At 68.3% G+C, this 57,077-nt stretch carries 50 protein-coding genes (1 of these 50 running past the window's edge); 25 read left to right on the top strand and 25 right to left on the bottom strand.

Features of this window, described 5'->3' with window-relative positions:
- Window positions 1-248: 248 nt before the first annotated feature.
- On the top strand, window positions 249-2,942 hold the full coding sequence (locus CSC78_RS00005; protein ID WP_238391110.1) for a bifunctional diguanylate cyclase/phosphodiesterase: 2,694 nt from the start codon (window positions 249-251) through the stop codon (window positions 2,940-2,942).
- A 6-nt stretch (window positions 2,943-2,948) separates the two neighbouring features.
- Here CSC78_RS00005 and CSC78_RS00010 read toward each other — a convergent pair whose 3' ends face one another.
- From CSC78_RS00010 to CSC78_RS00020, 3 genes are all read right to left on the bottom strand, one after another.
- A complete protein-coding gene (locus CSC78_RS00010; RefSeq protein WP_162335856.1) occupies window positions 2,949-4,064 on the bottom strand; it encodes an alpha/beta hydrolase in 1,116 nt (371 codons plus the stop codon).
- A 124-nt stretch (window positions 4,065-4,188) separates the two neighbouring features.
- Entirely contained in the window at window positions 4,189-4,575 is a 387-nt protein-coding gene (locus CSC78_RS00015) for a DUF1801 domain-containing protein (RefSeq protein WP_162335857.1), read from the bottom strand.
- A gap of 15 nt (window positions 4,576-4,590) precedes the next feature.
- A complete protein-coding gene (locus CSC78_RS00020; protein ID WP_162335858.1) occupies window positions 4,591-6,480 on the bottom strand; it encodes a sigma-54-dependent Fis family transcriptional regulator in 1,890 nt (629 codons plus the stop codon).
- A gap of 240 nt (window positions 6,481-6,720) precedes the next feature.
- On the opposite strand from CSC78_RS00020, the gene adh reads away from it, so the two are divergent.
- The 3 genes from adh (at window position 6,721) to CSC78_RS00035 (ending at window position 9,816) form a co-directional block, all read left to right on the top strand.
- Entirely contained in the window at window positions 6,721-8,250 is a 1,530-nt protein-coding gene (adh, locus tag CSC78_RS00025; RefSeq protein ID WP_162335859.1) for an aldehyde dehydrogenase, read from the top strand.
- Window positions 8,251-8,374: 124 nt separating this feature from the next.
- The gene (gene adhP, locus CSC78_RS00030) at window positions 8,375-9,403 is read left to right on the top strand and encodes an alcohol dehydrogenase AdhP (protein ID WP_162335860.1); all 1,029 of its coding nucleotides are present in this window, start codon (window positions 8,375-8,377) and stop codon (window positions 9,401-9,403) included.
- Between the two features lie 20 nt (window positions 9,404-9,423).
- Entirely contained in the window at window positions 9,424-9,816 is a 393-nt protein-coding gene (locus CSC78_RS00035; protein WP_162335861.1) for a DUF779 domain-containing protein, read from the top strand.
- Window positions 9,817-9,818: 2 nt separating this feature from the next.
- Here CSC78_RS00035 and CSC78_RS00040 read toward each other — a convergent pair whose 3' ends face one another.
- On the bottom strand, window positions 9,819-10,271 hold the full coding sequence (locus CSC78_RS00040; protein WP_162335862.1) for a hypothetical protein: 453 nt from the start codon (window positions 10,269-10,271) through the stop codon (window positions 9,819-9,821).
- A 139-nt stretch (window positions 10,272-10,410) separates the two neighbouring features.
- Here CSC78_RS00040 and CSC78_RS00045 point away from each other — a divergent pair, with 139 nt between their 5' ends.
- The gene (locus tag CSC78_RS00045; RefSeq protein ID WP_162335863.1) at window positions 10,411-11,517 is read left to right on the top strand and encodes a sensor histidine kinase; all 1,107 of its coding nucleotides are present in this window, start codon (window positions 10,411-10,413) and stop codon (window positions 11,515-11,517) included.
- A complete protein-coding gene (locus CSC78_RS00050) occupies window positions 11,514-12,293 on the top strand; it encodes a LytR/AlgR family response regulator transcription factor (protein ID WP_162335864.1) in 780 nt (259 codons plus the stop codon). Before CSC78_RS00045 ends, CSC78_RS00050 begins: the two co-directional genes overlap by 4 nt.
- Before the next feature lie 8 nt (window positions 12,294-12,301).
- Here the strand turns inward: CSC78_RS00050 and CSC78_RS00055 are convergent, their stop codons facing one another.
- Entirely contained in the window at window positions 12,302-13,270 is a 969-nt protein-coding gene (locus CSC78_RS00055; protein WP_162335865.1) for a polysaccharide deacetylase family protein, read from the bottom strand.
- A 78-nt stretch (window positions 13,271-13,348) separates the two neighbouring features.
- On the bottom strand, window positions 13,349-14,182 hold the full coding sequence (locus CSC78_RS00060; RefSeq protein WP_162335866.1) for an arylamine N-acetyltransferase family protein: 834 nt from the start codon (window positions 14,180-14,182) through the stop codon (window positions 13,349-13,351).
- A gap of 167 nt (window positions 14,183-14,349) precedes the next feature.
- On the opposite strand from CSC78_RS00060, the gene CSC78_RS00065 reads away from it, so the two are divergent.
- Complete coding sequence (locus tag CSC78_RS00065; RefSeq protein ID WP_162335867.1) at window positions 14,350-15,387, top strand: DUF2272 domain-containing protein; 1,038 nt, start codon at window positions 14,350-14,352, stop codon at window positions 15,385-15,387.
- A gap of 5 nt (window positions 15,388-15,392) precedes the next feature.
- On the top strand, window positions 15,393-15,776 hold the full coding sequence (locus CSC78_RS00070; protein WP_162335868.1) for a hypothetical protein: 384 nt from the start codon (window positions 15,393-15,395) through the stop codon (window positions 15,774-15,776).
- Window positions 15,777-15,785: 9 nt separating this feature from the next.
- Here CSC78_RS00070 and CSC78_RS00075 read toward each other — a convergent pair whose 3' ends face one another.
- Window positions 15,786-16,760, bottom strand: coding sequence for an HPP family protein (locus tag CSC78_RS00075; RefSeq protein ID WP_162335869.1), 975 nt, complete (start codon window positions 16,758-16,760; stop codon window positions 15,786-15,788).
- A gap of 93 nt (window positions 16,761-16,853) precedes the next feature.
- Between CSC78_RS00075 and CSC78_RS00080 the strand changes: the two genes are divergently transcribed.
- Window positions 16,854-17,588, top strand: coding sequence for a Fe2+-dependent dioxygenase (locus CSC78_RS00080; RefSeq protein WP_162335870.1), 735 nt, complete (start codon window positions 16,854-16,856; stop codon window positions 17,586-17,588).
- A 62-nt stretch (window positions 17,589-17,650) separates the two neighbouring features.
- Here CSC78_RS00080 and CSC78_RS00085 read toward each other — a convergent pair whose 3' ends face one another.
- The 3 genes from CSC78_RS00085 to CSC78_RS00095 form a co-directional block, all read right to left on the bottom strand.
- The gene (locus CSC78_RS00085; RefSeq protein ID WP_162335871.1) at window positions 17,651-17,968 is read right to left on the bottom strand and encodes a DUF3817 domain-containing protein; all 318 of its coding nucleotides are present in this window, start codon (window positions 17,966-17,968) and stop codon (window positions 17,651-17,653) included.
- A 136-nt stretch (window positions 17,969-18,104) separates the two neighbouring features.
- Window positions 18,105-18,935 (bottom strand): endonuclease, encoded by an 831-nt coding sequence (locus CSC78_RS00090; protein WP_162335872.1) that lies wholly within the window; start codon window positions 18,933-18,935, stop codon window positions 18,105-18,107.
- On the bottom strand, window positions 18,935-19,459 hold the full coding sequence (locus CSC78_RS00095; RefSeq protein WP_338015119.1) for a very short patch repair endonuclease: 525 nt from the start codon (window positions 19,457-19,459) through the stop codon (window positions 18,935-18,937). Before CSC78_RS00095 ends, CSC78_RS00090 begins: the two co-directional genes overlap by 1 nt.
- On the opposite strand from CSC78_RS00095, the gene CSC78_RS00100 reads away from it, so the two are divergent.
- Window positions 19,432-20,805 carry a DNA cytosine methyltransferase gene (locus CSC78_RS00100; RefSeq protein ID WP_238391112.1) on the top strand — a complete coding sequence of 458 codons (1,374 nt, stop codon included), beginning with the start codon at window positions 19,432-19,434 and terminating at the stop codon, window positions 20,803-20,805. The genes CSC78_RS00095 and CSC78_RS00100 overlap by 28 nt on opposite strands.
- A 72-nt stretch (window positions 20,806-20,877) precedes the next feature.
- On the opposite strand, the gene CSC78_RS00105 is transcribed toward CSC78_RS00100, so the two are convergent.
- The 4 genes from CSC78_RS00105 to aceE all read right to left on the bottom strand — a co-directional run bounded on the left by CSC78_RS00105 (window position 20,878) and on the right by aceE (window position 25,210).
- Window positions 20,878-21,972 (bottom strand): DNA glycosylase AlkZ-like family protein, encoded by a 1,095-nt coding sequence (locus CSC78_RS00105; RefSeq protein WP_162335874.1) that lies wholly within the window; start codon window positions 21,970-21,972, stop codon window positions 20,878-20,880.
- A 39-nt stretch (window positions 21,973-22,011) separates the two neighbouring features.
- The gene (locus CSC78_RS00110) at window positions 22,012-22,224 is read right to left on the bottom strand and encodes a type II toxin-antitoxin system HicB family antitoxin (protein WP_162335875.1); all 213 of its coding nucleotides are present in this window, start codon (window positions 22,222-22,224) and stop codon (window positions 22,012-22,014) included.
- A 5-nt stretch (window positions 22,225-22,229) separates the two neighbouring features.
- Window positions 22,230-22,424: a type II toxin-antitoxin system HicA family toxin gene (locus CSC78_RS00115; RefSeq protein WP_162335876.1), complete on the bottom strand. Its 195-nt coding sequence runs from the start codon at window positions 22,422-22,424 to the stop codon at window positions 22,230-22,232.
- Between the two features lie 92 nt (window positions 22,425-22,516).
- Window positions 22,517-25,210, bottom strand: coding sequence for a pyruvate dehydrogenase (acetyl-transferring), homodimeric type (gene aceE / locus CSC78_RS00120; RefSeq protein ID WP_162335877.1), 2,694 nt, complete (start codon window positions 25,208-25,210; stop codon window positions 22,517-22,519).
- A 233-nt stretch (window positions 25,211-25,443) separates the two neighbouring features.
- Between aceE and CSC78_RS00125 the strand changes: the two genes are divergently transcribed.
- The 7 genes from CSC78_RS00125 (at window position 25,444) to CSC78_RS00155 (ending at window position 34,116) form a co-directional block, all read left to right on the top strand.
- Complete coding sequence (locus CSC78_RS00125; protein WP_162335878.1) at window positions 25,444-27,471, top strand: SpoIIE family protein phosphatase; 2,028 nt, start codon at window positions 25,444-25,446, stop codon at window positions 27,469-27,471.
- On the top strand, window positions 27,443-27,880 hold the full coding sequence (locus CSC78_RS00130) for an ATP-binding protein (protein WP_162335879.1): 438 nt from the start codon (window positions 27,443-27,445) through the stop codon (window positions 27,878-27,880). The genes CSC78_RS00125 and CSC78_RS00130 overlap by 29 nt, the downstream gene beginning before the upstream one ends.
- Entirely contained in the window at window positions 27,877-28,263 is a 387-nt protein-coding gene (locus CSC78_RS00135) for an STAS domain-containing protein (protein WP_162335880.1), read from the top strand. The genes CSC78_RS00130 and CSC78_RS00135 overlap by 4 nt, the downstream gene beginning before the upstream one ends.
- A 110-nt stretch (window positions 28,264-28,373) precedes the next feature.
- Window positions 28,374-28,766 (top strand): STAS domain-containing protein, encoded by a 393-nt coding sequence (locus CSC78_RS00140; RefSeq protein WP_162335881.1) that lies wholly within the window; start codon window positions 28,374-28,376, stop codon window positions 28,764-28,766.
- 338 nt (window positions 28,767-29,104) lie between these two features.
- Window positions 29,105-32,080 carry a TonB-dependent receptor gene (locus CSC78_RS00145; protein WP_162335882.1) on the top strand — a complete coding sequence of 992 codons (2,976 nt, stop codon included), beginning with the start codon at window positions 29,105-29,107 and terminating at the stop codon, window positions 32,078-32,080.
- 200 nt (window positions 32,081-32,280) lie between these two features.
- Entirely contained in the window at window positions 32,281-33,393 is a 1,113-nt protein-coding gene (locus tag CSC78_RS00150; RefSeq protein ID WP_162335883.1) for an MDR family NADP-dependent oxidoreductase, read from the top strand.
- Between the two features lie 123 nt (window positions 33,394-33,516).
- The gene (locus CSC78_RS00155; protein ID WP_162335884.1) at window positions 33,517-34,116 is read left to right on the top strand and encodes a hypothetical protein; all 600 of its coding nucleotides are present in this window, start codon (window positions 33,517-33,519) and stop codon (window positions 34,114-34,116) included.
- Window positions 34,117-34,131: 15 nt separating this feature from the next.
- Here CSC78_RS00155 and CSC78_RS00160 read toward each other — a convergent pair whose 3' ends face one another.
- From CSC78_RS00160 to CSC78_RS00175, 4 genes are all read right to left on the bottom strand, one after another.
- A complete protein-coding gene (locus CSC78_RS00160) occupies window positions 34,132-36,429 on the bottom strand; it encodes an NADP-dependent malic enzyme (RefSeq protein ID WP_162335885.1) in 2,298 nt (765 codons plus the stop codon).
- A gap of 115 nt (window positions 36,430-36,544) precedes the next feature.
- Window positions 36,545-37,837 carry an alpha/beta hydrolase gene (locus CSC78_RS00165; protein WP_162335886.1) on the bottom strand — a complete coding sequence of 431 codons (1,293 nt, stop codon included), beginning with the start codon at window positions 37,835-37,837 and terminating at the stop codon, window positions 36,545-36,547.
- Between the two features lie 25 nt (window positions 37,838-37,862).
- Entirely contained in the window at window positions 37,863-40,931 is a 3,069-nt protein-coding gene (locus tag CSC78_RS00170; protein WP_202924083.1) for a TonB-dependent receptor plug domain-containing protein, read from the bottom strand.
- 46 nt (window positions 40,932-40,977) lie between these two features.
- Complete coding sequence (locus CSC78_RS00175; protein WP_162335888.1) at window positions 40,978-42,333, bottom strand: dicarboxylate/amino acid:cation symporter; 1,356 nt, start codon at window positions 42,331-42,333, stop codon at window positions 40,978-40,980.
- 137 nt (window positions 42,334-42,470) lie between these two features.
- Here CSC78_RS00175 and CSC78_RS00180 point away from each other — a divergent pair, with 137 nt between their 5' ends.
- Together CSC78_RS00180 and CSC78_RS00185 are read left to right on the top strand one after the other, a co-directional pair.
- Window positions 42,471-45,113 (top strand): hybrid sensor histidine kinase/response regulator, encoded by a 2,643-nt coding sequence (locus tag CSC78_RS00180; protein ID WP_162336183.1) that lies wholly within the window; start codon window positions 42,471-42,473, stop codon window positions 45,111-45,113.
- Between the two features lie 22 nt (window positions 45,114-45,135).
- Complete coding sequence (locus tag CSC78_RS00185) at window positions 45,136-46,050, top strand: AEC family transporter (RefSeq protein ID WP_162335889.1); 915 nt, start codon at window positions 45,136-45,138, stop codon at window positions 46,048-46,050.
- Between the two features lies 1 nt (window position 46,051).
- On the opposite strand, the gene CSC78_RS00190 is transcribed toward CSC78_RS00185, so the two are convergent.
- Both CSC78_RS00190 and CSC78_RS00195 read right to left on the bottom strand, forming a co-directional pair.
- Window positions 46,052-46,696 (bottom strand): response regulator, encoded by a 645-nt coding sequence (locus CSC78_RS00190; protein WP_162335890.1) that lies wholly within the window; start codon window positions 46,694-46,696, stop codon window positions 46,052-46,054.
- A gap of 48 nt (window positions 46,697-46,744) precedes the next feature.
- Window positions 46,745-47,983, bottom strand: a complete 1,239-nt coding sequence (locus CSC78_RS00195) for a flavohemoglobin expression-modulating QEGLA motif protein (protein WP_162335891.1) — start codon at window positions 47,981-47,983, stop codon at window positions 46,745-46,747.
- 82 nt (window positions 47,984-48,065) lie between these two features.
- Between CSC78_RS00195 and gltS the strand changes: the two genes are divergently transcribed.
- Both gltS and CSC78_RS00205 read left to right on the top strand, forming a co-directional pair.
- Window positions 48,066-49,268: a sodium/glutamate symporter gene (gltS, locus tag CSC78_RS00200; protein ID WP_162335892.1), complete on the top strand. Its 1,203-nt coding sequence runs from the start codon at window positions 48,066-48,068 to the stop codon at window positions 49,266-49,268.
- 83 nt (window positions 49,269-49,351) lie between these two features.
- Window positions 49,352-50,023, top strand: coding sequence for a YajG family lipoprotein (locus CSC78_RS00205; protein ID WP_162335893.1), 672 nt, complete (start codon window positions 49,352-49,354; stop codon window positions 50,021-50,023).
- 29 nt (window positions 50,024-50,052) lie between these two features.
- On the opposite strand, the gene rsgA is transcribed toward CSC78_RS00205, so the two are convergent.
- Window positions 50,053-51,177, bottom strand: coding sequence for a ribosome small subunit-dependent GTPase A (rsgA, locus tag CSC78_RS00210; protein ID WP_162335894.1), 1,125 nt, complete (start codon window positions 51,175-51,177; stop codon window positions 50,053-50,055).
- Between the two features lie 102 nt (window positions 51,178-51,279).
- Between rsgA and CSC78_RS00215 the strand changes: the two genes are divergently transcribed.
- From CSC78_RS00215 to CSC78_RS00225, 3 genes are all read left to right on the top strand, one after another.
- Window positions 51,280-52,560: a pyridoxal phosphate-dependent aminotransferase gene (locus CSC78_RS00215; protein ID WP_162335895.1), complete on the top strand. Its 1,281-nt coding sequence runs from the start codon at window positions 51,280-51,282 to the stop codon at window positions 52,558-52,560.
- Window positions 52,561-52,582: 22 nt separating this feature from the next.
- Window positions 52,583-52,918, top strand: coding sequence for a hypothetical protein (locus CSC78_RS00220; RefSeq protein WP_162335896.1), 336 nt, complete (start codon window positions 52,583-52,585; stop codon window positions 52,916-52,918).
- Between the two features lie 213 nt (window positions 52,919-53,131).
- A complete protein-coding gene (locus CSC78_RS00225) occupies window positions 53,132-53,779 on the top strand; it encodes an SGNH/GDSL hydrolase family protein (RefSeq protein WP_162335897.1) in 648 nt (215 codons plus the stop codon).
- Window positions 53,780-54,068: 289 nt separating this feature from the next.
- On the opposite strand, the gene CSC78_RS00230 is transcribed toward CSC78_RS00225, so the two are convergent.
- Window positions 54,069-54,896, bottom strand: a complete 828-nt coding sequence (locus CSC78_RS00230; RefSeq protein ID WP_202924084.1) for a polysaccharide deacetylase family protein — start codon at window positions 54,894-54,896, stop codon at window positions 54,069-54,071.
- Window positions 54,897-54,935: 39 nt separating this feature from the next.
- Between CSC78_RS00230 and grxD the strand changes: the two genes are divergently transcribed.
- Window positions 54,936-55,865 carry a Grx4 family monothiol glutaredoxin gene (gene grxD / locus CSC78_RS00235; protein ID WP_162335899.1) on the top strand — a complete coding sequence of 310 codons (930 nt, stop codon included), beginning with the start codon at window positions 54,936-54,938 and terminating at the stop codon, window positions 55,863-55,865.
- A gap of 198 nt (window positions 55,866-56,063) precedes the next feature.
- Here the strand turns inward: grxD and CSC78_RS00240 are convergent, their stop codons facing one another.
- The 3 genes in view from CSC78_RS00240 to CSC78_RS00250 are tightly spaced (at most 48 nt apart) and all read right to left on the bottom strand, a layout consistent with a single transcriptional unit that may run on beyond the window.
- Entirely contained in the window at window positions 56,064-56,603 is a 540-nt protein-coding gene (locus CSC78_RS00240) for a DUF924 family protein (RefSeq protein ID WP_162335900.1), read from the bottom strand.
- A gap of 33 nt (window positions 56,604-56,636) precedes the next feature.
- Entirely contained in the window at window positions 56,637-57,005 is a 369-nt protein-coding gene (locus tag CSC78_RS00245; protein WP_162335901.1) for a VOC family protein, read from the bottom strand.
- Window positions 57,006-57,053: 48 nt separating this feature from the next.
- Window positions 57,054-57,077, bottom strand: the 3' end of a protein-coding gene (locus CSC78_RS00250; protein WP_162335902.1) for a hypothetical protein. 486 nt of this gene lie beyond the right edge of the window; the window shows 24 of its 510 coding nt (coding positions 487-510); its start codon lies off the right edge, out of view — the gene reads right to left on this strand; the stop codon is at window positions 57,054-57,056.

Below are 57,077 nucleotides of genomic sequence, written 5' to 3' on the forward strand. Positions count from 1 at the left end.
CCCGGACACCGCCCCCCATCCAGCCCCTGGCCTGAGCGTTCCGGCGCGCGCCGTTGCGCGCCCCGGTGCGTCAAGAACGTCACACAGGGGCCGATAGTGACACTGACGGTCCTTCGGGCCGGCTTCGGGGCCGGCGGAGAGGCCGCAGATCCGGTTCCCGGGGCGCGGCCCGTCTGGCACGAAGCCTGCTTCCCCTCCGGATCGGCGCCCGTCGGCTCGCCCTTCCCTCACGCAGGATCTAGGCCCAGGTGGATTCCACCCCCGCCCTTCCCGGCGATGCCCTGGCATTGCCGGCTCCGCCCCCCCGCCGCGCCGGCCTGTCGCCGCGCGCCTGGGCGGCGGCTGTCCTGCTGCTGGGCCTGGCATGCACCGCGGTCGTGGCCCAGCGCGAATGGCGCGACCTGCAGGAGCGTGCCGAAGAAGCCCATCGCGCACTGGCCGATGCCGGCACCTCCCAGTTGCGCGTGCCGCTGGAACAGGCAGCGTCGATGCTGCGCGCCATGCAGACCCTGTACCTGGCCAACGACCAGATGGACCAGGCGCGTTTCAGCCAGTACCACGCCAGCCTGCGCAGCCCGCTCGCACCCGGCGCCTACACCTCCGTGGCGTTCGCGCGCCGCATGCCGGCGGGCCAGCCGCTGGCCGACCACGTGTCGTACCGCTACGAATTCGTCGCCCCCTACCAGGCCAACACCTCGTTGATCGGCTTCGACATGGTGGGACAGAAAGCGAACCTGGCCGCGCTGCTGCGAGCCCGCGACACCGACACCGTGGTGATCTCCTCGCCGTTCGCGCTGCGGCAGACCACGCCGTCCGGCCAGAATCCGTTGGGCGTGACGCTTCGCTTGCCGGTGTATTCCGACGGCCCGACGCCGGCCACGCCGAACCAGCGCCGCGCGCGCGAGATCGGTGCACTGGCCATCGGCATCCGCCTGCAGCCGCTGGTCGAAACGGCGATGGCGGGCGCGGTGCTGGACGGCTTCCGGGTGCGCATCTACGACGCCACCGCCGACGCGCATCCGTTCTACGACTCCGCCACCGCGGCCGCGGCGGACCAGCCGGTGCAGGTCCGCCGACTGGATTTCGGCGGTCGCCAATGGCGCCTGGAGATGCAGCCGCGTCCGCAGCCGCTGGACGCCGGGCGCCTGCAGGCCATCGTGGCCGGCGGTGGCGTCATCAGCCTGTTGCTGGCGGCGCTGGCATGGTCGCTGACCACGACGCGGCGGCGCGCGATGGTGCTGGGCCAGCAGATGAGCCAACGCTACCGCGAGAGCGAACTGCGCTTCCGTGCGCTGAACGAACTGCTGCCTGCGCTGGTGCTGCTGGCCGACGCGCGCGACGGGCGCATCGTCTACGTCAACCAGGCCGCGCGCCTGCGCCTGGGCGACACCACCGGGCTGCCGCTGTCGGCCCTGTTTTCCGATCCGCAACTGCAGGCGCGCGCCCGCGACGCGTCCACCATCGGCAACGACTGGGGCAACCTGGAGGCAGTGCTGCTGAGCCCGGGTGGCGGCGCGTTCTGGGCGAATGCGTCCATCGCGCAGGTCGACATGGACGGCGCACCGCACCTGCTGATGGTGGCGACCGACATCTCCGAGCAGCGCGAACTGACCGAGCGGCTGAGTTACCAGGCCACCCATGATGCGTTGACCGAACTGTGCAACCGGCGCGAGTTCGAGCGACGCGTGGAAGAGGCGCTCGACGAACGCAAGGGCCGCACGATGTGCGATCCATGCGCGCTGCTCTACATCGACCTGGACCAGTTCAAGCTGATCAACGACGTCTCCGGCCACATGGCCGGCGACCAGTTGCTCGCGCAGCTCGCGCTGGCCATGCGCCAGCAGCTGCGCGGCGGCGACGTGCTCGCACGGCTGGGCGGCGACGAGTTCGGCCTGATGGCCTTCCACATGGACGCCGACGGCGCACGCGCGCTGGCCGAACGGCTGCGCGAGCGCATCGAGGCGCTGATGTTCGTCTGGCAGGACCGCACCTACACCGTCAGCGCCAGCATCGGCGTGGTGGTGGTCGACCAGCAGGAGCCGACACTGAAGGACCTGCTGGCGTGGGCCGATACCGCCTGCTACCTGGCCAAGGAAAACGGCCGCAACCGCGTGCACATGTACCGCGAGGACAACGAGACCACGCGCCGGCACGGCGAGATGGAATGGGCCAACCGCCTGCGCTGGGCGATGGAGCAGGACCGCCTGCTGCTGGATTACCAGGAGATCGTGCCGCTCGACGGCCGCGACACCGCCACCAGCATCGAACTGCTGCTGCGCCTGCGCGACGAGGAGGGCGGCATCGTGCTGCCGGGCGCCTTCCTGCCGGCCGCCGAACGCTACGGCCTGATGCCGGCGATCGACCGCTGGGTGATCCGCAATGCGCTCGCCCATTTCGCCGGGCTGCACCATTCGGGCATGCGCCTGGGCACCTGCGCGATCAACCTGTCCGGCGCCAGCATCGAGGACGAAGGCCTGGCCGATTTCATCCTCGCCCGCATCACCGAGTACGCGGTGCCGCCGCAGGCGCTGTGCTTCGAGATTACCGAGACGGTCGCCGTGCGCAACCTGCTGAAGGTGGTGAGCGTGATCGAACGCCTGCGCCGGGTGGGTTGCCGCATCGCGCTGGACGACTTCGGCGCCGGCATGTCCTCGTTCGGCTACCTGAAGAACCTGCCGGCGGACCTGATCAAGATCGACGGCAGCTTCATCCGCGACCTCGAAACCGACCCGATGAGCCGCACCATCGTCAGCGCCATCGCGCAGATCGGCCACCAGCGCGGCCTGAAGGTCGTCGCCGAGTGGGTCGCCAGCCCGAAGATCTGCGACGCGCTGCGCTCGCTCGGCGTGGACTACGGCCAGGGCTACGCCCTGCACCGCCCCGAACGCGTGCTGTTCCAGCGCGAGGAGCCACCGCCGCGCCGGCTGGCGGTGGTGCGCTGAGGCGGATTACTCCGCCGGCCGCTCGAGCGTGCGTGGCCGCACGTACTCCAGCAGGCTGACCAGCGTCTTACCCGGCTCTTCCCACGGGATCATGTGGGCGGAGTGCTCGAACCAGACGCCCTGCTTGTACGGGGCGCGCACCTGCGCCAGCCATGCGGCGGTGGGTTCGGACGGCGTGGTGTAGTCGTGCCGGCCCATGAACATCACCACCGGAATGGGGAAGTCCTTCACGCCGGTGAAGTCCACCTGCAGGAATTCGTCCAGCAGCCGGCCGAGCGTGAACACGCTGCCTGCGTCGATCGCGCAGCGCGCCGCATCGTCGTAGTCGGGCGACAAGCGCGGCCCCCGGAAGAAGTACATCGAGTCCGACCTGTAGGCACTCAATCCACCGTAGAACTGCGGCCACTTGCGTGCGATGACGATGCGCTCGCGCGTGATCGGCTGGTCGCCGGGATACGGCGCGATCGATTCCATCTCGCGCACCGCCTCGGCATTCCCCTTCCCGCGCGCGGTGCGCAGGCCGTAGTCGAAGCTCACCTGTTCGTTGGTGCGTACGTTGATCACCTGGCCGATGCCGACATAGGCGTGGAACAGGTCCGGCCGCTGCAGGGCGGCGTGCATCGCCACCACCGTGCCCCAGCTGTGCGCCATCAGCACCAGCTTGCGCTTGTGGTAGCGGGTGCGCAGGTGCTCGGCGAGCGCGATCGCGTCGTCCACGTAGCGCTGCACGTGCAGGGTATCGGCGACGGCATCCCGCGGGTTCAGCAGCAGCGTCTTCCCTGCACCGCGCTGGTCGTAGTTCACGACGGTGAAGTACTCCTCCAGCGGACGCTGGAACTGCCACAAGGTGGGGATGACCGGCGACGCCGGCCCGCCATGCACGAACAGCACCATCGGGTTGTCGCGGTCCTGCCCGCGGACGTTCACCCACTGGCGGATGCCGCCGATCTCGACGGCATAGTCTTCCTGTACGCCCGTCGGCGCGGTGATGCGTTGCAGGTCGGCGACGATCTCGCGCGCCGGCGCGTACGCGCGGCGGTCGGGGCACGTGTCCTGCGCATGGCCCGGGTGCGGCGCGCACGACAGCGCGAGCAGCAGCAACGGGGAGAAGGCGGTTTTCATCGGCACGGCTCCAGTGGCGGAGGACCAGTGTCGCCGCCACGACCGTCACGGGCGTGTGTCGATGGTCGCGCCGCGTGTGGCACCGGTCATGCCGTCGGTGCGGGTGGCGTGGGCGGAACGGCGCTCAGATGTGCGCCATCCATTGCCGCAGCAGGTCCTGCAGGCCGGCGGCCCGCGCTTCGACGTCCTCGCGGTCGACGAACGACCACGTCGCGCGATCCGCGCCCAGCCATGCCAGCTGCCGCTGCGGATCGGCGATGGCGCCATCCGGCAGCGCGCGCTTGCCCGCACCCAGGTGCAGCACCAGCAGCATGCGGTCGGCCCGGCGCAACTGCATCGTCGCGAAGTGGCGGCCCTCGACATGGAAGCTGGGCGCGTTCCACTTGATGGCCTCGCCGATGCGGGGATCGGCCGCCAGGATCACAGCGCGCAGGCGCCGCACGCGGGCCTGCTGCGCTGGTGGAAGCGCGGCGAGGAACGCATCGACATCGTCGGTCGGCGAACGCGGCATGTCCGGACGTCCTGCTCAGCGGCCACGCAGGCCTGCACCCAGCCGGCGGTACAGCGTGCTGCGGCTGATGCCCAGGCGGCGGGCCGCATGCGCGATGTTGCCGCCGCAGGCGTCCACGGCGGCGCGCATGCTCGACAGGGTGATCGCATCGAGATCGGCATCCGCCGGCGGAGCGGCGGCGGCTGCGGCGGTCGGCGGCAGCGACGTGCGCAGGTAGGCCGGCAGCGCGTCCACATCGATCTCGCTGCCGGGCTCGCTGAGCGCCGCGAGCGTGCGCAGGCTGGCGACCAGCTGGCGCAGGTTGCCCGGCCACGCGTAGCGCGACAGCGTGTCCTGCGCTGCCGTCGTCAGGCGGCGACCCTGCCCGATGCGCTGCCACAGCGTCTGCACGCGCGCCTCGCGGTCGGTGGCGTCGCGCAGCGGCGGCAGCGCGACGGTGTGGTGCGAGATGCGGTAGTACAGGTCCGCGCGGAAGCGACCCTCGGCGACCGCGTCTTCCAGGTGGCGATGGGTCGCGCAGACCAGGGCGAAATCCAGCTTCACCGGCTTGCCGCCACCCAGCGGCGACAGCTCGCGGTCCTGCAGCACGCGCAGCAGGCGCGGTTGCAGCGCCATCGGCATGTCGCCGATCTCGTCGAGGAACAGCACGCCGCCCTCGGCCTGGCGCAACAGGCCCGCGTTGCCGTCCTTGCGCGCACCGGTAAAGGCGCCGCTCTCGTAGCCGAACAGTTCCGCCTCGATCAGCCCTTCCGGCAACGCGGCGCAATTGACCGCCACGAACGGCCGCCCGGCACGCGCGCAACGCCGGTGCAGTTCGCGCGAGAACACCTCCTTGCCCGTGCCCGTTTCGCCCAGCACCAGCACCGGGATGCCCGCGTCCAGCACACGGCGCGCCCGCTCCAGCTCGGCCTGCTGGGCGTCGTCGAACAGCGGCGCATCGGCCTCCGCGCCCGCGACCGCCGGCGAGACCGTGATCGGCGACGCCGCGCGTGCGCGGCGGGTGCGCGTGGGTTCGTCCACGTGGCCGTACAGCACGCGACCGGTACGGTCGTGCACCGCGCCGTCGTCGCGCAGCCGCGAGACCGCGCCATCGAACAACGCCTCGTACGGGGCGCGTCCCAGGTCGCCGCGCTCCAGCCCGAACAGCGACAGTCCCACCCGGTTGGCGGCGACCAGCCGCCCGTTGCGGAAGGCGAGCAAGCCCTCGCGGGCGGTACCCAGCAGCGCGCGATTGCTGTGCACGCGCAGCAGGTCGGCATCGACGATGCCTTCGTCGAAGTAGCGATGCTCGATGTGGGCCACCGCCAGTTGCGCGAGTCCGAGCGCATGCACCTGCGCGACCGCGGCATCGCCGGAGATGTCCAGTACGCCGACCATGCGGCCGTAGGGGTCGAAGATCGGCGCGGCGGCGCAGTTGAGGATGCGGTGCGGCGCGGCGTAGTGCTCGGCACCGCGCACTTCCACCGCATGGCCATCCGCGATCGCCGTGCCGATGGCGTTGGTGCCCACGCGCGCTTCGCTCCAGCAGGCGCCCGGCATCAGCGCCACGCGCCCGGCCTTGTCGAGGAAGGCATCGCTCCCTTCGGCATCCAGGATCCAGCCATCGGCATCGGTGAGGATGGCGATGCTGCCGGTGCTGGTGGCGTCGGCGGCGAGCATTTCCACTTCGGCCCGCGCCAGCCGCCACAGGCGCTCGTGCTGCTCACGCATCGCGCGCAGGCTCGGCGCATCGATGGGCTCGATCGCCGGACGCGCGTTCGCGGCCAGGCCGAGGCCACGGCAGCGGCGCCACGACTGCAGGATGCCGCCGGGCACCTGGCCGACCGGCGAGCGGCCCGCTTCGAAGAACGCACGCCGCGCCTCGAGGAGGGTGTCGTTGCCCGGGGATGCCTGCGTACGTGCCATCGTCCTGTCCCGCCGGCGATGTGTCGCATTCTGCGACAGCCCGACCGCCCGCTGTTCCGATACACACCACAGGCTGCGACAGCCTGCAATCGCTTTCGATGTTGCGTTGCCGCAGACGCAGGTACGAATGCACGTCGCCACGGCGGCCGGCGACGTGACGCGCCGCAGCACGCAGATCTGGCACGCCGCCTGCGACTAGGGGACGCACCCGCACCGGGTCCACCTTCCCTTGGAGTCACGATGAACGCAGTCGCCTCGCCCCGCCCCCAGGCCGTCGATCCTTCCGCCCTCTTCAAGCCGCGCTACGGCAACTTCATCGGCGGGCAGTGGGTCGAGCCACGCTCGGGCCAGTATTTCGACAATCCCACACCGGTCACGGGCAAGGTGTTCACCCAGGTGCCGCGCTCCAATGCCGAGGACATCGAACTCGCCCTCGATGCCGCCCACGCCGCCAGGGACGCCTGGGGCAGGACCTCCACCACCGACCGCGCCAACGTGCTGCTGAAGATCGCCGACCGCATCGAGCAGAACCTGGAGCTGCTGGCCCACGCCGAGACCTGGGACAACGGCAAGCCGATCCGCGAGACGCTCAACGCGGACATCCCGCTGTGCGTGGACCACTTCCGCTACTTCGCCAGTGCCATCCGCACGCAGGAAGGCAGCATCGGCGAGATCGACGGCGACACCATCGCCTACCACTTCCACGAGCCGCTGGGCGTGGTCGGCCAGATCATCCCGTGGAATTTCCCGCTGCTGATGGCGTGCTGGAAGCTGGCGCCTGCGCTGGCCGCCGGCAATTGCGTGGTGATGAAGCCGGCCGAACAGACGCCGGCCTCCATCCTGGTGCTGATGGAGGTGATCGGCGACCTGCTGCCGCCGGGCGTGCTGAACGTGGTCAACGGCTTCGGCCTGGAGGCGGGCAAGCCGCTGGCGTCCAATCCGCGCATCGCCAAGATCGCCTTCACCGGCGAGACCACCACCGGCCGGCTGATCATGCAGTACGCCAGCCAGAACCTGATCCCGGTGACGCTGGAACTGGGCGGCAAGTCGCCGAACATCTTCTTCGCCGACGTCATGGCCGAGGACGACGACTTCCTCGACAAGGCGGTGGAGGGCTTCGTACTGTTCGCCTTCAACCAGGGCGAGGTCTGCACGTGTCCGTCCCGCGCGCTGGTGCAGGAATCGATCTACGACCGTTTCATGGACAAGGTGCTCGCCCGCGTCGCCGCGATCAGGCAGGGCAACCCGCTGGACCCGAACACGATGGTCGGCGCGCAGGCGTCCGGCGAACAGCTCGAGAAGATCCTGAGCTACATCGACATCGGCCGGCAGGAAGGCGCCGAGGTCCTGGCCGGCGGCGGGCAGGCCATGCTCGACGGCGACCTGGCCGGCGGCTTCTACGTGAAGCCCACCGTCTTCAAGGGCCACAACCGCATGCGCATCTTCCAGGAGGAGATTTTCGGGCCGGTGGTGTCGGTGACCACGTTCAAGGACGAAGCCGAGGCGCTGGCCATCGCCAACGACACGCTGTACGGCCTGGGCGCGGGGGTGTGGAGCCGCGACGCCTCGCGGCTGTACCGCATGGGCCGCGCGATCCAGGCCGGCCGCGTGTGGACCAACTGCTACCACGCCTATCCGGCACACGCGGCGTTCGGCGGCTACAAGCAGTCGGGCATCGGCCGCGAGAACCACAAGATGATGCTCGACCACTACCAGCAGACCAAGAACCTGCTGGTCAGCTATTCGCCCAAGGCGCTGGGCTTCTTCTGACACGGCATGCGCGGTGCCGTCCGACCGGCGGCATCGCGCCGTTCCCGTGGATTGATCGGAATCAACGTGCCTGCCGCGCTGCCGGCGTAGGTTGGGGCTTCACCAGCAATGACAGGAGTAGTGAATGGACAGCACCATGAAAGCCGCCGTCGTGCGGGCGTTCGGCAAGCCGCTGGTGATCGAGGAAGTCCCCGTGCCTCGGCCTGCGGCCGGCGACATCCTGGTGAAGATCGAGGCCTGTGGCGTCTGCCACACCGACCTGCATGCCGCCGAGGGCGACTGGCCGGTCAAGCCCAATCCTCCCTTCATTCCCGGCCATGAGGGCGTCGGCCACGTGGTCGCCGTGGGCGCGGGCGTGAGCCATGTGAAGGAGGGCGACCGCGTCGGCATCCCGTGGCTGTACTCCGCCTGCGGCTACTGCGAACACTGCCTCGGCGGCTGGGAAACGCTGTGCGAGACGCAGCAGAACACCGGCTACTCGGTCAACGGCGGTTTCGCCGAATACGCACTGGCCAATGCCGGCTATGTCGGCCACTTGCCGAAGAACATCGGCTTCGTCGAGGTGGCGCCGATCCTCTGCGCCGGCGTGACCGTCTACAAGGGCCTGAAGGTCACCGACACCCGGCCCGGCGACTGGGTGGTGATCTCGGGCATCGGCGGCCTCGGCCACATGGCCGTGCAGTACGCGAAGGCGATGGGCCTGAACGTGGCGGCCGTCGACGTCGACGACGCCAAGCTCGACCTGGCCCGCCGCCTGGGCGCGACCGTCGCCGTCAACGCGAAGACCACCGACCCGGTCGCCTACCTGAAGAAGGAGATCGGCGGCGCGCACGGCGCGCTCGTCACCGCGGTCTCGCCGAAGGCGTTCGAACAGGCCATCGGCATGGTGCGCCGTGGCGGCACGGTGTCGCTCAACGGCCTGCCGCCGGGCCAGTTCCCGCTGGACATCTTCGGCATGGTGCTCAACGGCATCACCGTGCGCGGCTCCATCGTCGGCACGCGGCTGGACCTGCAGGAGTCGCTCGACTTCGCCGCGATGGGCAAGGTCGCGGCCACGGTGGCGACCGACCGGCTGGAGAACATCAACGACGTGTTCGCCCGCATGCACGCCGGCGCGATCGAGGGCCGCGTCGTGCTGGATTTCGCCGCCTGAGCGCGGCCGGCGTCGCGCCCATGCATGCCGTGCCCCGCGCTTCCCCGCCACCGCAGGTGACGGCCACGCCGGCCGCGCTGGCGCTGCTCGCACGGCTGCAGGCACGCCATGGCCCGGTGCTGTTCCACCAGTCGGGCGGCTGCTGCGATGGTTCCTCGCCGATGTGCTATCCGGTGGGCGACTTCATCGTCGGCGACCGCGACGTGCGGCTGGGCGAGATCGGCGGTGCCGGTGTCTACATCAGCCCGTCGCAGTTCGAATACTGGAAGCACACCCAGCTGATCATCGACGTGGTGCCCGGGCGCGGCGGCATGTTCTCGCTGGAGAACGGCGAAGGCGTGCGCTTCCTGGTGCGCTCGCGGCTGTTCACCGACGAGGAGTTCGCGGCATTGGCGGAGGCGGGACGGGTCTGACCTCAGTCGGCGGCGGTCCGTTCCTCCGTTCGCGTGCGGGCCAGTCGCGCCTGCGCGTCGCGGGCGGGAAGCGGCATCACGCGCAGGCCGTGTGCACGGCACAGGTCGAAGGCCGAATACAGTGCGCGTCGACCGTTGGCGAAGACGACATGGAGGTCGTGCACGCAGTCCTCGCCCCGGATCTCGACGGTGGCGGCTTCGCCGCCGCCGGCCAGCCGCGTGCCGGCCAGGAGCTCGCGACGGTCGTCGGCACCGGCCGGCGCCGCGGACAGGGACACGATCGCATCGTGGGCACGGTTCACGACGTACAGATAGTGGCTGCGTTCGCCCGCCTGGACCGGGGCGAACGGAGCGGCGGCGACGAGCAGGGCAACGACGGACAGGCGATGCATGGCGTGATCTCCGGTGACGGGGGCGCCACCGGCGACGCGGGATTGCGTGCGGGGCAGGCGCATCCCGCGCTTCTCCGGACAGGGCGGCAACGGATCCGTGACGAATCGTCGTGCCACCGGGACGAATCGTAGTCCGTGACCTCCGCGCCTTCCCGCGATGCTGGCCCCGCCCTACGATGCGGACGCCGATCAGGAGGGCCGCATGAAAATCCGTCTGGGCAATACCGAGATCGGCCTGTTCCGTTACCTCGCCTTGTGGACGGCGGTCGCGCTGTTGTTCACCCTGCAGACGAAACTCAACAATGGCCTGCATCGGCCCAACTGGCCGCTGTGGGATCTGATCCGCTGGTCGCTGATCCAGTGGTACACGTGGGCAGCGCTGGCTCCCCTCGTGTTCCGCCTGGCCGAGCGCTACCCGGTGAGCAGCCCGCTGCGCCTGCGCGGACTGGGCAAGCAACTGGTGGCCAGCCTGTGCACGACGTTCGTCGCGATGATGATCGGCGCCCTGGTCTCCACGCTGTTCGAGCCCAGCGGCTTCTTCGAACAGCTCGGCTACTTCCTGGAGCAGCACTTCGCCATCGGCCTGCTGACCTACTGGCTGCTGTTCGCCATCCAGCAGGCCATCCAGTTCCACGCCGAGAAAGCGCGACGCGAACTGGAGGCCAGCCAGCTGGCGACCGAACTCGCGCAGTCGCGCCTGCAGGTCCTGAAGACGCAGTTGCAGCCGCACTTCCTGTTCAACACGCTGCATGCCATCGTCACCCTGCTGGACGAGGACAAGGTCTCCGCCGAAGACATGCTGCTGCGCCTGAGCGAACTGCTGCGCGCGTTCCTGGAGGACTACGACGGCCAGGAAATCCCGCTGCGGCGCGAACTGGAACTGCTCGAGCTCTACCTCGGCATCCAGCGGCACCGCTTCAAGGACCGCCTGACCACACGCATCCACGTCGCGCCCGACGTACTGGAGGCCGCCGTCCCCAGCCTGGTGCTGCAACCCATCGTGGAGAACGCCATCCGCTACGGCATCGGCCAGCACGTCGGCGACGACCGCGTCGAGATCGACTGCCGGCGCGAGGGCGGCGTGCTGTGCATCGACGTACGCAACTTCAACAGCACGCTGGACGAGGGCGGCCATGCGGGCGGGCATGGCATCGGCCTGTCGAACACCCGGATGCGCATGCGCGAACTCTATGGGGACGAGGCCAGCCTGCGGCTGGACCTGATCGTCCCGCGCGGCGTCGCCTGCCGGCTGCGGCTCCCGTTCCGCGAACTGGACGACGACCCGCTGCCGGAGCACGTGCCCGCATGAGCCTCACCGCGCTGGTGATCGACGAAGAACCGATCGCGCGCCATGCGGTGGTGCGGTTGCTGCGCGAGGATCCCGACATCGAGGTGGCCGGCGAATGCGGCGATGGCGTGTCCGCGGTGGCGGCGATCCGCGACCGGTCGCCCGACCTGGTGTTCCTCGACATCCAGATGCCGGCCATCACCGGCCTGGACGTGGTGGCGACGATCGGCGCGGCGCGCATGCCGGCGACCATCTTCGTCACCGCCTACGAGCAGTTCGCGGTGCGCGCGTTCGAGGCGAACGCGGTGGACTACCTGGTCAAGCCCTTCAGCCGCGAGCGCTTTGCGGAAACGCTGCGCCGGGCGAAGCAGCGGCTGCTCGGTGCACGCGGTGCGGACGCGGACACGACCGCGCGCATCATGCAGGCGCTGGCGTCGCTGCAGCAGCGCGACGCCTACCTGGAGCGGCTGCCCGTCCGCGAGAAAGAACGCGTGGTGCTGGTCGACGTGGACGACATCGTCTGGATCAAGGCCAGCGGCAACACGGTGCGACTGCACCTGGCCGACCGCGTGCATGAAGTGCGCGAGACGATGTCGGCACTGGCGGCGCGACTGGACCCGCGCCACTTCGCCCGCGTGCACCGCTCGGCGATCATCAACGTGCGCCGGGTGAAGGACATCCACCCGTGGTTCAACGGCTACCACGTGGTGACGATGGACACCGGCCAGCAGCTGCGCATGAGCCGCTACCAGCACGAAGCGTTCCTGAAACTGGCGACGCTGCGCCGCGAGGACTGACGCGGGCGTTATTCCGATTCCACGCCCGCCAGCGCGAGCACCCAGCCCGGCACCACCGGCTCGCCGGCGTAGAAGTCCTTCGGCTTCTTCTCGGCCATCGCCCAGCGGTGCAACCAGCTGGGGCCGTAGCGGCCGTTGTAGCCGTCCTCGCCACGCGCGTACGCGGGATCGCGCATCGCCTCGTCCAGTGTCACCACGCGGTAGCCGCGGCGCTGCACGCCGGCCACCAGGTCCGCATAGGCCACGGCGTTCAACTCGTTGGCGTGCAGCAGCCACACCTGCGGCAACGCATAGCCCAGCAGCGCCTGCGATTGCTGTTCGTAGTAGTCGACCTTGTTGAGCATGTAAGGGAGGTAGCCCCGGCGCAGCCGCTCCAGCGTGGCCGCACGTTCGGGCGTGTCGGGCTGGCCGTCGAGCACGTTGGCGTAGGCGAACGCCCATACCCATTCGCCGTTGTCGACGGTCACCGGCGCGATGCGGTAGCCGTGGTCACCGAGGAAGGCGGACAGCGTGGCGCGGTCCTCCGGCGTGCGGCCCGCACGCAGGTAGGGATGGCGGAACCAGCGCGGCGCCTGCCCGCGCTCCGCCAGCAGCGGTCGCAACACGCGCTCGCCATCGAGGATGTCCTGCTGGAAGGCCGGCAGCCCCACCGCATGCACGTCGAGATGGCCGTGGGTGTGGTTGCCCAGTTCGTAGCCGGCGTCGAGCCAGTCGCGCAGCATCGCCACGCGCGCCGGCTGCACCTGCCCGTCGACCTCCAGCTTGCCCTCGTTGACGAAGCCCACCACCGGCACGCCCACCTGCTTCAGCTGCGCCATCAGCTGTGCATGGCGCGCGGCCAGTTCCGCCGGTGGCGTCCTGTCCATCCGTTGCCACGGCAGGTCGTCGATGGTGATGGCGATGCGGCGGTCAGGCTCGGCGGCATGCGCCGCCAGGGCAGCCAGCGACAACACGATGACTCGCAGGAGAAAGCGCATGCGCGATCCGGTTGGGTGAGGGAGGAGCGAGCTTACCTGTCGCCGCCGTCGCGCCACCACCCCGCCGCAGGGAACCGCTCATGCATCGTGATGCGCCTGCAGCCACCGTGCGATCGCAGGCGCCAGCGCGGGATGGTCGGGCACGCGCAGGCCGAAGCCCTCCCGCAGTTCCGTGATCACCGCATCGACATCCGCCAGTCGCCTCCGCTCGCTGGCGTGGCCGGTGCGGTGCAAGGCGACGCTGCCGTTGCCCAGTGTCCTGCGCCAGCCGGGACCGGTGCGCGCCACGCGCAGCTCGTCGAGGAAGGGCGAATCCGGATGCGTGCTGACATACCAGTTGCCGACGACATGGTCGATCTCGGCCTGCTGCTGCAGGTCGAACACGTACAGCGCGCGCCAGTCGCCGGCCACCTGCGCCTGCAGCAGGTACTGCTCGCCTTGCCGCGTGATGCGATACGGCTCGTGCGGGGTGGTCTGTGCGTCTTCGCGGTCCAGCTGCAACGGCGCGGTCGGGACCATGCCACCGAAGCCGACATCGACGGTGTAGCGCACGCCGTCGAGGGTCACCAGCGACAGCAGGTGGGTGCGCGCCGTGACGGTACCTTCGGCCTCGCCCATCACTACGCGGCCGGTGATGCCGCGCGCGTCGAACCCCAGCGCCAGCAGCAGCGCCAGGAAGGCGCGGTTGAGCTCGTAGCAGTAACCGCCACGTCCCTCGTGCAGCAGCTTGTGCTCGATGTCGTGCAGGTCCATCGACACCGGCAAGCGCATCAGCGTCGACAAGGTTTCGAACGGGAACGCGGCCGTGTGCCGTCGCTGCAGCTCGCGAAGTGCGTCCAGCGTGGGCGGTGGCGGCCGGTCGTAATCCAGTCGTTGCAGGTATCGGCTGATATCGGTCAGGGAGGGTGACATGGCGACTCCTGGCATGGCAGGCCGCCACGATGCCCCCTCAACCGCGATTGAGGTCAAGCCTGCGGCGCGCCAGACCTTTCCGATACCTTCATTCCGCGTGATGACGCCGTGTCCTGCCGATACGGCATGATGCGTAAGAAGGACCACGGACCCCCAAGGATCATCTGATGCGTGCATGGCTGTTGCTGCCCCTCCTGCTGCTGTCTTCCTTCGCCGCGCGTGCGGCCGACGCCTGTCCGCAGCTGTCGCAACAGACGCCGACGGACGTCGCCACGCGCATCGCTGCGGTCGCCTGCCGCGAGCACCTGATGTGGTATCGCCCCTTCATCGACCGGAACGGTCGGCTGGCGAACGCACCGGTGATGGAAGCCGAGGCGTCGCTGCTGTCGATCGGCGACGACCGCGCCTGGCAGCGCGTCGCGCGCTACTGGCGCGACAGCGGCCTGCTCGCTGCCATCGGCCACCGTCGCGGCGCGACCGACTGCCTGTATGCCTCGGCGACCGGGCCGCAGGCCGAGGCCTGTCGCGGTTTCGTGGTGGACACGCCGTGGTCGGCCGCCTTCATCTCGTGGGTGATGCGCGAAGCGCGCGTGCCGGGCTTCCGCGGCTCCAGCCGCCACTTCACCTACGTGCAGGCCGCGTTCCAGAACCCGTCGACGAATGCCTTCGACGTCATCGACGTGGCGCACGCCAAACCGGTGGTCGGCGACCTGATCTGCTACGTGCGCCAGTCCGGCCGGCTGTTCGGTCACGAGGGGCTGGTGCCGTTGCTGCGCAGTGGCAGCTCGCTCGACATGCATTGCGACATCGTGGTGGCGGTCAATCCGGGCAACGACGCCACCGCGTACGCGATCGGCGGCAACGTGCAGCAGGCCGTCACCATGCGGATGCTGCCGCTCAACCGCAACGGCGAGTTCTGGGGCGGGCTGCCGCTGCGCATCGGCGACGGCACGCTGTGCGCGCCCGACAACGAGGCGGCCTGCAACATGAACCGCCAGGACTGGGCGGCGATCCTGCGACTGAAGTCGCCGGAGCAGCTGGCGAAGCTGCCGGGCTACCTGCCACCCGCGCAGGAGGCTCCCGGCAACGAGGGGCCGGAGAAGGCGGAGTGCTGCATTCACTGCGTCGTCGGATCCGGTGTGCCAAGGTGCCCCGCCGACGCCGCCACGCCCGCCGGTACCGCCCCGACGTCCGACACGGAATAGACCCCATGATCCTGCGCCACCGCACTTCCCTGCTCGCCGGCCTGGCCGCGGCCTCGATGACGCTGCTGGGCGCCTGTGCGACGACACCTGCCGCGCCCGCCAGCGCCACGCTCGCCGCGGGGCAGCAGGCCACCGTCGACGGCACCATCGTCAGCGTCGACACCACGCCGTGGACCTACGACGGCAGCGCCATCATCAGGATCGCCGCGGCCAACGGCCAGGTCGACGTGCACCTGCCCGCCCGCTGGAACCTGTGCAAGGCACCGCCGCCGGACGATGTGCAATCGCTGAAGGCCGGCGACCGCGTGCAGGCGACCGGCACGGTCACCGACGACGGTGCGCTGGTCGTCTGCGAAGGCACGCAACACGGGCTGCGCAGGACGCCTTAGCCCGCCGGCTCACTCCGCTTTCATCCAGCGCCCGCTGCCCTGCGACACGACTTCGAAGCGGGCCCACGCACGGAACGCCTCCACGCTGCAGGCACCGGATTGCGCCGCCTGGTCGCCGGCGATCACGTGGTAGTGCAGGCGGTCGGGTGCGGCGTCCGCCGGACGTTCCTCCTGCGTCAGCACGCGCCGCACGCTCCACAGCTTGCCCAGCTTGCCGTTGCTGTAGGCGCGGCCGGCGATGATGTCCTGCGGGTGGGTGATGTTCTTCTCGGCGTGCTGCTTGGCGAGTTCCAAGAGCTCGGTGAGGTTCTCGGTGGTGATGTCGACGTAGGAGTTGAGCTGCTCCATCGCCGCGGAGAAGTCTTCCTGCGTCAGTTCGAACTGGCGCGCGGCCGGGCGCGTGGCGGGAATGGGTTGGCGGCGCTTGTGCAGGTGCGCGGGGTAGCGACGCCACGGGAACAGGGCGTTGAAAACGATGGCCATGGACAGGATGGCGATGACGTTGATCAGTACCGGCATCAGCAGGTAGCCGTAGCCGAGTTCGTGCACCTGCGAACCGCCGATCACCGCCGCCAGCGCGGTGGCGCCGCCGGGTGGGTGGATGCAGCGCAGGTAGTACATGCCCAGCACCGCCAGCCCGACCGCGAGGGCGGCGGTCCAGGCGTGGTCGGCGAACAGCTTCTGGCAGCTCACGCCGATGAAGGCGGACAGCAGGTGACCGCCGATCACGGCCCACGGCTGCGACAGCGCGCCTTGCGGCACGGCGAACAGCAGCACGGCGGACGCGCCCATCGAGGTGACCATCAGCGCGCCGCCGACCGCGCCGGCCGCGTGTTCGGGGAACGTCCAGCGGGTCAGCCAGTACACCGACACGATGCCGAGCAACGCACCGATGCCGGAGATCCACTTCTCGCCGTGGCGGGTGGTGTTGCGCTCGATGCCCAGCAGCAGGCGCAACTCGGTCAGGCGGGACGGCGGGCTCATGGGCGTTCGAACGAGGGGGCGGCGACGCAGTCTATGCGAAGGACGGCGCCTGCCGACCGCACCCGATCGAGGAACCGCTTTTCGGTTGGGAACGTGCTGACCTACACTCGGCCCAGGGGTATCAAGGCTGTCATCGCGCACAAGGGGACACTGCTCATGATTCTTACGCTTCCCGATCTGATCACGCCGGACGAGCTCGCCACCATCAAGCAGATGCTCGCAACGGCGCAGTTCTCCGATGGCAAGGCCACTGCGGGCGAACTGCTGCACAAGGCCAAGAACAACCTGCAGATCCCCGCGAACCATCCGGTGATGAAAGGCATCACCAACCTGGTGATGGAAGCGCTGGGCCGCAATGATCCGTTCATGAGCGTGGCCCAGCCCCGGCGGCTGGCGGCAATGCTGGTCAGTCGCTACGAGCCGGGAATGGCGTATGGCGCGCACGTCGACTCCGCGGTGATGGGTGCGCCGAACCATGTGCGTAGCGATGTGTCCTTCACGATATTCCTGAATGAGCCGGACACGTACAAGGGCGGTGAGCTCGCCTTCGAGATTGGCGGCACCGAGGCAGTATTCAAGCCGGCGGCACGCTCGGCCATCTGCTATCCCACCGGGCAGCTCCATTGGGTCAAGACGGTCGAGGAAGGCGAACGGCTGGCGATCGTGGGCTGGGTACAGAGCCTGGTGCGCGATCCCGCGGTCCGCGAGCTGTTGCATGATCTGTCGACTGCGCGCGAGCTGCTGGTCGGGAAGGAAGGTGCCGAACGCTCGCTCGAACTCGTCAACAAGTGCTATTCCAATCTGCTACGCCGGAACGCGGAACCCTGACACCCCCGCGACACCGCGCATGCCGCTGCACGCGGTTGTTGCGGGTGAGCCCTCGGGAAGCCTCACGCGCGCTCGCTGAGCAATCCGATCCGACGGAACCACATCTCCAGCGGCACGGTCACCAGCGGCGGCACGGCGGCGATCACGGCCAGTAGCGTGGCCCACCATGGCCAGCGCAGGCGCAGCGCGGCCAGCACGGTGACGACGACGTAGAACAGGAACGCGCCGCCATGCAGCGGCCCGAAGATCTTGACGCCCAGCTCGTTGGCCACCGGCCCGTACTTGAGGAACATGCCGATCAGCAGACCGGCCCAGGTGAAGCCTTCGATGAAAGCGGCGACAGCGAACAGGCGCCCGGCGGGCGCGAGGGGGCGGGACATGCAGAACTCCAGTGAGGGATGCCGGATGCGATGGCGGCTGCGGCGCTCGCTGGCGTTGGGATTCTAGCGGGCCACTGCCAACAATGAGCGCTGTCTTGGAAGCCGCTCCAACGCGAATTCGACTCAGATAATGCTACTAAGCCTTCTTCTTGCCCGAATAGATCGCTAGGTCTTCCGCCGAAATACTGGACGCGGGCACCAACTCGTAGTGCTCCTCCGACACAACCCTGATATCCCCATCTTGCTCAGTCAGCTCGAACATAGCGATCTTGTTGTTCGTCATGAACTGGGCCGAGACCGGGCGGCAGCGCAATGCCGGGAATTTTTGTCTGCAGCAGGCGATATCCTGCTCGGTCTGCTGCCTTCCGTGCTTGTCCTTCCCCCCCTTTGCTTGTACGGGGACGACATACTGGCTTCCGCTTCGGTCGATCCCGACGTACAGCTCATCGATCTCAATTTGCCCGATCCCTTGCACCGTAGTTCGAAGGTGGTTCTGCAATGAAGATGCCGTAATGCCCAAGAAGATATCGACGAGTCTGTTATAGCGAACTTTCGCCAGCAACGCCTGCTCGTCTCCTAGCGCGTGAGCCCCGATGATCTCGGGCGTCGCATCCGGAATCTTGACCACCAACTGGTGCTCTCTTGGCGAGATGTTCAATGGCTTGACGAGCCTGAACTCGTACTTCGCGACTCCTGCACCCGCAATTATCCACTCATAGCCTTCCGGCGCAGTATCCGTAATGGATGTCGGGAGTGAGGCTCTGTACTTGAACGAATAGATGGTGTCGCCCTGATTTTTCGGGAGCTCTATTCCTTTTTCCGTCGCGATCTCAGCAAACTCTTTTCGCTCGAAGCCAAACCGCTGATTTCCCTTTTTATAGTGCCGCCGGAAAACCTCCGAAATGATCTCGGAGTATCGATTCGGCGCTTTCTCCTTCTTAACTTTCGATTCTTTCGCCTTGACCACTATCCACCCCAATCGTCCAAAGCCTCTTGCAGCTTCTCGGCCAACTTTTCCGGCCGTTTTAGTTCGCATTCCCAAACTATCACAACCTTCCAGCCGAGAGCCGTTATTGCCCTACGCTTCCGGGCATCGCGCCTGCGGTTCGCTTCAATCTTCTCGGCCCAGTACACGGTGCGCGACTTCGGCATCTTGTCTCGTTTGCATACATGACCATGCCAGAAGCATCCATGCACAAAAATGACGGCTCCTCGACCAGGAAGAACGATATCAGGCGTCCCTGGCAAGTCTCTCCGATGCAGCCGGAACCGGTACCCCATCCCATGCAACATTGATCTAACTTCAACTTCTGGCTTTGTGTTCGTACCCCTGATTCTGGACATAAGCCAGCTTCTGCGATCCGGACTCAGTCTATCCACGCCCCTGCAGCCTCCCAGTCGCAAGATTTGAGAGAAGTCGCGACAATGATACCTGGCGCCCCAGGATGGGGCAGGAGGCCCAAATGGACGACCTTTTCCGATCGACTTCACGACGCTCTCGCCCTATACTTCCGCACATGACCAGACCCATCGGAATAGACCTTTTTGCCGGCGCTGGCGGACTCAGCCTTGGCTTCGAACAAGCTGGCTTCGATGTTGTTGCAGCAGTAGAGATCGATCCCGTTCACGCGGCGGTCCACGAATTCAACTTCCCCCACTGTGCGGTGATCCCTCGCTCTGTCACTGACCTGACTGGCAACATGATCCGAAAGGCGGCCGGTATTGGCGAGAAGAAAGTGGATGTCGTGTTCGGCGGCGCCCCATGCCAGGGTTTCTCGTTGATCGGACATCGTGCAATCGATGACCCGCGTAACTCGCTGGTCAAGGATTTCGTGCGCATCGTTCGCGAACTAGAGTCCGAGTATTTCGTGTTCGAGAACGTGAAGGGCTTGACGGTTGGCAAGCATCGCAAGTTCCTCGATGAGCTGATCCAAGAATTCTCCGCTGCTGGTTACGATGTTGTCGAAGACTGGAAGGTTCTCAACGCCTGCGAGTACGGCGTGCCGCAGGACAGGCAGCGGCTATTCCTTCTTGGTGCAAAGAAGGGGCGCAAGCTGCCCTCCTACCCTGCGCCTACTACGTCGAAGCCTGGCCGGACCGAAGCCGGCCGACCCAGTGCACCGACGTGCGCGGACGCCTTGAAGGATTTGCCCGATGCCGAGCGCTTCAAGCGGCTCAACGTCAGTGACGAAGTCGAAGTGAAGAAATGGGGAACGACTAGCGCTTACGGCAAACTCATGCGCTGCGAAGTATCCGAAGGGTGGGCGTTCGGCTATCAGCGCAAGTGGAATCCCAACTTGCTGACTTCGAGCATGCGCTCGGAGCATACGGATATCTCTCGAGCTCGGTTCGCTGCTACAGAGCCAGGTGAAGTCGAGCCTGTGTCCAGGTTTTTTCGACTCCCGTCCGACGGCGTTTCCAACACGTTGCGAGCTGGAACTGACGCAGCACGCGGGGCATTCACTAGTCCGCGACCAATTCATTACAAGTGGAATCGCTGCGTCACAGTGCGCGAAATGGCGCGCCTGCACGGGTTTCCGGATTGGTTCAGATTCAATGAAACCAAGTGGCATGGCGCTCGCCAGATCGGCAATTCGGTGCCCCCGCCACTTGCCCGCGCTGTCGCATCCGAAGTGTTGCGTGCGCTAGGCGCAAAACCGAAGAAGCCTACTCAGAGGGTTGATTTGGGAGCCGACGCGCTTCTTCGAATGGGAATGAGCCAGGCAGCCTCCTACTGGGGTATCGCGAACCCCATTTCACAGCGAGATAGAAAGAGCGGCATCAAGAAGCGCAAGCAAAGCGATATCGATCCAACCCAAACTTCGATGCGCCTATGAAGAAAGAGGCGACCGAAGGGCCGCCTCTTCTTTCAGCATTACCGGCTAACGCCAACCCCTCTCTAGCCTGCATCACCCTTGCAACTCTAGGAAAACGCGAACACGCTCGAGCTCCGCGTCAAGCGCAGCACGAAACGTCGCATCTCTCGGCGCACGCCCATCGATATACCCAAACGTCGACCGCAACTCCCCATCGACCACACTGAGATTCGCCCAACCGATCACCCGGTCACCCCACAGCACCGGTAGCGCGTAGTAGCCCAGCTTCCGCTTCGGTGCCGGCGTGTACGCCTCGAAGCGGTACTTCCATCCCCAGAAGATCTCGAACCGGCGCCGGTCCCACACCACCGGATCGAACGGCGTCAGCAAACGCACCTGGTCGTCCGGCTTCCAGCGCCGCGAGCGCGGATCCTCGTCCGCCGGCCAGTACCAGTCCACCCCGTCGACCCGCGCCGTGCCCAAGCGCTGGCGCGCACGCTTCAGCGCCGCCGCGCGCAGGCCCGTCCACTGCGGCACACCGCTGCGCAGATAGCCCAGCAACTGCCCCAGGCTGGCCGCCGGCAACGGCGCGTACGTGTTGACGATGATGTCGAGCAGCGCATCCAGCCGCGCCTCCGCATCGGACACCGCGACCGGCGTCGCTTCGCCGATGCGTCGCGCATAGACCCGCGTGCCGCCCTCGCGACGCGCCACCCGCAACAGCCCGCGGTAGTGCATGCCGTCCAGCAACTGCGTGCTCGCGTTCGACGAACCACCGAACCAGTTGGTCGTCTTGCCATGCCCGAAATGCGCATCCACCTCGCGCGGATGCGCCGTGCCACGCTCACTGACGAAATCGAGCACCGCGCGCGCCTGCTTCCAGCGCGCGGGCGTCCACGCCTCGCGGGCCGTGCGCGGATGCATCAGCTGATGATGCTCGCGCGGGAGAAAGCCGTAGTTGACGAAGAAGTCTTCTTCCAGCGGCAGGCGGGGATATCGCCGCTCCAGGTCGCCGGCGCGATAGCCGGCGACGCGGTGGCGCAGCGTCAGGTCCTGCGCGCGTGCCGGCGCCCGGATCGGGTCCGCCTGCAAGAAGCCCAGCCGCTGGATCGCCCGCGGCAAGGTGGTCGGTTTGAACAGACTGCGGGCGACGGCATAGCGACGCAGGTGGTCGAGGGTGAGTGTCATGCGGCGCAGCCCATCACCGCATCGTTCCTCGCCACGCACTCACGCCGCTACGTCGACGTACTCCACCTGGCTCGAGGGCACCGGTATCGCCAGCCCGTCTTCGCGCATCCCCGCGAGGTGCAAGGCGATGGCATCGTGCATCAACGCTTCCACCTCGGCCTTGGTTGAGCCCGTGGCCACACAGCCGGGCAGGTCCGGGACATAGGCAGAATAGTTGCCGCCTACTTGCTCGATGACGATGGCGTAGCGCATGGAAGTCACCTCTTTATCCCTGCCTGTTTCATGATGCTGCCCAGCGTGCCGGGCGCTACATCATCACCCGGCTTGCCGGCGACTGTCACCCGGCCGGGAAGCGTCGGGTGCTTGAACTGTCGATGGCTGCCTGTCTGGCCGACCTGTTGCCAGCCTGCGTCCTTGAGCTGCTGCAAGACATCGCGAATTTTCGGTGGCACGTTCGCATTCCTTGCGAAGGGATTTCATCGTCCTTGCCCGCATCGCATTTCACTGCCCCCTCTCCCGCGTGCGGGAGAGGTAATACGCGGCATCACACGGTGACCGGGTTCGCCTTGTCCACGTCGATCTTGTACTGCTTGATCGCGCGGGCGACGTCCTTGCCGGTCATCTTGCCTTCCTTCGCCAGCGCGGCGATGGCGGCGTGGGCGATGTAGTAGCGGTCGACTTCGAAGTGGCGACGCAGGTTGGCACGGGTGTCGCTGCGGCCGAAACCGTCCGTGCCCAAGGCCGTGTACGCCATCGGCACGAACGCGCGGATCTGGTCGCTGTAGGCGCGCACGTAGTCGGTGGCGGCGATGGCCGGACCCTGTCGGCCTTCCAGCAGTTCCGTCACGTACGCCTTGCGCGGCGTCTTCGCTTCCGGGTTCAGGCGGTTCCAGCGCTCCGCATCGAACCCGTCGCGACGCAGCTCGTTGAAGCTCGGGCACGACCAGATGTCGGCGGTGACGCCGAAATCCTTGTCCAGCAGCTCGGCCGCCGCGATCGCTTCGCGCAGGATGGTGCCACTGCCCAGCAACTGCACGCGCAGCTCGCCCTTCTTCGGCTTGCCGGCATCGGTGAGCAGGTACATGCCCTTGATGATGCCCTCGGCCGCGCCTTCCGGCATGTCCGGGTGGGTGTAGTTCTCGTTCATCAGGGTGACGTAGTAGTACTCGTCCACCTGCTCCTGCAGCATCTTCTGCATGCCGTGCTGCAGGACCACCGCGACCTCGAAACCGAAGGTCGGGTCGTAGCTGCGCACGTTGGGGATGCTGCCGGCGATGACGTGGCTGAAGCCGTCCTCGTGCTGCAGGCCTTCGCCGTTGAGCGTCGTGCGGCCCGCGGTGCCTCCCAGCAGGAAGCCGCGCGTGCGCATGTCCGCCGCCTGCCACGCGATGTCGCCGATGCGCTGGAAGCCGAACATCGAGTAGTAGATGTAGAACGGCAGCATCGGCACGTTGCTGACCGAATAGCTGGTGCCCGCCGCCATCCACGACGACATCGCACCCGGCTCGCTGATGCCCTGCTGCAGCACCTGGCCGGACTGGTCTTCGCGGTAGTACATCAGCTGGTCGGCATCGACCGGCTTGTACTTCTGGCCGAACGGCGCGTAGATGCCGATCTGGCGGAACATGCCTTCCATGCCGAACGTGCGTGCCTCGTCGGCGACGATCGGCACCAGGCGCGGACCGACCTGCTTGTCGCGCAGCGCGATGTTCAGGCCCTGCACGAACGCCATGGTGGTGGAGATCTCGCGCTCGCCGGTGCTCTTCAGCAGACGGTCGAAGGCTTCCAGCTTCGGCGTCTCGAACGATTCGCTGGCCTTGCGGCGACGCTGCGGCAGGTAGCCGCCGAGCGCGGCGCGGCGCGACTTCAGGTACTGGATTTCCGGCGAATCCTCGCCCGGGTGGTAGAACGGCACCTGCGCCGACTCTTCCAGCTGCTTGTCGCTGACCGGGATGTTGAAGCGGTCGCGGAACGTGCGGATGGCTTCGTCGTCCAGCTTCTTGGTCTGGTGGGTCGGGTTGAGCGATTCGCCCGCCGAGCCCATGCCGTAGCCCTTCACCGTCTTGGCCAGGATCACCGTGGGCATGCCCTTGGTGTTCACCGCCTCGTGGTAGGCCGCATAGACCTTGTGCGGATCGTGGCCGCCGCGGTTGAGGCGCCAGATATCGTCGTCGGACAGGTTGGCGACCATGGCCGCCGTCTCCGGGTACTTGCCGAAGAAGTTGTCGCGCGTGTACTTGCCGCCGAACGCCTTGCAGTTCTGGTACTCGCCGTCGACGGTTTCCATCATCAGCTTCTTCAGCATGCCGCTGGTGTCGCGCGCGAGGAGCGGATCCCAGTAGCTGCCCCACAGCAGCTTGATGACGTTCCAGCCGCCGCCGCGGAACACGCCTTCCAGTTCCTGGATGATCTTGCCGTTGCCGCGCACCGGGCCGTCCAGGCGCTGCAGGTTGCAGTTGACGACGAAGATCAGGTTGTCCAGGCCTTCGCGGCCGGCCAGCGCGATGGCGCCGAGGGTTTCCGGCTCGTCGCTCTCACCGTCGCCGATGAAGCACCACACCTTGCGGTCGGACTTCTCGATCAGGCCGCGGTGCTCCAGGTACTTCATGAACTGCGCCTGGTAGATCGCCGCCAGCGGGCCCAGGCCCATCGACACGGTCGGGGTCTGCCAGTAGTCCGGCATCAGCCACGGGTGCGGGTAGGACGAGATGCCCTGGCCATCGACTTCCATGCGGAAGTTGTCGAGCTGCTGCTCGCTGATGCGGCCTTCCAGGAACGAGCGCGCGTAGATGCCCGGTGCGCTGTGGCCCTGGATGAACAGCAGGTCGCCCGGATGGCTGTCGCTCGGCGCGCGCCAGAAGTGGTTGAAGCCGACGTCGTACAGCGTCGCGCCGGAGGCGAAGCTGGCGATGTGGCCGCCGAGGTCGCCGGGCTTGCGGTTGGCGCGCACGACGGTGGCCATCGCGTTCCAGCGGATGATCGAGCGGATGCGCCATTCCAGCGCGGCGTCACCGGGGCTCTTGGCCTCGTTCTGCGGCGCGATGGTGTTGACGTATTCGGTGGTCGGCGAGAACGGCAGGTAGGCGCCGGCGCGGCGGGTGACTTCGACCATGCCTTCGAGCAACTGGTGAGCACGCAGGGCGCCGTTCTTCTCGATGACCGCCTGCATGGAATCGATCCACTCGCGGGATTCCTGCGGATCCGGATCGCTCTGCAACATCTCGTTCAACCAGTTCATTCCCACTCCTGTTGCGCCGCGCGTGGGGGCGTGGCGTTGCCGTTCTTGTAGAGCGTTGAAGTGTAACGCACGCACCCCGCGCGGGGCCTGGCTACGCAGGCGTATGGACGCGACATTGCGTGCCTGTCCCGGGACAGTGGCAACACCAAAATCAGACCTTTTCGCTATTGCGATGCAGCACGCCGCGCGGGCGTATGATCGGCGGCCAGGGGAAGGCAGCGATCGGGATCGGCATGCATGACGCAGTGCCCAACGATGTCGTGCCAGTGAAGGATGCCGGTGCCGCGCACTGGCGCAGCAGCCTGCGCACGCGCATCGCCCTGTGGGCCGGCCTGGTGAACGTGGTGCTGCTGGTGCTGCTGGTGATGGCCACGGCATGGTTCGCGCGGCGCATGATCCTGGACGATGCGCGCCGCGATACGCAGGCCACCACGCAGGAGGCCGCGCAGCGGCTGGACGATGCCATGCACGTGGTCACCATCACCACGCTGGGCATGGCCGACCTGGTGGCCACCACGCAGTTGTCGGCCGACGAACTGACCGCGACGCTGCGGGCGATGGTGAAGGCCACGCCGGGCTGCGCCGGCGGGCTATTGATCCTGGAGCCGCGCACGCGCGGCGACGCGCCGTTCGCCCGCTACGTGGCGCGCTCGGGCCGCGACCGCGACTTCATCGCCGACGCCTATGCGTTCCGCGACCAGGGCTGGTACCAGCGGACCGTCGCTTCGCCCGCCGGCTGGTGGTCCGAGCCCTATCTCAACCGCACCGCCGGCGACGTGTGGATGGTCACCTACAACATGCCCCTGCGCGAACCCGGTCGCGGTGCGCGGACGCGCGGCATGGTCAGCCTGGACCTGCCGCTGGCGAACCTGACCGATCCGGTGGATCCGCTGGCGCACCTGCCGGGCTGGCGGGTGTCGCTGGTGGCGCCGGCCGGCACGCTGGCGCTGAACCCGGAGGTTGGCGTGGAGCGGCTGGAAACGCTGGACGAGTACATCGCCCGCGCCGGCCGCAGCGACCTGCGTGAGGCGGCGCAGGCGGTGCGCGTGCGCGACACGCTGCAGTACGTGCACGTGGACGCCGTCAGCGGCGAACGCCGCTACACCGTGGTCGAACCGGTCGGCGACACCGGCTGGATGCTGCTGGTGGCGCAGTCGTACGACCTGGTCACCGACCGCCTGGCGCAGGCGCTGTGGCTGCTGGCGGCGATCGGCGCCTTGCTGGCGCTGACCTGCATGCTGGTGGTCGGCACGCTGGCGCGGCATATCAGCCAGCCGGTGGAAAGCCTGTCGGCCTCCGCCGCACGGCTGGCCCAGGGCGACTACGGCACGCCGGTGCCGCATGGGCAGCGACGCGACGAGGTCGGCCAGATGGCCCGCACGCTGGAACACGCGCGCGGCTCCATCCAGCAGCAGCTGCGCGAGATCGAGGACATGACGGCAGCGCGGCAGAAGCTTGAGAGCGAGCTGTCGATCGCGCGCGAGATCCAGCAGGCGATGCTGCCGCCCGGCCGCGTGATCGACCGCGAGCACGCGCACCTGGAAGCGTACGCGCGGCTGGAACCGGCCAAGGCCGTCGGCGGCGACTTCTACTGCTTCATCCAGACCGATCCCGACGGCCTGTGGTTCGCCATCGGCGACGTGTCGGACAAGGGCGTGCCGGCGGCGCTGTTCATGGCACGCACCGTGACGGTGCTGGAAGTCGCGGCCAGCACCCATCCGTCGCCGGAGCGCGTGCTGGCCGAAGCCTCGCGCCGGCTGGTTCAGGGCAACGACGCCTGCATGTTCGCCACCGTGCTGTGCGGGCGCGTGGACGTGCGCAGCGGCGCCTGCGTGCTGGCCAGCGCCGGCCACGACGCCCCATTGCTGCTGCACGCCGATGGCCGCCACGAAATGCTGCCGGTGCAACCCGGCCCGCCGCTGGGCTTCGAGGTGGGCGACGCCTTCCCGCTGTGGTCGGGACAGCTGCCGGCCGGCGCCACGCTGCTGGCTTGGACCGACGGCATCACCGAAGCCTTCGATGCCGGCAACCTCGCGTTCGGCGTGGAGCGCATCCCGGACGCACTGCAGCCGGGCGCGACCGCGCGCAAGCAATGCGACGGCCTGATCGCGCGGGTTCACGCATTTACCGAACCGGCCCCGCAGTCGGACGACATCACCGCCCTCGCCATCCGCCGCCGGCTGGACGGCACCCCCGCTTCCCCCGAAGCTGCGCTACCCCAGGAGAACGCACATGCAGATGCGACTGTTCATCCCGCGTGAGCACGCCCGCGTGGACGACCTCAACGCCTCGCTCGAAGCCGTGCTGGCCAACAACGGCGTCAGCCGCGCCATCCAGGGTGACGTGCGTCTCATTGTGGAAGAGCTGGCCAGCAACGCCATCGAACACGGCGACCCGGCGCGCGTGGACACCGAGGAGCACGAGCTGTGCGTGGACATCGCCATCCGCGACCGCCTGCTGACGCTGGAATTCCGCGAGAGCGGCGCGCCCTTCAACCCGCTCGAACAGCCCGCCCCAGACCTGGACGCCGACATCCTGGACCGGCCGACCGGCGGCCTGGGCCTGCACCTCGTCCGGCAGGTGGCCGAAATGGCCACGTATCAGCGAATGGGTAACTACAACATCCTGCGCCTGTCGCTGCGCATCCCCACCGAGGAGGAATCCGCATGAGCCTGGACATCGAGCTTCACGCCCCGGGCAGGGGCAGCCAGCGCGTGGTGGTGCGTGGCCGTCTGGACACGCATACCTACGAGGATCTGGACGAGGCGCTGGCACCGCTGCTGACCCGGCAGCTGCACTCGCTGGTGCTGGACCTGTCGGGGCTGGACTACATCAGCAGCGCCGGCATCCGTTCCATCTTCAAGGCGCGCAAGGCGTTGTCGCCGCATGGCGGCAAGGTCCTGCTGGTCAATCCGCAACCGCAGATCCAGAAGGTGCTCGACATGGTCAAGGCGGTGCCGTTGAACGAGATCTTCTCGTCCACGGCCGAAGCCGACGCCTACCTCGACCTTATGCAGCGCAAGGTGCTGGATGCCGCCGAGGACGACGATTGACGGACGCGCGTGGTCCGCACGCCTGCCCCGCAATTGATTTACGATCCAGCGTCGCCTCCCTGCCTCCCCGGGCTCCCCCACCCGGCAGATCCGCTTCACCGAGATGCCCGATGACACTGGAGATTGAGGTCTACCCGCCCGTCAACGGCAACCAGTACGTGTTGCTGTCCGGCCGGCTGGATACGCAGAGCCATGCCCGACTCGACGAAGCGCTGGCGCCGATGCTGGCTGCGCGCCCGCAGGCGCTGGTGCTGGACCTCGCGCACCTGGACTACATCAGCAGCGCCGGCGTGCGCAGCATCCTGAAGGCGCGCAAGGCACTGGCCCCGCACGAAGGCCGCCTGCTCGTCGTCCACCCGCAGGAACAGATCCGCAAGGTCATCGAGATCGTGCAGGCCGTGCCGATGGACGAGATCTTCGAATCCAGCGCGGATGCGGATGCCTATCTGGATGCGCTGCAGCGGCGGATCCTGGATGGCGAGGAAGAGAACCCGCAGGGATGAAGGATGTGAGTTTCGCGATGCAGGATGTGGGAGCGACGCAAGTCGCGATGAAGCGTTACCGGTAGCCCATCGCGACTTGCGTCGCTCCCACAACCATCGATCACCTCCCGCAAGCGCCCCATGCAGGCGTTTTCTGTTGCGACAACCTGCTGCCCGGTCAGTCCGATCGCTGGCGGCCCCACTCGCCACACCCCTGCCGGAAGTCACCATGACCTCCGGCAACCGCCCCTTTTCATCCTGACCACCCGCATTCGCGGGGCTGCGCCGCGCTGCCTAACGTCGCGACCTCTGGCCGCCCCCTGCGCGCCAGCCCCGTCGATTGCCACTGGAAAGGAACGATGAACAGAGGTCGCATCCGCAAGCAGCTCCGCATCACCACGCTCAGCCTCGCGCTGGCCACCTGTTTCGCCGGTGGCGTGCAGGCGCAGTCCAACACCACCGGCTCCGTGTTCGGCCAGGCGGCCGACGGCGACCGCATCACCGTCACCCACGTCGGCACGGGACTGGAACGCTCCGTCAGCGTCGGCAACGGCGGCGACTTCCGCATCGGCGCGCTGCCGCCGGGCCAGTACCGCGTCACCCGCACCGATGCGTCCGGCCAGGCCACCACGCGCGAGATCGTCGTCACCACTGGCTCGGGCAGCAACGTCTCGTTCGCGGCAGGCGATGCGGCCACACTGGACACCATCACCGTGCGCGGCACCTCGGCGGTCAATCCGATCGACGTATCGTCGGTGGAGTCCGTCACCATCTTCACCGAAGCGCAGATCGACCGCCTGCCGGTCTCGCGCGACATCACCAACGTCGCGTTGCTGGCGCCCGGCACGGTCAAGGGCGACCCGCGCTTCGGCAACGTCGCTTCGTTCGGCGGCAGTTCCGCGGCGGAGAACGTCTACTACGTCAACGGCTTCAACGTCACCAACATCGTCACCGGCCTGGCCTTCAACCAGGTACCGTTCGAGGCCATCGCCGAGCAGCAGATCAAGACCGGCGGCTACGGCGCGGAATTCGGCCGTTCGCTCGGCGGCGTGCTCAACATCACCACCAAGCGCGGCAGCAACGAGTGGAAAGGCGGCGCCAATGTCTTCTGGAGCCCCGACTCGCTGTCCAGTGGCCGAGCCCTTGCGCACGATCCGGACCGCGATGGCGAGTACCGCATCGTCGAGAGCGGCTCGAAGATCGATTCGACGGTCTACAACCTCTACGGCGGCGGCCCGCTGGTGAAGGACCGGCTGTTCTTCTTCGGCCTGTTCCAGGGCCAGCGCGACAAGGAAGTGCTGGACTTCGAGAACGGCCACGAGGGCTCCACCATCGACTCGCCGCAGGGCCTGGTGAAGCTGGACTGGTACCTCAACGACGACCATCGCCTGGAACTCACCGCGTTCCGCGACAAATCCGTCGAAGACGGCATCACCTACCAGCGTCCCGCAGGCGACCTGTACGTGGGCGGCGGCGATCCGATCGGCACTTTCCGACGCACCACCGGCGGCGACAACTACATCGCCAAGTGGACCGGCTACATCACCGACAACCTCACCCTGTCCGCGCTGTACGGCTATGGCAAGTACTCGCGCGGCAGCGAGAACTCCAACGCCGAAAACTGCCCCTACGTCTACGACGGCCGCAGCACCGGCACGCCGCCGATCGGCGTGGCCGGCTGCTACATCGACTACCAGCGCGGCCTGCCGGATGCCGGCGACACCCGCAAGGCCTGGCGCTTCGACGGCGAGTGGGCGTTGGGCGACCACACACTGCGCTTCGGCGTGGACAACGAGGAGTTCATCACCGTCGATGGCAGCACCTATTCGGCCGGTGAATACTGGCGCTACTACAACACCACGCCGGGCTCGACCGTCGCGCCGGGCGTGGTGGTGCCGGTGGGCGTCACCGAGATGGTGCGCCGGCGCATCCTGGACAACGGCGGTACCTTCACCACCAAGAACACGGCCTGGTACGTCGAGGACACGTGGCAGGTCAACGACCGCCTCATGGCGTACCTGGGCATCCGCAACGAAGGCTTCGAGAACCTCAATGCGGAAGGCGGCTCCTTCATCGACATCAAGGACACCTGGTCGCCGCGCCTGGGCTTCTCGTGGGACGTGCGCGGCGATTCGAGCCTGAAGGTGTTCGGCAACGCCGGCCGCTACTACATCCCGGTCTACGCGAACACCAACGTCCGCCTGGCGGGCGCCGAACTCGACTACAACGAGTGGTACACGTTCACCGGCATCGATCCGGTCACCGGCGTCCCGGTGCTCGGCCCGCAGGTAGGCCCGCGCAACTACACGAGCGATGGCCAGATCAAGGACCCGCGCACGGTGGTCGACAACAACCTGGAGCCGATGTACCAGGACGAGTTCATCGCCGGCTGGCAGTGGCAGTTCGCCCCGAACTGGACGCTGGGCATGCGCGGCGTCTACCGCGAATTGAAATCCGGCATGGACGACCTGTGCGCCGGCAGTGGCGCGCACGACTGGGCGCTGGCCAACGGCTACTCCGCCGCGCACGCCGATGCCATCGCCGAAGCCCTCTCGCATTGCTTCCTGACCAATCCGGGCAAGGACCTGTCGGCGAACGTCGATCTGGACGGCACCGGCCAGCTGACGGTGGTGGACATCCCGGCAAGCGCGCTCGGGCTTCCGGCCGCCAAGCGCAAGTACCACGCGCTGGAATTCATGGTCGAGCGCGCCTGGGACGACCGCTGGTTCCTGCAGGCCTCGTACACCTGGGCCAAGAGCCGCGGCAACACCGAGGGCTACGTGAAGTCGGACATCGCGCAGGAGGATGCCGGCATCACCCAGGATTTCGACTTCCCGGGCCTGATGGACGGCGCCTACGGCGACCTGCCGAACGACCGCCGCCACAGCCTGAAGGTGTTCGGTGCCTATCAGATCAACGACGAGTGGCGCGTGGGCGCGAACCTGATCGCGCAGAGTGGCCGTCCGGTGAACTGCTTCGGCATCTACCCGGCCGACGGTCCGGACGGCGAGGCCGTGCAGTATGGCGCTGCGTCGTTCTACTGCGGCGAAGGCGTGCAGTCGCCCTACTCCATCGACGGCAGCCTGCATCCGCGCGGCACCTCCGGCCGCGTGCCGTGGGCGACGACGATGGACTTGCGGGTCGACTACCAGCCGGCCTGGGCGAAAGGTCTGACGCTGGGCCTCATGGTGCAGAACGTGTTCGACAGCCAGGACTACTACCGCGTGGTGGAGGTGTGGGATGCGGGTGGCGGCGCGAAGGCGTACGACTACAAGCACCCGCGCAGCTTCGTCGATCCGCGTCGGATGACCCTGAGCGCAAGCTACGAGTTCTGATCCGGGGGCGGGCATCGCGATGGCGGTGCCCGCCCTGCTTCGGCCCATGCCCATTCCCTGCTTCTCCTACGTCGGGGCCGTGCACGCCCGTGTGCAGTACGCGACCACGCGGCATGCCGCCGCCCCGCGCGATGCGCCTGGCTCCCGCATGGCCTGCCCGCGTCACGTTCCGCGTTCCCCTGACCTGCAGGGGCTTTTGCTTGGAACAGGAACCGGTGACGCCGACGACATGTCCGGGCGTGCGCACGCACGCTCCCGCTGATGCGCCCGCGCCCGCGCGCGACGCGGCCCCCTTCAATACCCGCCTCGTGCTGGCGCACCGGCCGTCGGAGCGCGGCATCGCCGACTGCTTCCGGCTCGAACACGCTGCGTTGCCCGCGCTGCGCGACGGCCAGCTGTTGCTGAGGACCGAGCAGATCTCGATCGACATCTGCGCGGCAGGACGCATGCAGGCGTTCGCCCCGGACGGCGACACGCTGGGGCTCGGCGAGGTCATGCCCTGCAGCACGGTGTCGCGCGTACTGGCATCGCGCCATGTCGGCTTCAAGGAAGGCGACCAGGTGCTGGCGCACAGCGGCTGGCAGACCCACGAGGTCGTCGACGGTATCGACATCCGCCGCAAGCTTCATCCCGGGGTCGCGCCGGCGGGCACCGCGCTGGGCGTGTATGGCCTGTATGGCTTCATCGGATGGTCGGCCGTGCGCGAAGTCTGCGCGCCTCGTCCTGGCGACACGATGGTGCTGGCGGCCGCGGCGGGCCCGATCGGCACCACTGCCGGCCAGCTGGCGCAGCGGCAGGGGGCACGCATCGTCGCGGTGACGAGCAGCGAAGCGAAGTGCCGGCACCTGCGCGAGAAATACGGTTTCGCGGTCGCGCTGGACCGCCATGCGCCGGACTTCGTCGCCCAGTTGCAGGCGGCCTGCCCGGACGGCATCGACATCTTCCTCGAAGGCGTGCACGGCCATTGCATCGACACGGTGATGCCGTTGCTCAACGACGGCGCGCGGCTGCCGCTGTGCGGCATCATGGAAGGCGAGCTGTGGCCGATGGCGGCCGACCGTCTGCCGGCCTTCTTCAACGCCATCCTGATGCGGCGACTGGTGGTGCGCTCGTTCACCCATCGCGACATCATCCGCCTGCATCCGCAGTACCTGGTCGATCCCGCGTTCCTCAGTGAAATGGGTGCGTTGCTGAGGGGCGGGCAGCTGGGCTGGGACGAGCAGATCGTGGACGGTCTGGAACAGGCGCCGCTGGCACTGGAGAAACTGGCCTGCGGCGACAACCTTGGCAAGCTGATCGTGCGCGTGGCCTGACCCCTGCCGGACGTCACGGTGACGTCCGTCCGCGCACGCTGGTCCGAGGGACTTCATGCCGGCGCGCGTCGCGGTGGCCACGCCTAGAGTCGCAGGCCCGTCACTGCCCGAAGCGGTTCCGCCATGTCCGTTCCATCGTGTACCGCTGTCGCTGCCTGCGTCCTGCTGGCGGCGACGGCCCCCATCGCGCGGGCGCAGATGCCCGATCCGTCCATCTTCGCGCAGGCGGCCAACGTGTCCCGCCTCAGCGATTCCGACGCGACCTGCGAACAGCTGTTTGCCGAAGCCGAATGGCTGGGCGCCCGCATCGCCGCCTTGCCCAAGGCGGCCGATCCCATGGAGCTGGCGCGCCAGTCCACCGAAGACATGCGCCAGGCGCAGAAGAAGATGATGGGCGGCCAGCGCGCGCGCAGTTTCGGCAGCGCCCTGCTGGGCCTGGTGCCGGGTGCCGGCATGGCCGCTGGTGCGCTGTCGTCCTTGGGCGGCCGGCCGAACACCGATGCCATGTACGATGCGATGGACAGGACCATGCAGGCGCAGCAGGAAAGCATGGCGACGATGGCGCAGCAGGCGCAGCTGCATGGCCGTCGCGAACACGTCACCGACCTGTTCCTCACGCGGTCCTGCAAAGTATCGACGCTCGACCGCGCCGAGGTGGCGCGTGCCACCGCCGGCTTCGAGGCCGCTGCGCCGCCCCCCGCCGATGCGTTCGCCACGCCGTGACGGACGCGTGCGCCGTCAACCCGGTCCGTTGCGCTCCGCTTCGCGCTGCAGGCGGATCTGCGCGTCCACCGCAGCGATGGCGGTCATGTTGATGACACGTCGCGGCGTGGCGCTGGTGGTCAGGATGTGCACCGGCTTGGAGATGCCCATCAGGATCGGACCGATCGCCACGCCGTCGGTCACCACGCGCACCATGTTGTAGGCGATGTTGGCGGCGTCCAGATTCGGCAGCACGAACAGGTTGGCGCGGCCGGTCAGCGTGCTGCCCGGCATGATGCGGTTGCGCAGCACCTCGTCCCACGCGGTGTCGCCCTGCATCTCGCCGTCGACGTTGAGGTCCGGCTTGCGCTTCAGCAACAGCTCGCGGACCTTGCGCATCTTGATCGAACCCGGCGTTTCGTGGCTGCCGAAGTTGGAGTGCGACAGCAGCGCGATGCGCGGCTCGATGCCGAACAGCTTCAGGCGGTACGCCGCCTGCAGCGTGGCCTCGGCGATCTGCTCGGCGGTCGGGTCGTCCTGCACATGCGTGTCGAGGAAGAAGTACGCGCCCTGGTGGTTGATCACGCCGGTCATGGCCGAGGTCGACTGCACGCCCGGGTCGAGCGGGATCATGCTGCGCACGTAGCCCAGCTTCTTGTGGAAGCGACCGACGATGCCGGTGATCATGGCATCGGCTTCGCCGCGCGCCACCATCACCGCCGCGATCAGCGTGGGCCGCGAGCGCATCAGGTTCTTCGCCGCCGACGGCGTCACGCCACGGCGCGAGGTCAGCGCGTGGTAGTGCTGCCAGTAGTCGTTGAAGCGCGGGTCGTCGTCCTGGTTGGTGATCTCGAAATCGACGCCGGCGCGCATGCGCAGGCTCAGGCGCTGGATGCGCGCCTCGATCACGTCCGGACGACCGATCAGGATCGGGAACGCCAGGCCTTCGTCGATCACCGTCTGCACCGCGCGCAGCACGGTCTCTTCCTCGCCCTCCGCGTAGACCACGCGCTTCTTGTCGGCGCGCGCGCGGTCGTAGACCGGCTTCATCATCAGGCTGGTGCGGTAGACGAACTGGCCCAGCTTCTCGCGGTAGGCCCACATGTCGGCGATCGGGCGCAGCGCGACACCACTGTCCATCGCCGCCTGCGCCACCGCCGCCGCCACTTCCACCAGCAGGCGCGGATCGAACGGGCGCGGGATCAGGTATTCGGGACCGAAGCAGGGCACGTCGTCGCCATAGGCGCTGCCCAGGTCGGACGCCTCGCGCCGCGCCAGCTTGGCGATGGCATGCACGCAGGCGACCTTCATCGCCTCATTGATCACCGTCGCGCCCACGTCCAGCGCACCGCGGAAGATGTACGGGAAGCAGAGCGCGTTGTTGACCTGGTTCGGGTAGTCGCTGCGACCGGTGCCGATGATGACGTCCGGGCGCACGGCCTTGGCGTCGGCCGGCGAGATCTCGGGATTCGGGTTGGCCAGCGCCAGGATGACGGGCTTGTCCGCCATCGTCGCGACCATCTCCGGCTTCAGGATGCCGCCGGCCGACAGGCCCAGGAAGATGTCCGCGCCCGCGACGATCTCGGCCAGCGAGCGCTTGTCGGTGTCGCGCGCATACCGCGCCTTGTCCGGGTCCAGGTGCGGACGACCGGTGTAGATCACGCCGTCGCGGTCGAAGGCCAGGATGTTCTCCGGCTTCAGGCCCAGCGCGACCAGCATGTCCAGGCAGGCGATGCCGGCGGCGCCGGCGCCGCTGGTGGCCAGCTTCACATCGCCGATCTTCTTGCCGATCACTTCCAGCGCGTTGACCACCGCCGCACCGACGATGATCGCCGTGCCGTGCTGGTCGTCGTGGAACACCGGGATCTTCATCCGCTCGCGCAGCTTGCGCTCGACGATGAAGCACTCCGGCGCCTTGATGTCTTCCAGGTTGATGCCGCCGAAGGTCGGCTCCAGCGAGGCGATGATGTCGACCAGCTTGTCCGGGTCGGTCTCGTCGATCTCGATGTCGAACACGTCGATGCCGGCGAACTTCTGGAACAGCACGCCCTTGCCTTCCATCACCGGCTTGCCGGCCAGCGGGCCGATGTTGCCCAGGCCCAGCACGGCGGTGCCGTTGGTGACCACGGCCACCAGGTTGCCGCGCGCAGTCAGCTCGCTGGCGGTTTTCGGATCCTCGACGATCGCCTCGCAGGCGTAGGCCACGCCCGGCGAATACGCCAGCGCCAGGTCGCGCTGCGTCAGCATCGGCTTGGTGGGGGCGACCTTGATCTTGCCCGGCGGAGACAGGCGGTGGTATTCCAGCGCGGCCTGCTTGAAATCGTCGTTCGTCATTGCGGAAACGGTGCCTGTGATGAAGGCGGGGGAGCGGCGATTCTACCCCTTCCCCGCCGGGGCCGGACCCGGCCGGTTGCGGCGCTGCGTCATGCAACGGTCATGCGGCATGCGCTCAGGGCGCGATGAAACGGCAGGCATCGCGCGCCTGCGACACACGGCCGCAGGTGTCCGCGAATGCGCTGGTAGCGGGGCGTTTGCCGCTGTCCAGCCATTGTTCGAGCACCTGCAGTGCGCTGGCGTACGTCGCGTCCTGCAGGCGACTGTGGTCGCGCTCGTCGGTCAGCGCCTGCAGCAGCAGATCGCCGCGGCCGGCGGCGTCCACGGTGGCCTTGTAGGCCGCTTCCGCCTCGTACGACACGGTGGGATCGTGGCGCGCATGCACGGTGACGGTGGGCAGCACGATCAGGCCGGAAAGATCGGCGTCGTAGGCGAGCATGGCGACGGCGGCGGGATCGGCGGTGAAGCGCTCGACGCCGGCGTTGAGCGCCGCATCGTCGCGCGAGCCGCGATAGTGCGTCGTCGTGTTGTCGAATGGATTGCGGCCGCCGAGCCGCTTCTGCACCAGATCCTGGAAATGGAACGTGCCCCACGCCAGGTGCGCGACCAGCTGCTTCTCGGCCACGCCGGTGACGGCGAGGATGTCGCGCAGGTTCGCCGCCTGCGCAGGCGTACGCTTCGCCGCAGGTTGCTCGACACCGGTACAGGCATCGACGCGCTCGCGCAGGTCGTCACGCGTCATCCTGGCGCCGGCCGGCAGCCCTTGCCACAGCGGGTACTGCGTTTCGCCGGCGGCCGGATGGTTGCGGCAGTAGTACTGGTAGACCGCGCGCAGGTCGGCGCGGAAGCCGTAGCCGCGCGTGCCGCCGGTCAGCAGGCCGTTGGTGGTCAGCACACCGTCGTAGTTCGGGCGTCCGTCGATGTCGAGCGCGTACAGTTCGGCGGCCTTCGCCGCCACGTTGCCGCCCCAGGACTGGCCATGCAGCAAGGTGCGCTCCGGCCTGCCCCAGCGCGACCAGAACACGCGGCGGCTGACGTCCACGTCGGCCGCCGCCATGCGCACGCCATAGCCACCGCGGCGGTAGGTGCTGCCGATCCACGCATAGCCCCTGCGCACCATCACCGCGAAGCGGTCCAGGTCTTCCGCCGAATCGCCCGCTTCCGGCGCGCCCAGCCGCGGCCCGCCGTGCGCGTGCACGATGAGCCGGCGGTTCCATGTCTTCGGCATCGCGACCAGCACCCAGGCGCCGTTCGCATCGCGGGCCTCGTGGCAGTCGACCTGCGCGCCGACCGACGCGGGACAGGCGACCGGTGCGAACGTCGCGGCGCTGTCGGCCTCGGCCGCCCCGGCAGGCAGGGCGGCCGTGCCCAGCACGGCGAGTGCGGCAACGATCCAGCGGCGACTCATGCTTCGCATCGGGCCTGCGTCCTCCTCAGAACGAGCGGGCGATGTTGACGTACCAGTAGCGACCCCACGGATTGTGCAGCGAACCGCGGTAACCGCCATCGGCCAGCGACGGACCCTCGTCGGTCAGGTCGCGCACGCCCAGACGAACAGCCGTGCCATCGGGGAAGCGGTACTGGCCGTACAGGTTGTGGGTCAGGCGCTGCTCGACCACCCACGGGTTGCCGGAGATACCCAGCAGCTGCGGCTGTTCGAACGAGCTCATGTACTGCGCCGAGTACCCCACGCGCCACGCCGCCTTGTTCCACGTCAGCGAGCCGCTGGCGCGCCATTCCGGGCGCCCGTTCTGGCCGATCAACTGGGTGGAGTCGGGCAGCGGCGTCAGCGGATCGATGGTGCCCGCCGCGCGCGCGGCGTACAGCGCATTGACGATGTCGCCCGGATCGCGGGTGAATTCCAGCAGGCGGGTCGCGTTGAGGTTGACCGAGAACGAACCGAAGCGCGTGCGCCGCAGCGACCAGTCCACGCCGAAGTCCAGTCCGCCCGCGGTCTGCGGCTGCAGGTTGATGAAGCGGTCGTTGATGGCGACGACGCGACCCACCGGATCGATCCCGGTGCCCGCGAACGCGTCGATGTCTTCCTGCGTCGGCGCCTCGCGCACGACCAGCGGATTGCTGCCGCCACCCACGCGCGCCAGGTAATCCACCGTCAGCGCGGTCTGCGCGCCGAGCAGGCCGACGATCTGCTCCTGCTTGATCTTCCAGCGGTCGACGGTGAAGGTGAAGCTGCCAAAGCGCTCCGGAATGAAGGTCGGCTGGAACACCACGCCGAACGAGGTGTTGGTGCTCTCTTCCGGCTCCAGGTCCGGATTGCCGGCCACCAGCAGCGACGCGCCCGAGGTGCTCTGGCCGCATTCGCTGAACGAAGCGATGCGACCGGCACGCAGGTCGGCTTCGCAGCGGATGTGGTCCACGCCACTGGCCAGACGCGCGTACTGCGTCGCGTTGGTCTGCTCCAGGTTCGGCGCGCGGAAGCCTTCCGAGTACGAACCGCGCAGGCGCACGCCCTCCACCAGGTCCCACGCCAGCGCCACCTTGGGCTTGGCGACCGAGCCGAAGTCGGAGTAGTGCTCGTAGCGGCCGGCCAGCTGCATGTCGAGGCGATGCACCAGCGGAATGCCCATGTCTTCCGACACCAGCGGCACCGCGAACTCGACGTAGGCCGAACCGACGTTGCGCGAGCCGCGGGTGTCCGGATTCGGGCTGACCGCCGCGACGTTGCTGAGGTTGGTCTCGCCGGTGACCATGTCGGTGAAGGTGTAGGTGCCGTCGAGATTCGCATCGCGATCGTCGCGCTGCGTCTCGCGGCGTGCTTCCGCACCGAAGGCCATGCCGCCATTGCCGGCCGGCAGCGAGAACAGGTCGCCGCGGCTCATCTTGAAATCGGCCATCGTCAGCGTGGTACGCGACTCGCGCACCAGGTCGAACACGATGCCGTCGATGGCCGCCTGCGAACTCGGCGAGCAGTCGCCGTAGGTCGGCGTGGACACGCAGCCGCCACTGAACGGGTTGTAGGCGTCCGGCGTGGCCAGCGCCAGCTGCTGCTGCAGCTTCGTCATGTTGATGTTCGGCGAACGGTCCTCGGCCTCGGCCTCGGAGTACAGCAGCGCGGTTTCCCAGTTCCAGCCGTTCCACTCGCCACGCAGGCCGGCGAGGAAGCGCGCCTGGTAGTTCTCCACGCGCACGCGCTGGAAACCGGTGTCGACGTAGCGGTAGTTGCTCATCTGCACCGGCAGGCCGGCCACGGGCACGCCGGTCAGGCCAGGCAGGCGGTTCGGGTTCGGCGTGCCGTCGGGCAGCGTGGCGGCGCCGAACGGGTTCCAGTAGTTGGTCGCGGGAATCCACAGGCTGTTGAGGTTCACCACCGGCGGCTGCGTGGCTTCGCTGACCGCATGGTAGAAGCCGACCTCGCCGAACGCCTCGACGTTGTCGCTGACGTCGTAGTGGCCGGTCAGGAACAGGTTGATGCGCTCCACCGACGGCCGCACGCTGGTGCCGTGGCGCGTGTCGTAGCGCATCTCGCGGTTGGTGGTGTTGAAGTTGTGGTTGCCGCTGGCCAGGCAGAGATCATTGCCGAGGCTGACGCCGCAGCCGAAGCTCGACGGCTGGATGCGGAAGGCACCCGCGGTGTTCGTCACGGCGGTACCGTTGGACCGGATCACCGCACGCGGACCGACGGTGAGGCGTGCCCACGGCGTGTGCGACGAGCGGCCATCGAGCGCGGCCAGGCCGGCGAAGTCCGGATAGTCGGCCCACAGCGCGCGCAGGTCGTCGGTCGCGGTGAAGTCCTGGTCTTCCGCCATCAGTTCGGAGCGGTCGACGTAGTTGACGAAGGCCGACACGTTGCCACGGTCGAAGTTGCGGCCGGCGAACAGGTTCAACTCGAACTCGTTCATGCCGGTGCCTTCGGCGCCACCGTAGCGCGCGCTGGCGCTGACGCCGTCGAAGTCGGTCTGCAGCACGGTGTTCACCACGCCGGCCACCGCATCGGCACCGTAGATCGCGGCCGCGCCGTCGAGCAGGATCTCCATGCGGTCCAGGCCCGACACCGGGATCGCATTCGAATTGAAGCTCTGCACCGGCACCGTGCCCGTGTCGGACGTGCCCTGGCTGGTCGGATGCTGCACCAGCCGGCGCCCGTTGAGCAGCACCAGCGTGTTGCCGACACCCAACGAGCGCAGGTTGACCGAGTTGACGTCGCCGCGCGCGGCGTTGCTGGTCTGCGGATTGTTGGACGCATCGAACAGCACGTCGCCCATCTGCGGGATGGTGCGCATCAGTTCGTCGCCCGAGATCGCACCGGCGGCATCGATCTGTTCCGCACCGACCACCATCACCGGCAGCGCGTCGGTCGTGGACGCGCCCTGGATGTGCGAGCCGACCACGACCACCGCGTCGAGGTTGGTCGCTTCTTCGGTCGTGGCCGAAGGCGGTACGGGCTCGCCCGGCGGCGTGGTGTCCTGCGCCGCGGCGGCATGGATCACCGCCAGCAGGGCCAGCGTCAGGCTGCTGCGCAACGGGGCGCGGCGTGGGTTCAAGGCATGCATCGTTCAGTCCCTCCTCTGAAGACGTGGTTGGCCGGCGTCAGTCGGCCGTGAGTCGTGTCGGGTCGCCGGGGCCTGCGGCCGGATCCGGCGCGGCGGCGATCGGGGCGGACGGGCCACCCAGCGCGCGCGCCAGCGCGTCGCGGTCGAGCGCGTTCTCCCAGCGCGCGACCACGAGCGTGGCGACGGCGTTGCCGGTGAAATTGGTCAGCGAGCGGCACTCGCTCATGAAGCGGTCGATGCCGAGGATCAGCGCCATGCCGGCGACCGGCACTTCCGGCACCACCGCCAGCGTCGCGGCCAGCGTGATGAAGCCGGCGCCGGTGACACCGGCGGCGCCCTTCGAGCTCAGCATCGCCACCAGCAGCAGCATGATCTGGTGGCCCAGGCTCAGTTCGGTATTGGTGGCCTGCGCGATGAACAGCGCGGCCAGCGTCATGTAGATGTTGGTGCCGTCCAGGTTGAACGAGTAGCCGGTCGGCACGACCAGGCCGACGACAGACTTCGACGCGCCGGCGCGCTCCATCTTCTCCATCAGCGACGGCAGCGCGGACTCGGACGACGACGTGCCCAGCACCAGCAGCAGCTCCGCCTTCAGGTAGCGGATCAGGCGGAAGATCGAGAAGCCGCACCACCACGACACCAGGCCGAGCACGACGATCACGAACAGCAGCGACGTGATGTAGAACGAACCGACCAGCCATGCCAGGTTGACCAGCATGCCGACGCCGTACTTGCCGATGGTGAAGGCGATGGCGCCGAACGCACCGATCGGCGCGGCGCGCATCAGGATGTGCACCAGCCGGAACACCGGCGCGGTCAGCGCCTCCAGCAGGTTCAGCACCGGCCGGCCCTTCTCGCCGACCATCGCCAGCGACAGGCCGAACAGCACCGCCACGAACAGCACCTGCAGGATGTTGTCGCCCACCAGCGGGCTGACCAGCGTCTTCGGGATGATGTCCATCAGGAAGCCGACCAGCGACAGCTCGTGCGACTTCTGCACGTAGTCGTCGACCGCCGAGCGGTCCAGGTCGGCCGGATTGATGTTCATGCCGGCGCCGGGCTGCACCACGTGCGCGACGATCATGCCGATGACGAGCGCCAGCGTGGAGAAGAACAGGAAGTACGCCATCGCCTTGGCGAACACGCGGCCCACCGTGCGCAGGTGGGTCATGCCGGCGATGCCGGTGACGATGGTCAGGAAGATCACCGGCGCGATGATCATCTTCACCAGCTTGATGAAGGCATCACCCAGCGGCTTCATCGATTCGGCCAGCGCCGGCTCGAAATGCCCCAGCAGCGCGCCCAGCACGATGGCCACGATCACCTGGAAATACAGCTGTCGGTACAGCGGCTGCTTCGGCGGCGGCACGAACGGGGTATCGGCCAGTTGCATGGCAGGGCTCCGGGACGGATGGCGTCGCCCGCGGGATCGGGGCCGGCATGTTGTACCCCCGCAACGCCGCCGCACCGATAACCTATTGGTACTAGCCCGCCCCGATGCTGCGCCGCACCTTTAGACTGCAGCCCATGCTGCGTGCCCGCCGCCACCGCCAGATCCTGTCCGTCGTGCTGGCGATCCTCGGCGGCGCGGCGCTGGTCATGACGCTGGCCTACCACTGGGCCGGTGCGCGGGCGCAACGCACGGAAACCGCGCAGCTGGACCGCCAGCTGGACCTGCACGCGCAGGCGCTGCAGCAGCGCATCGACCGCTACCGCACGCTGCCGCAGGTGCTGGCGCAGGACCCGGACCTGCGCGCCGCGCTGGTCTCCCAGGTCGACGATGCGCGCCGCAACGCACTGAACCAGCGTCTGGAAGACGCCAACAGCGTCACCCGCTCGTCGACGCTGACCCTGATCGACCGCCGCGGCATCGCGCTGGCCGCCAGCAACTGGCGCGAACCCACCAGCAACGTCGGCGAGGACTACAGCTTTCGCCCCTACGTGAAGCAGGCGCTGCGCGACGGCCAGGGACAGTTCTACGGCATCGGCCTGACCACCGGCGAGCCCGGCTACTTCCTCTCGCAGGCGATCACCGGCGACGGTGGCACGGTCATCGGGCTGATCGTCATCAAGATCGAGCTGGACGCGCTGGAGCAGGAATGGCTGCAGACGCCGGACATCGTGCTGGTCAGCGATGCGCACGGCGTGGTCTTCCTCGCCAGCCAGGACGCCTGGCGCTACCGCACGCTGCGGACCTTGACCGCCGCCGACCGCCGCGAGCTGACCGCGACGCGCCAGTACGCGCGGCAGACGCTGACCGCGCTGCGATGGGAGGACCTGTCGGCCTCCGGCGACGGCGCGCACCGCGTGCAGATGCGCGATCCGGCGCTGGCCGGCACCCTGCTGTGGCAGTCGATGGCGCTGCCCGAGGAAGACTGGCAGCTGCACCTGCTGCACGACGCCTCGGCGATCACCGCCGCCGGCCGCAGCGCCGCGCTCGCCGCCGGCGGCGGCTGGCTGGCGCTGGCGTTCCTGGCGCTGTTCGTGCAGCAGCGCCGACGCACCGCGCTGCTGCAACGGCGCAGCCGCGAGGAACTGGAAGCCGTGCTGCAGCAGCACGCGCAGGAACTGCGCACCGCGCAGGACGGCATCGTCGAGGCGGCGCGCTCGGCCGACGCCGGCCTGAGTCGCAGCCTCGAGCACCTGCCGCAGGGCGTGGTCATCATCGACGCCGATCTGCGGCTGGTGGCGTGGAATTCGCGCTACATGGAGCTGTTCCGCTTCCCGCCCGACCTGATCCACGTCGGCCGGCCGATCGAGGACGTGTTCCGCCACAACGCGCGCCGTGGCCTGCTCGGTCCCGGCCCGGTGGAAGAGGCGATCCAGCGCCGGCTCGAGCACCTGCGCAGCGGCAAGCCGCACATGCGCGAGAGCGAGAAGGACGACGGCGTGGTGCTGGAGATCCGCGGCAATCCGCTGCCGGACGGCGGCTTCGTCACCAGCTACGCCGACATCACCAGCTACAAGCACGCCGCCCGCGACCTGCGTTCGCTGGCCGACGCGCTGGAACACCGCGTGGAGGAGCGCACGCGCGCGCTCGCCGATGCCACCCTGGCGGCGGAGAACGCCAACCGCTACAAGACCCGCTTCGTCGCCTCGGCGGTGCACGACCTGCTGCAACCGCTGAACGCGGCGCGCATGTTCGTGTCCGCGCTGCGCGGGCGCCTGCACGAGGACGAGGCGCGCCGCATCGCCGACCACGTCGACAACGCGCTGGCCGCGCAGGACGCCATCCTCAACAGCCTGCTCGATATCGCCCGGCTGGAATCCGGCGCACTGCCCACGCGCGTGCGCGACTTCGCGCTGGCGCCGCTGCTCGAGGCGCTGGCACGCGAGTTCGGCATGGCCGCAACGGAACGCGGGCTGGTGCTGGACAGTGTGCGCACGCGCGCCGTCGTGCGCAGCGACGAAGCGCTGCTGCGGCGGATCCTGCAGAACTTCCTGTCCAACGCGATCCGCTACACGCCGCGCGGGCGCGTGCTGCTCGGCGTGCGCCGCACCGGCGATGGCGTGCGCATCGAGGTGCACGACCAGGGGCCGGGTATTCCCGACAGCCTGCAGACCGAGATCTTCGAGGAGTTCCGCCGCCTCAACGACGGCGTCGCCAGCGACCGTGGTGCCGGGCTCGGCCTGGCCATCGTGGAGCGCATCGGCCGCCTGCTCGGCCACCGCATCGGCCTGCGCTCGCAGCTGGGGCGCGGCAGCGTGTTCTGGGTGGAACTGCCGCGCGGGGCCGCCGACGCGCTCGTTGCCGACAGCCCGGCGGTGCTGGCCGACGTCGACGACGGCTCGCCGCTGCGTGGACGTCGCGTGTGGTGCGTGGACGACGATCCGCGCGTCTGCGAGGCCACGCGCGCGCTGTTGCAGCGCTGGGAATGCGACGTCGGGCTGGCGGCCGGACCGGACGAGGCGATGGCGGCGGCCGCGCCGGGCCAGCCACCCGATCTGCTGCTGCTCGACGTCCGCCTGGGCGACACCGACGGACCGACGCTCTACGCCCATCTGTGCGAACGCTGGGGCAGCGCGCCGCCGGTGATTCTGGTCACCGCCGAGCGCGACGACGCATTTCGGGCGCTGGCGCTGGAACGCGGCTGGGGCTTCCTGGCCAAGCCGGTCAAACCCGCGGCGCTGCGCGCACTGATGACCCAGCTCCACGTACGCCGCGCGCGCTGAGGACCGACCCGATGCCGATCCGATGCTGACCTACGTCATTCCCGTCCTCGCCATCGTGCTGCTCGGTGCCGCGCTGCGGCGGATGCGGCGCGTGCCCGAGGGGCTGTTCCCGGCGATGGAGTGGTTTTCCTTCTACGTGGCGTTCCCGGCGCTGCTGTTCGTCGGCGCGGCACGGTTGAAGCTGTCTGCCACCGATGCCCTCGACCTGTCGCTGGCCGCGCTGCTGCCCACCCTGTTGCTGACCGGCATCGTGCTGCTGGCGTTGCGGTTCGCATCGCGCCTGCCCGACCCCAGCCGCTCCTCCGTCGTGCAGGGCTCGGTGCGTCCGAGCAGCTACTTCGGCCTGGCGGTGGCGGCGCTGCTGTTCCCGCCCGAGACCACCGCGATGGTGATGCTGGCGCTGGCGATCTGCCTGCCGGCGGTGAACGTCATCGCCGTCGTCGCGCTGGCGGTGTGGGGCAGCGGCGATGCCAGCGCGCGCGGCATTGCGCTGGCGCTGGCGCGCAACCCCATCATCCTGTCGACGCTGGCCGGCCTGCTGTTCAACCTGAGCGGGCTGCCGCTGCCGGTGCCGCTGGCTGCCACGCTCGACATCCTCGCCGACGCGGCGCTGGCGCTCGGCCTGCTGTGCGTGGGCGGCGGCCTGCAGTTCAGCCGCGACCACGTCCGTCCGCTGCTGCTCGGCGCGACGTCCGCACTGAAGCTGCTCGCCTTGCCGCTGCTCGCGGTGCTCATCTGCCGCTGGCTCGGCGCGAGCAAGCCGGTGACGGTGGCGGCCTGCTTCTACGCCGCACTGCCGACCGCATCGAACGCCTACATCATGGCGCGGCAGATGGGCGGGGACGCGCCGTTGATGGCGTCGCTGGTGACCTGGCAGACGCTGTTCGCCGCGGCGACGGTACCGCTGGCGATGCAGCTGCCGGCCTGGCTGGGCTGAGTCACTCGACCGGCGGACCTTCCGGTTCGAGCGATTTCACCAGCACCGCCGCCTGCGTGCGGCTGTGGCATTCCAGCTTCTTCAGGATCGCGGTGACATGCACCTTCACCGTGTTCTCGGCCAGGCCGAGTTCGTGCGCGATCTGCTTGTTGAGCAGGCCGTCGGCCAGGCACAGCAGCACGCGGAACTGCTGCGGCGTCAGCTGCGCCAGACGTGCGGCGAGCGCGGCATCCTGTTCGGAACGTTCGACGGTCAGCGGCGGAAACCATGCCCCGCCGTCCAGCACCGCCGTCACCGCCTCGCCGATGGTCTCGGCCGGCGACGACTTGGGAATGAAGCCAGCCGCACCGAACTGCTGCGCGCGGCGGATCACCCGCGGATGCTCGTTCGAGGAGATCACCACCACCGGCACCTCGGGATGCTCGCCACGCACATGCAGCAGCGCCGAGAAACCGTGCGCGCCGGGCATGGTCAGGTCCAGCAGCACCAGGTCGGTATCCGGGCGTGCATCCAGCGCCTGCCCGAGGCTGGCGGCACTGGCGGCCTCGGCCACCGTGGCGCCGGGCAGCGCACCGCGCAGCGCATGGATCACCGCATTGCGGAACAGCGGATGGTCGTCGGCAACGAGGATGGAAGGCGAACTCATGCGCCCAGTGTGCCACCACCCGCGCACGCGTCGCGTACCACTTTGTGGCTAGGCGTCCGCCGACAGCTTGTCCAAGCGGATCCGGTTGGCGAACAGCGAGAACGCCAGCATGCCGGCCAGGCCGTTGGCACGGCTGACCCAGCTCGGCAGCCAGCGCGGCGGCGCCAGCACGCCGCTGTCGAACAGCGGCTCGAACAGCACCACGTCCTCCAGCGTCATCTTGCCGGCGAACAGGCGGCGGCACAGGCGCAGCCGGTCCTGCTGCAGCGAGCGGCGGAAGAAGGTGTGCACGCCGATCAGGCCACGCAGGTACACCGTGTCCTTGGTGAACGCCGCGCCGCCCGTGGTGGGCACGCCGCGGAACACGCGCTGCGCCGAGGAGAAACTTTCCGCCGGATTCTGGCCCGCGTCGGTGAAATAGCGGAACACCTCGATGAAGTCCGCACCGGCCAGCGCCATCGCGACGGCTTCGATGCGCAGGCTGATGCGCTTCATCCGTTCGATGTCGATGCTGCCGGTGATCTGCTCCGCGAACGTGGCCAACCCCTCCTGCGTGGCGGTGACGCGCGGCGACGCCAGCGACAGGCTCGGCAGCACCGCCTGCTCACGGCCGTTCAAGGCTGTCAGCGAATGCACCAGCGCCTCATGCTGCAGCAGCTGCCGCCGGTCGTAGTCGCTGAACGCCGCGCCCTGGCGCAGGCGGATACGGGTGGCACCCGCCGCCGCCTTGGCGATCAGCAGGGGATCCAGTTCCACCGTGATCACGCGGCCGTCGAAGAAGTCGTCCAGGTCCGACTGCAACTGCAGTTGCAGCGCGGTGGCCGACACCGGTACCTGCTCCTCGGGCGACAGCAGTTCATGGTCCAGTTCGTTGGCGATGGCGATGAAGTGGCCGGCCGCATCGCGCGTGGTCGGCCCGTCGCCCGGCAGGCACGCTTCCGGCGTGCCGAACAGCGCGATCGAATGCGTGGTCACCGCCGTCGTGCCCAGCGATTCCAGCAGTTGCGCGGCGATGTCCCAACTGTGCACCGATTCGCGCAGGTAACGGCCGAGCGGATGCGTTTCGTCGGCGGCAGCGGCGATGGCGGCGAACTCGCGACGTGCTTCGCCGAAGTCCAGCCGTGGATAGTCGATCACCGGCAACTGCGGCTGCCCGCGCGCCGCGCCGTCGAGGAATGGCGCCTGCACGTCGGCCGGCCAGCTGGCCAGGCTCAGCAGCTTGACGCCGCGCGCGGCCTTGACCAGGCGCGCGTCGAGCGCGGCGTGATGGGCGATGTCGGGCTGCATGCGGATCCTCCGTACGCCACTGTAGCCCACGCAGCCCACTACTCGACTATGCTCGGGGTTCTTCAACAGTTGCGGGGGCAGCATGCTGGAGCTCGATGCGGTGCAGACCCTGGCCTTCGCCGGCCTGGCGCTCTTCCTCGGCTATGCGCTGTGCCGCGTGGTCCCGCTGTTCTCGAAGTACAACCTGCCGGCGCCGGTGATCGGCGGCCTGGTGGTCGCACTGGCGGTGCTGGTCGCGCGCCAGCACGAAGTGACCCTGTTCACCCTCGACACCAGCCTGCAGACGCCGCTGATGATCGCCTTCTTCACCACCATCGGCGTCAACGCCAGCGTGGCGTTGCTGAAGCTGAGCGGGCGCCAGGTGGTGATCTTCCTGCTGCTGGCCAGCGGCTTCGCCATCGTGCAGAACCTGCTGGGCATGGCGGTGGCGATGGGCTTCGGCCTGCATCCGCTGTTCGGCGTGCTGGCCGGTTCCACCACGCTGACCGGCGGTCCTGCAACGGGTCTGGCGTTCGCGCCGCTGTTCGAGCAGGCCGGCGTCACCGGTGCCGAATCGATCGCGGTCGCCTCGGCGATGGCGGGGATCGTCTGCGGCGGCCTGCTGGGCGGACCGGTGGCCACGGTGCTGATCCGGCGCCACAAACTCTACGGCGGCGTGCGCCTGGGAAAGCCCGATGAATCCGCCGCCGAACCGACCGGCGCGCGCGACACGCCTGATTTCGCCACGCGCGAATCCGCGGCGCTGAAGAGCATCGTGGTGATCCTGGTGGCGATGTGGGCCGGTGCCGGCGTCAGTGCGGGCCTGTCCGCTGCGGGGCTCACGCTGCCGGCCTATGTGGGCGCGATGATGGTCGGCGCGCTGATCCGCTACATCGACGACCGCACCGGCTGGATCGGCCTGCCGGTGGCGACGACGGACCTGATCGGCAACGTGTGCCTGGCGCTGTTCCTGGCGGTGGCGCTGATGAATCTCAAGCTGTGGGAACTGGCCGGCCTGGCCGCGCCGCTGCTGGTCAACCTGGGCCTGCAGGTGGCGCTGGTCGCGCTGTTCTGCGTCGTGGTGTTCCGCGTGATGGGCCGCGACTACGACGCCGCGGTGATGGGCGGCGGCTTCATCGGCTTCATGCTCGGCACCACCGCGAACGCGATGGCGGTGATGCGCACCCTGGTCGAACGCTACGGCATGGCGCCGCGCGCCTTCCTCGTCGCCCCGCTGGTCGGCGCGTTCTTCATCGACTTCACCAACGCGCTGATCATCACCGGGTTCATCAATCTCTGGGATTGAGGCCTAAATCCTCTTGCGGGCGGTCGACACGCCTCGCTATCGTGGCTCGCCCGCGGGGTGCGGGCCTACTGGAAGGGGATTCCATGTCGATGTCATCCGGGCGCCTGCGCGCCCTGTTCCTGGTGCCGGCGCTTCTGTTACTCGGCGCTTGCGCGACCAGCCGCAGTTACGTGCAGCTCGCAGTACCGTCATCCGGTAGCCACGTCGCCACCGAGGGCAAGGTCGCCGTCATCGATGCCGTCGTCGATGAGCGCACGTTCGAAGAGAACCCGCGTGACCCTAGCATTCCCTCGCTGAAGAAAGGCGCGTCCTACGCGCTGGATGCGGAAGGGCGTCTGCAGGCCATCGCACGCAAGCGCAATGGCTACGGCAAGGCCATCGGCGATATCCAGCTGACGCCGCCGCAGAGCGTCTCCACCATCGTCCGCGACCTGGTGGCCGACGGCCTGCGCCAGCGCGGCTATCGCGTGCTGGCGGCCGGCGAATCCGCGCCTGCGGACGCGTTGCGCGTGAAGGTCGGCATCCAGGAGTTCTGGGCCTGGCTGACGCCCGGCTTCTGGGTCGTCTCGATGGAGTCGAAGATCAAGACCACGATGGCCTTCGAAGGCAGCAGCGTGCGAAGCGCCGGCGCGGCGGGTTACGGCAAGAAGACCGCGCCTACAGGCCGCGAGGACAACTGGAAGCAGGCCTACGACCGCGCGTTCGAGGATTACCTGCAGCAACAGAAAAAGGCGTTCGACGACGCCGGACTGTAAGTCGTGCGAGGCGCGCCGGACGGCGCGCCTCAACGCTTCCCGTACTTGTCCGTCAGCCGCTTGTTCAGCGCCTTGTTCTGCACCTTGGCATTCGCCTTGTCGGCCAGGCGCGAGGCCAGCTTGTCGGCGGCGGCGGCGACCTCGTCGCGCAGCTTGAGGTAGTTGAGGAAGCGGCCTTCGTCCAGTTCCTCGCGCTCGATCGCCGCGCGCACCGCGCAGCCGGGCTCGCGATCGTGCGAGCAGTCGCGGAACTTGCACTGCTCGGCCAGCGCTTCGATGTCGGCGAAACCGCCATCGGCCAGGTCTTCCTCGCCGGTCGGCTTCAGCTCGCGCATGCCGGGCGTGTCGATCAGGCATGCTCCAGCCGGCAACGGAATCAGCGCGCGGAACGTCGTTGTATGGCGGCCGCGCGAATCGCTCTCGCGCACTTCTCCGGTCTTCATGCGCTCGTCGCCGAGCAGCGTGTTGGTCAGCGTCGACTTGCCCGCGCCCGACGAGCCGACCAGCACCACGGTATGGCCCAGCTCCAGCCACGGCGCCAGCTGCGCGACGCTCTGCGGATCCTTCGCGTTGACGGTGAACACCGGCACGCCCTGCGCGGTGAGGTCGGCCAGCACCTCGACCGCGTCGTCGGCGTACTCGGTGCGGTCGGCCTTGGTCAGCACCACCACCGGCTGTGCGCCACCGCCACCGACCAGCAGCAGGTAGCGCTCGATGCGGCGCGGATTGAAGTCGGCATCCAGGCCGCAGACGATGAACACCGTATCGATGTTCGCCGCGATCACCTGCTGGTGGTAATGCTCGCCGGCGGCGCCGCGCTTGATGCCGGTGTGGCGCGGCAGCAGCGCGACGATGCGCGGACGCTTCGACGTCGCGTCTTCCAGCAGCACCCAGTCGCCGACCGCGGGGCGCTCATGGGCGGGAAAGCGCGGGCGCTGCCACTCCGGCAGCGATTCGGCCCTCACCCCGTCGCCGGGGGCATCGGCCACCACGTAGCCGGAGCGGTGCTGCTCGCTGACCCGCGCCGGGGTGGCGGTCGGGTGTGCGGCCATCGCCTCGCGCCATACGGGGTCCGTCGGCTCGCCCGTGTACGGCCAGCCGATGGCGCGCAGAAGGGTGACGTCGGACACGCGGGGAGCAGGGGTTTCGGGCATGGCGCGCATTCTAGACGTGGGCTGAAGCCGGCGGGGCCGGGCAGGCTAAATATCCGTTAAGCTGGCCGCCCTCCCTTATTTCGCCTACCCGCGGTCGCCGCCATGTCCACCCCGCCCGTCAAACCGCTCGCCACGCGCGAACGCCTGTCCGAAGTCCGCTACGAGATCCGGGGCGAACTGGCACGGCGAGCCCGGGAGCTGGAGGCGCAGGGGCAGAAGCTGATCAAGCTCAACATCGGCAACCCGGGCGCGTTCGGTTTCCGCGCGCCGGAACACCTGCAGCGCGCGATCGCCGACGACATGGGCCGCACCGATCCGTACACGCACCAGCAGGGCCTGCCCTCGGCGCGCGACGCGATCGCCGCGGCGTACGCCAGACGCGGTACGCCGGACGCGCATCCGGACCGCGTGTTCGTCGGCAACGGCGTGTCGGAACTGATCGACCTGTCGCTGCGCGCGCTGCTCAATCCTGGCGACGAAGTGCTGGTGCCGTCGCCCGACTACCCGCTGTGGTCGGCCGCCACCATCCTCAACGACGGCCGCCCGGTGTACTACCGCTGCGATCCGGACAACGACTTCCTGCCCGATCCGAACGAGATCGAACAGCTGATCAGCTCGCGCACCCGCGCCATCGTGCTGATCAACCCGAACAACCCGACCGGCGCGACCTATCCGCGCGAGCTGCTGGAGCGCATCGTCGCCATCGCGGCGAAGCACCGCCTGCTGCTGATGGTCGACGAGATCTACGACCAAGTGCTGTACGACGGCGCGACCTTCGTGCCGGTGGCACCGCTGGCCGGCGACGTGCCGTGCATCACCTTCAGCGGCCTGAGCAAGGTGCACCGCGCCTGCGGCTGGCGCGTGGGCTGGGGCGTGGTGTCCGGCCACGGCGACGTGGTGCGCGACTTCCTGCATGCGATGGACCTGCTCAGCGCGCTGCGCCTGTGCGCCAACGTGCCGGGCCAGTACGCCATCGACGCGGCGGTCAACGGCCCCGACACCATCAGCGCACTGTGCGCACCCGGCGGCCGCCTGTATGAAACCCGCCGCGCAGTGATCGAGGCCTGCGAAGCGAGCACGCACCTGGAGCTGGTGAACCCGGCCGGCGCGCTGTACGCGTTCCCGGCGGTGGTCGGCGACGCGGCGAAGAACTTCGACGACCACGCGTTCGCGCTGGAACTGATGGAAACCGAAGGCGTGCTGGTCGTCCCGGGCTCCAGCTTCAACGTGCCCTACCGCCACCACTTCCGTGTCACCCTGCTGCCGGAAGCGGCCACGATGCGCGACGTCTTCGCCCGCATCGACCGCGCCCTGTCGCGCCGCGCCGAAGCAGCCACCAAGGTGGTGCCGATCAAGGGCAAGCCGCGGCCGGCGGCGGCGTAGGCGCACATCGACGGGCGGATCATTGCGCCTCACCTGGTTACTGCCGCTCTTCCTGTTGACGTCCCCGGTATCCGCGGATGTGCGCCGACCGCTGTCGCCACTGACCTCCGAGATCGTCGCAGCATCGGACGTCCCGCTGCCCGATTGCGGTATTGCTGGCACTCCGGGCGAGCTTGAGGCCGCACGCTCGTGCGTCGACGCCGCTGTGCGGAACAGCCGGCCTTTCGTTATCCAGTTCCGCATGGAAGGCATCGACTCGGTGGTCTGGCAGGCGGCCATCCAGCTTCCCTCGGGTCGGAGGATGCTGCTCCAGCACGACAGCTTCGGCGAAGGTCGCATCACCCGGGAGACGTGCTAGACCTTTTCCTTCACGGATACGCTACTCCCCATTGGGTGTGAGCACTGACGGCTCGATGCATCCCACGGTCATGCAAGCCGGTGTCACTGCATCCCGTGGGAGCGACGTAAGTCGCGAACAGGTGTCATCGGGGCGGCCCATCGCGACTTACGTCGCTCCCACGAGCAGGGTTCGTCGCTCCTACAGAAGGCGGGAAGGGCGCATCATGTCGCCATGACGACCACCACACGCCTGCACACCACCGCCCTCACCACCGAGCTGCGCTATCTCGCACTCGGCGACTCCTACACCATCGGCGAAGCGGTGGACGACGCCGGCCGCTGGCCGATGCAGCTGGCGCGGCTGTTGCGCATGGAAGGCATCCTGCTCAGCGATCCACGCATCATCGCCACCACCGGCTGGACCACCGACGAACTCGATGCCGCGATCACCGCCGCCGAACCACTGGGCGAACACGACTTCGTCACCCTGCTGATCGGGGTGAACAACCAGTACCGCGGCCGCGACGTGGAGGAGTACCGCACCCAGTTCGCCGCGCTGCTGTGGCGTGCGATCGGCTTCGCCCGCAACCGTCCCGACCGCGTGCTGGTGCTGTCGATCCCCGACTGGAGCGTCACTCCGTTCGCCGCCCAGTCCGGCCGCGAACTCGCGCAGATCGCGCGCGAACTGGATGCCTACAACCTCGCCGCGCGCGAAGTCTGTGCGCAGCGCGGCGTCGCCTTCGTCGACATCACCCCGGTCAGCCGTGCGCGTGGTGCGGAACCCGCGATGCTCGCCGACGACGGCCTGCATCCGTCCGCCACGATGTACACCGAGTGGACGCGGCTGGCGTTCCCCGTCGCGCATCATTTGCTCGCTTGAGCCCCTCTCCCACCGGCGACCGTAGGAAGTCCCTGTGAGAGAGAGAGATTGGGGTGAGGGTCCGGCGACACCATCGGCGGTGGGCCACCCGATGCCGCCGCACCCTCATCCGGCGCTGCGCGCCACCTTCTCCCGGAGGGAGAAGGATTAGGGACCACGGGCTGCGCGATCGCCCACGTAGCGTGCGCCATGCGCACGGCGCGGGGATCCATCGCTAACGCATGGACTTTCACCGCGCCATGACCGCCGCGCGTGAACCCGTCATCGCGGGTCGTGCGCAGGGCGCACGCTACGCGGCCGCAATGTCCGTCATGGGTACCGGATCCGGTTCCGGCAACACGGTGCGATAGCCCTGCGCCTCCAGCCACGCCAGCAGCTGCGCCAGGATCGCCACGTTGTGCCCGTGCTTCGCGCCTTCATGCAGCAGCACGATGGCGCCGGGCGCGATGTCGCGGGTGATGCGCGCCAGCACCTGGTGCGGCTGGCAGTCGACACCGTCAAAGCCACGCGCGCTCCATGCCACCCGGGTCAGTCCGTGGCGCTTCAGCGACAGGCCGACGAAGGGATTGGTCATGCCCACCACGCTGCGGTACCAGCGCGGGGTGTCGCCGGTGATGGCGGTCAGGATGGACTGGTTGCGGCCGATCTCGTCTTCCAGCGCGCCGGGACCCAGGCGCCAGAAGCGCGTGTCCGGATGGGTGGCACTGTGGTTGCCGATGCCGTGACCACGGTCGCGGATGGCCTGCACGACCCCCGGCTGCGCCAGCGCGCGCTCGCCCACGAGGAAGAACGTCGCCTTCGCCCCATGACGGTCCAGCAGGTCCAGCATCGCGGGCGTGTCGGCCGACGGGCCATCGTCGATGGTCAGCCAGACCACGCGTTCAGCGGTGGGCAACCGCGACAGCGCCGGGCAGAACACGGCGGCGCGCGGGTACAGCGTGGCCCAGACCACCAGCAGGTGGGTGGCCGCCATCACCGGCAGGCCCAGGGCCCAGCCATACCGCCACCACAGCCAGGCCACGCCCACTTGCGACAGCGCCAGCAGGCCCAATATCAGTCCGGGACGGCGCGGCGGACGATGCAGTGTTCCTGTCGTGCTCATGCCCCATGATGCCATGGGGCGTAAAATTCCCCTCCCGCTTACCGGTAGCCGTCCATGTCCCTCGACCCCGCCCTGCGCTCGCGCATCGAATCCCTCCTGCAGTCCAACCGCGTGGTGCTCTTCATGAAGGGCCAGCCGACCATGCCGCAGTGCGGCTTCTCGGCGAAGGCGGTGGGCGCGCTGTCGGCGCTGGGCGTGGACTACGCGCACGTCAACGTGCTGGCCGACCAGGAGATCCGCGAGGGCATCAAGGTCTACGGCGACTGGCCGACCATCCCGCAGCTGTACATCGACGGCGAGCTGGTCGGCGGCAGCGACATCATCGAGCAGATGACCAACTCCGGCGAACTGGCCACCGTGCTGGGCCTGCAGGCCCCCGACCGCACGCCGCCGGCGATCACCATCACCTCTGCCGCCGCCGAGATGCTGCAGAATGCCGTGGCCGACGCTGGCCCGGGCGCGTCGCTGGCGCTGTCGATCAACGCGCAGTTCCAGCCGAACTTCCAGCTGGCGCAGTTCGACGCCAACGCCATCGCCAGCGAATCCAACGGCGTGCGCGTGCAGTTCGACCTGGCCAGCGCGCGGCGCGCGGACGGCATCACCATCGACTGGGTGGACGACATCCGCGGCAAGGGCCTGGCCATCGACAACCCCAACGCGCCGAAGCCGGTGCAGGCGCTGTCGCCGATCGACGCGGACGCCAAGGCCCGCGCCGGCGAGGTGCTGATCGTCGACGTGCGCCCGGGCGACGAGCGCGCCATCACCTCGGTGAAGCTGCCCTTCAAGACCTTCGACGGCGCCGGCCGCGCCGAGCTGGAAGCGCTGCCGAAGGACACCGCGCTGGCCTTCCTGTGCCGCAGCGGCGGTCGCAGCCAGCAGGCGGCGGAAGAATTCCGCGCGCTCGGCTTCTCGAACGTCCACAACATCACCGGCGGCATCAATGCCTGGGCCGACGATGTGGATGGCACGATCAGCAAGTACTGATCATCCGGGGCGTCACCGGCGATCCAAAGGAAGCGGGCTGCGGCCCGCTTTCTTTTTGCGCGATGAGTGAGGCCGGCGTTCCGTAGGGCGGGCCCTGGCCCGCCATTGCGATGTGTCAAACCGTGCCGACCATGATCGGACTCCGCCCTCCATCGCAGTCGTGAGGCATGGCGATGGTGGGCCAAGGCCCACCCTACGTCAGCCCTTGAAGCCGCCGCCCGCCAGGTAGTCGCGCTCTTCCTGCGTGGAGGTACGGCCGACCGCCTCGTTGCGATGCGGGAAGCGACCGAAGCGGGCGATCAGGTCGTAGTGCAGCTGCGCGTACTTGATGTAGTCGTCGTTGCCGGTGGCGCGGAACAGGTCGAGCGAGCGCTGCTGGTCGGCCAGCGTTTCCGAGTGTTCGTACGGCATGTAGAAGAAGATCTTCAGCGCAGGATCGACCTGCGCATCGAAGCCGGCTTCGATGGCGCGCTCGGCGTAGTGCCGCGCCAAACCATCGGTGGCATAGGAATGCGCGCTCTGGCGGAAGCAGTTGCGCGGGAACTGGTCCAGCAACAGGATCAACGCCAGCGCACCCTCGGCATCGCCCATCCAGCCTTCCAGTTCGCGTCGCGCCGCACGGAAGTGCAGCCCGCGGAAGCGCTGGTCGAACTCGGCATCGAATGCATCGTCGTTGGCGAACCACTTCTCGTAGCCCGCGTTCTTCCAGAAGGTGATGACGTCGTTGGATTCGTTCATGCGCTGCCTCGTACTCGGATGAAGTGTCGGGCCTCAGCCCGGAAGGACATGCCCGATGCGCCACAGCACGCCGATCGGGTCGATCAGGGTGAAGTCACGGAGGCCCCAGGGCCGGTCGTCCGCCGTGCTGACGCGGACGGAGAACCTGTCCACGACACCCGATGCTTCGACGTTCCGGTGCCAGTCGTCCGCATTCTCGACCAGCAGGTGCATCACGAAGTTCTCCGCGTGCTCGCGCAGGTAGAACTGCGACAGCAGGAAGGCGGTCTTGCCGTGCTGGACATAGGCCAGGTCGTCCGACTCCATCGTCACCGCGAAGCCGAGCGCCTCGTAGAACGCGATGGACTCGGCCAGATCGCGCGCGGGGACGAAGGCCTTCATCTCGATGGTTTCAAGGTTCATGCGATCCCTCCCGTCGGGATGACGTCTCGATGACGCGCTTGTCGGCGGTCACTTGCCTGTGCCGGACCGCTC

Source organism: Pseudoxanthomonas japonensis (assembly GCF_010093445.1).
GTDB classification, from domain to species: Bacteria; Pseudomonadota; Gammaproteobacteria; order Xanthomonadales; family Xanthomonadaceae; genus Pseudoxanthomonas_A; species Pseudoxanthomonas_A japonensis.

Coding starts and splice junctions, on each gene's coding strand:
- CSC78_RS00010 (WP_162335856.1), bottom strand. CDS start 4,064: ATGAAAACCGCCTTCTCCCCGTTGCTGCTGCTCGCGCTGTCGTGCGCG.
- CSC78_RS00015 (WP_162335857.1), bottom strand. CDS start 4,575: ATGCCGCGTTCGCCGACCGACGATGTCGATGCGTTCCTCGCCGCGCTT.
- CSC78_RS00020 (WP_162335858.1), bottom strand. CDS start 6,480: ATGGCACGTACGCAGGCATCCCCGGGCAACGACACCCTCCTCGAGGCG.
- adh (WP_162335859.1), top strand. CDS start 6,721: ATGAACGCAGTCGCCTCGCCCCGCCCCCAGGCCGTCGATCCTTCCGCC.
- adhP (WP_162335860.1), top strand. CDS start 8,375: ATGGACAGCACCATGAAAGCCGCCGTCGTGCGGGCGTTCGGCAAGCCG.
- CSC78_RS00035 (WP_162335861.1), top strand. CDS start 9,424: ATGCATGCCGTGCCCCGCGCTTCCCCGCCACCGCAGGTGACGGCCACG.
- CSC78_RS00040 (WP_162335862.1), bottom strand. CDS start 10,271: ATGCGCCTGCCCCGCACGCAATCCCGCGTCGCCGGTGGCGCCCCCGTC.
- CSC78_RS00045 (WP_162335863.1), top strand. CDS start 10,411: ATGAAAATCCGTCTGGGCAATACCGAGATCGGCCTGTTCCGTTACCTC.
- CSC78_RS00050 (WP_162335864.1), top strand. CDS start 11,514: ATGAGCCTCACCGCGCTGGTGATCGACGAAGAACCGATCGCGCGCCAT.
- CSC78_RS00055 (WP_162335865.1), bottom strand. CDS start 13,270: ATGCGCTTTCTCCTGCGAGTCATCGTGTTGTCGCTGGCTGCCCTGGCG.
- CSC78_RS00060 (WP_162335866.1), bottom strand. CDS start 14,182: ATGTCACCCTCCCTGACCGATATCAGCCGATACCTGCAACGACTGGAT.
- CSC78_RS00065 (WP_162335867.1), top strand. CDS start 14,350: ATGCGTGCATGGCTGTTGCTGCCCCTCCTGCTGCTGTCTTCCTTCGCC.
- CSC78_RS00070 (WP_162335868.1), top strand. CDS start 15,393: ATGATCCTGCGCCACCGCACTTCCCTGCTCGCCGGCCTGGCCGCGGCC.
- CSC78_RS00075 (WP_162335869.1), bottom strand. CDS start 16,760: ATGAGCCCGCCGTCCCGCCTGACCGAGTTGCGCCTGCTGCTGGGCATC.
- CSC78_RS00085 (WP_162335871.1), bottom strand. CDS start 17,968: ATGTCCCGCCCCCTCGCGCCCGCCGGGCGCCTGTTCGCTGTCGCCGCT.
- CSC78_RS00100 (WP_238391112.1), top strand. CDS start 19,432: ATGGACGACCTTTTCCGATCGACTTCACGACGCTCTCGCCCTATACTT.
- CSC78_RS00105 (WP_162335874.1), bottom strand. CDS start 21,972: ATGACACTCACCCTCGACCACCTGCGTCGCTATGCCGTCGCCCGCAGT.
- CSC78_RS00110 (WP_162335875.1), bottom strand. CDS start 22,224: ATGCGCTACGCCATCGTCATCGAGCAAGTAGGCGGCAACTATTCTGCC.
- aceE (WP_162335877.1), bottom strand. CDS start 25,210: ATGAACTGGTTGAACGAGATGTTGCAGAGCGATCCGGATCCGCAGGAA.
- CSC78_RS00125 (WP_162335878.1), top strand. CDS start 25,444: ATGCATGACGCAGTGCCCAACGATGTCGTGCCAGTGAAGGATGCCGGT.
- CSC78_RS00130 (WP_162335879.1), top strand. CDS start 27,443: ATGCAGATGCGACTGTTCATCCCGCGTGAGCACGCCCGCGTGGACGAC.
- CSC78_RS00135 (WP_162335880.1), top strand. CDS start 27,877: ATGAGCCTGGACATCGAGCTTCACGCCCCGGGCAGGGGCAGCCAGCGC.
- CSC78_RS00140 (WP_162335881.1), top strand. CDS start 28,374: ATGACACTGGAGATTGAGGTCTACCCGCCCGTCAACGGCAACCAGTAC.
- CSC78_RS00145 (WP_162335882.1), top strand. CDS start 29,105: ATGAACAGAGGTCGCATCCGCAAGCAGCTCCGCATCACCACGCTCAGC.
- CSC78_RS00155 (WP_162335884.1), top strand. CDS start 33,517: ATGTCCGTTCCATCGTGTACCGCTGTCGCTGCCTGCGTCCTGCTGGCG.
- CSC78_RS00160 (WP_162335885.1), bottom strand. CDS start 36,429: ATGACGAACGACGATTTCAAGCAGGCCGCGCTGGAATACCACCGCCTG.
- CSC78_RS00165 (WP_162335886.1), bottom strand. CDS start 37,837: ATGAGTCGCCGCTGGATCGTTGCCGCACTCGCCGTGCTGGGCACGGCC.
- CSC78_RS00175 (WP_162335888.1), bottom strand. CDS start 42,333: ATGCAACTGGCCGATACCCCGTTCGTGCCGCCGCCGAAGCAGCCGCTG.
- CSC78_RS00185 (WP_162335889.1), top strand. CDS start 45,136: ATGCTGACCTACGTCATTCCCGTCCTCGCCATCGTGCTGCTCGGTGCC.
- CSC78_RS00190 (WP_162335890.1), bottom strand. CDS start 46,696: ATGAGTTCGCCTTCCATCCTCGTTGCCGACGACCATCCGCTGTTCCGC.
- CSC78_RS00195 (WP_162335891.1), bottom strand. CDS start 47,983: ATGCAGCCCGACATCGCCCATCACGCCGCGCTCGACGCGCGCCTGGTC.
- gltS (WP_162335892.1), top strand. CDS start 48,066: ATGCTGGAGCTCGATGCGGTGCAGACCCTGGCCTTCGCCGGCCTGGCG.
- CSC78_RS00205 (WP_162335893.1), top strand. CDS start 49,352: ATGTCGATGTCATCCGGGCGCCTGCGCGCCCTGTTCCTGGTGCCGGCG.
- rsgA (WP_162335894.1), bottom strand. CDS start 51,177: ATGCCCGAAACCCCTGCTCCCCGCGTGTCCGACGTCACCCTTCTGCGC.
- CSC78_RS00215 (WP_162335895.1), top strand. CDS start 51,280: ATGTCCACCCCGCCCGTCAAACCGCTCGCCACGCGCGAACGCCTGTCC.
- CSC78_RS00225 (WP_162335897.1), top strand. CDS start 53,132: ATGACGACCACCACACGCCTGCACACCACCGCCCTCACCACCGAGCTG.
- CSC78_RS00230 (WP_202924084.1), bottom strand. CDS start 54,896: ATGGCATCATGGGGCATGAGCACGACAGGAACACTGCATCGTCCGCCG.
- grxD (WP_162335899.1), top strand. CDS start 54,936: ATGTCCCTCGACCCCGCCCTGCGCTCGCGCATCGAATCCCTCCTGCAG.
- CSC78_RS00240 (WP_162335900.1), bottom strand. CDS start 56,603: ATGAACGAATCCAACGACGTCATCACCTTCTGGAAGAACGCGGGCTAC.
- CSC78_RS00245 (WP_162335901.1), bottom strand. CDS start 57,005: ATGAACCTTGAAACCATCGAGATGAAGGCCTTCGTCCCCGCGCGCGAT.